Origin of the sequence: Streptomyces sp. NPDC018045 (assembly GCF_044327445.1) — a bacterium.
In the GTDB taxonomy this organism is placed as follows: Bacteria; Actinomycetota; Actinomycetes; order Streptomycetales; family Streptomycetaceae; genus Streptomyces.
The window spans coordinates 57142-114014 of record NZ_JBIRFL010000007.1 but is presented as its reverse complement, the minus strand read 5'-3'; the positions used below and the strand labels follow the sequence as shown (position 1 = coordinate 114014).

The following is a 56873-nucleotide window of genomic DNA, read 5'->3' as shown; positions in this document are numbered from 1 at the left end:
CAGCTCGGGGACCAGCTCACCGAGAACCAGAAGCAATACGTCCGCAACCTGCTGGCCAGGGTCGAGGCCGAGGGCGTCGTTCTGGACTACGACAGGGACAGCGTGGAAGGGATCGTCTTCCGGCCCAGGCAACCGGAGGATGGCCGGCGGATCCTGCGATGGCCGGTAGGGATCGACCTGCCGGAGCCCCGTTTGCTCGCGGCGATGGACTTGCCGAAGTTGTCGGAGGCCGAGGACGGGCCTCAAGGGGGTGACACCGACGACCCCAAGTAGCGCCCCCGCCAACAGGATTCAGCGCCCTTACCCACCTAACGCGACGTCACGACTCCACTAAGCCCTCCGGCCTGCCGGGGGGTTTGCTTTTTTTCGCTACCAGTTGGTACTACTGGCCATGTAGGTTGTTCTGAGACATAGACAACCTTCGGAGACGCTGCCAGGTGCAGCGCTGAATGAACGGGGATAATCAAACAATGCCGATCATGCTCCGTCCGCCGGTCGTCGTCCTGGCCAGCCAGGCCAAGGTGCTCGATCTGGTGGCGGCAGTAGAGAACAGTTCCTTCGTGGCACCCCCTGAATCCTTGTTGATGACCGCGGGGGTTAGTGTCTCGAAGCTGTTCACGAGGGAGGTTGGCCATTACTTCGAAGTCGTACTCACAGACCTTGCGACGCTCGACTGTATCGGGGAGGTAGGCGCCGTTTTTGAGGCTGAAGGTCTTCCGTTGTGGAGGAACGTCGTCATCGATGTGACGCAGGCGATGAGGCCGCACCCGCATTTCCCTGGCAGCAAACGAATCACGTACATGATCGTTCACCCGGAGGCGCACGCATGAGCGACATAGAAACCCAGCCCCGCAGTGTCAGTCAGACCGAGCAGTACGAGCGGTGTGCGTACCGCTTCTATCTCCAGCGCGTCGAGCGAGTGGTGCCGCGGCCGGCGGCCTGGTCGTTCCACGGAACGGCCTTCCACGCCGCCGCGGAGGCTGTGGAGTTGTCCGGCCGGACCATGACCGCCGAGGAGGCGGTTCAGCTCTTCTCCGAGCGTTACACCGTCCTCGTGAACGCGGCTCTCGACAAGGAGCCGGATACAGACCTGTGGCTTGCAGCCGGGCGGGTCACCGGAGGCGAGGACATCGAGCGGCGGTATGCGCTGGGGCAGGAGCAGACGGCGCAGTACGTCGAGTGGGCAGCAGTGAACGACAGCGAGACCTTCATGACCCCGCAGGGTGAGCCGGGCCTGGAGCTGTACTTCATGGTGGAGCTGGGAGGGGTGCGCGTACGCGGGTACATCGACCAACTCGTCCAGGACGCCGACGGGTCGGTGCGGCCCCGGGACTGGAAGACCGGTTCCATGAAGTCGAAGTTCCAGCTCGAAACGTACGGGGTGGCGACCCGCAAGCTGTTCGGAGCGGAGGTCAACAAGGCTGACTGGTACCTGGCCAAGGAGGGGCGGCTGTCACGGCCGGTGGCGCTCGACAAGGTGACGGAAGAGGGCGTTGGTGAGCGGTACGCCGCCATGGACGCAGGCGTGAAGGCCGGCCGGTTCCCGGCGAGCCCTGACTTCGCCTGTCGTTTCTGCGACGTGTCCCACGCTTGTTCGTTTAAGCGGTAAGTTGATTTGAGACGCCGCCTCGCGTAGACTGGAAGTAGCAGGCAAGGCCCGCAAGGCGGGCTTTTTCTCGGACCTGAAAGTTGATTTGAGACATGTACTCGCTCAGTCAGAGCGTACGGATGAAGGGGGCGGCCGGCGAGCCGCTGCCCAGCCCCTTCAAGGGGCTGACCGAGCTGGGGGCGGAGTTCCGCCGCGGCGAGCTGTCCGTAGTCGCCGCGGCCGGCGGTACGGGCAAGTCGGTCGTGGCCATCAACCTGGCGATTCAGAGCAACGTGCCCACCCTGTACTTCTCAGCCGACAGCACCGCGGCCACACAGCTCAGCAGGGCCACGGCCATCCTCACCGGCCATGACGCCAAGGGCATCAAGGCCAAGCTGCACGCGGACCAGTTCGAGGAGTACAACGACGTGCTGGCGAAGCGCTGGTGGCAGCGGTTCAACTACTCGGCCCGGCCCACGCCGGCCGAGCTGGAGCTTCACCTTGAGTCGTACGAGGAGGTGTTCGGCACCTACCCGCACTTGGTCATCGTCGACAACATCACGAACGTAGATGCGGGCGGCAGTGGTACCGCCGAGGAGTACACCTTCGGACTCGAAGGTTTGTGCGATTACCTAAACGAAATGGCCAGGGAGACTTACGCCCACGTCATGGCGATGCACCACGTCATCGGCGACTACTCGGACGGCTTGAAGCCCATCCCGCAGTCGGGGCTCAAGGGAAAGATCTCCCGCGTCCCTTCGATGATCCTCACCATCCACAAGGAGATCGATGGCATGGACGGCAGGACGCTGCACATCAGCCCCGTGAAGAACCGCGAGGACTTCGAAGACAGCTCGGGAGAGACGTATGCGAGCTTCGACTTCAACACCTCGAACATTCGGCTGACGGACGTCGATAAAGGCATGGCGTTTTAGTCATACCCTTGAAGTTGATTTGAGACGCAACTCCGCCTATACTGAAGATAGAAGGCAAGAGGAATTGAACGGAAGCGCCATCCGTCGGCCTGGATACGACCTCTCCATTGAGGTCACTGAGTCTCTGACCCTCCACTTCCCGGAGTTGGACGACCAGGAGCTGGCGGGCCTCGATCAGGCCGCCACGGCGGTCGTCCGGTTCCGCCCCGGTCGGCGCGTGTCCTTCGGCCAACTGGCCGCCGACCTCCGAGAAAAGCGCGGCCAGGCCGTCTACGTCTACCCCCGCAAACGGGGCCAGCGGTGGGTTGAGCTGGTGGAAGCCCGGCGAGTGGCGTCGCTGGCGCAGGACCTGGAAGACCTCCTACAGGACTGCCGGCTGCGGAGGGCAGTGAAGGCCACGGGGTGAGCGGGCCGAGGAAAGGGTTTCGGAAGTGCGCTAAGTGCGAGCGGGCCCGAGCGGAAAGGTTCTTCACCTCAGCCCGCGGCCGAGTGTGCGCTACCTGTCGCAAAAAGGCCCGGAGCAAGGCCAGTCACTCCGCGAGAGTGCAAGCCGTCTACGGGCTCGGCCCCGGTGAGTACGACGAGTTGTTCCGTCTTCAGGGCGGTCGGTGCGCAATCTGCGGAGGCACGAGGAAGCAACGCCTCTCAGTGGATCACTGCCACAAGACGAACCTTGTCCGCGGCCTCTTGTGCCGCATGTGTAACGGCCGCCTCCTGACCGCGGCACGCGATCGCCCGGAAGTGCTCCGGAATGCGGCTGACTACCTCGAAGCCCCGCCAGCTCAGCGGTTGCTAGGGCTTCGCTACTACCAAGGCAAGGAAGCGAAATGAAGGAAGACCAGACCACCACCGCGCTCTCGTCCTACCGGGAGTGGCTTGGAAACCGTCGCTACATGGAGTCGGCGTATCGGAAGTACGACTTCCCGGTCTACACGCGCAAGGTCGAAGCCGACGGAGCTGCCAAGTGACCACCACCCAGTTCCTGATCTCCACACGCGCCGAGCTGACGGAGGAGGACGCGAAGCACTACGGGGAAGTCCTGGCGAGTGTCGCCCGAGGCTTCATGCCGAACGCCAAGGTGCTTGTTCACCGGTCCGCGACCCTCAAGCCGGAGTGGAGCAGTGGGGACTTCCGCCGGTAAGCCGAGCATCGCTGCGGTGCTGACCCACTACTTCCCGGAGTGGCCGGGGCCTGCGAAGCGGTCCGGATGGGTCAAGTGCCTGTGTCCCTTCCACGCCGAAAGCACCGCCTCGGCGTCCGTCAACTTCGAGAAGCAAAGGGTCCATTGCTTCGCCTGCGACCTCTCCGTGGACTCCCTCGACATCATCCAGCGACAGGAAGGAATCGGGTTTGCCGAAGCTCAGCGCTTCGCAGAGGGCCGATTTGATAGCGGCAGCCAAGCGGTACAGCAGCCAGTACGAGGGAAGTCCGGCCGAACGGCTCATGGTCGACCGCGGTTTGGGCGAACTGGCGTCGACCAGATTCAGGGTCGGCTTCGTTTCGGAGCCAGCAGTCGGACATGAGCGGTACGCCGGTCACCTGGCCATTCCGTACCTCCGGCCAGCCGGTGGCGCCTACGCCCTGGCGACCTTGCGGTTCCGCCGGATCGATCCCGTGGTCAGTGACAGCGCGGCGGAGCCGGAGGGGGCTAAGTACCTCAGCCTCCCAGGGCACAGCCCTCACATCTTCAACACCCAAGCACTGTTGACCTCGAAGCCCTACGTTGCGATCTGCGAGGGCGAGTTGGACGCGATGGCTGTCGAAGCGGCCGGTGTGCCGGCCGTGGGGATCCCCGGGGTCTCATCTTGGAGGGACCACTTCGACCCGGCCTTCGCTGGTTTTGAAACGGTCTTCGTGCTTGGCGACGGGGACGAGGCAGGCCGGAGGTTCACGCAAAAGCTGTGTGAGCGCCTGCCGAACGCGAAGCCGATTGATCTGGGAGATGGGTACGACGCCAATCTATTCATTCACCGGTACGGACATGAAGCATTCCGAGGAAGGCTGGGACTGTGAGTAAGTTCAAGGTGGGGGACGAAGTGGTCGTGAAGGCCGCGGCCGGAGCTAACCCGGTAGCAGGTTGGCTGCACAACGAGAAGGCCGGAGTCGTCCAAGCTACCTATGAGGGGCAGCCGTTTCCGAATGATGTGAAGTTCACGAACGGTGGCGCCCTCTGCTTCTCGGACGAGGAACTGGTGCACGCTGCCGATCAAGAGCCCGGCCGGCGCCTGCTGAATGAGACGAAGAGTCTACCGATGGGCATCGACACCATGGACGCCCACAAGGTCATGAAGGCCGCGCTTTCTTCTACTCAGGAAGTTGATTTGAGACGTAACGCCGTGGAGTCTCCCTCCCACTACACGAACCACCCCAGCGGAGTCGAATGCATCGAGATCGTGAAGCACATGAACTTCCCGATCGGCAACGCGATCAAGTACCTCTGGCGTGCGGGTCTCAAGGGTGACGCAATCGAAGACCTCCAGAAGGCAAGGCAGTACATCGACATCGAGATCGACCGTCGGAAGGAGACTGCGTGAAAACCTTTGTCTTCATATCCGACCTACAGATGCCGTACCACGACCGCAAGGCGTGGAAGGCCGTCCTTAACTTCATCGGCGACACCCAGCCCGATGAAGTGGTGAACATCGGCGATGTGACGGACTACCCACAGCCGAGCCGCTGGACGAAGGGCACCAAGGCGGAGTTCGAAGGCGGTGCCCTCCAGGACGCGGCCTACACCCGGCGCCACTACTGCGACCAGCTCCGAGCTGTCTACGACGGGCCGTCGAGCCTGCTGAAGTCTAACCACGGCTTGCGGCCGGCGGAGTACTTCGCCAAGAACAATCCTGCTCTCATCGATGATGAGCACCCCAACCCTTTTACCGAAGACAAGCTGCTGCGGCTGGACGAGTACGGGATTGATTTCTATGAGGACTTCTACGACTTCACTCCAGGCTGGACCGCAACACATGGCCACTTGGGCTTCAGCCTGAGCCGTTATGCCGGTGGCACGGCTATGGGTGCAGCGCGTCAGATTGGAAAGTCCGTCGTCTGTGGCCACACCCATCGGGCCGGAGTCATCTCCGAGTCCCGCGGCTACAAGGGGAAGGTTGAAACCCTGACCGGACTCGAAATTGGCAACCTGATGGATATGAAGCAGGCGCGCTACCTGAAGCGCGGCGCCGGCAACTGGCAGCAGGCGTTCGGGATCGTCCGCGTGAGCGGGACCAAAGCGTTCCCTGAACTCGTAATGATCAACAAGGGAACCTTCATCGTGAGCGGGGAGACGTACAGTGCCTGATTCCGTAGAACTGGACTGGGCTTACCTCTCGAACCTTGCCGGGAAGGTGGCCTTCTCCATCGCGCAGAAGTGGAGCGTTGTCGAGCCGGACGACGTGAAACAGGAAATCCTTCTTCATGCGTACGAGCACCGGCCGGCTATCGAAGCCAACTACTCCTCCGAAGACATCCTCTGGAAGATCTTCAACAAGGCTGGCACCCAGTACGCGAGCCGGGAGCGCAATTACTACGACCTCCAGGACGACACCTACTACTACACCCCGGACGAGGCGAAGGCGGCCCTCCGTACCTTCATCTTCACCGACGATGAGCTGGGGCAGATGGTCGGCCGCAAGGACGACCTCCTGGCTTCCCGGGTAACCGACAACCTGGTCTCTGCCCGCATCGACGCCGCGGCCTCCCTGAACAAGCTCTCCGAGAGGTACCAGCAGCTCCTGATGCGGCGCTTCGTCTACGGCCTGCCGGTCGAAGCCCAGGCAGACCGTCAGGCCCTCTCCCGAGCTGCCGTTGCCCTGGCCCAAGCGATGAACCGGACCATCCGCACCAAGAAGGCGAACGCGTGACCATCGAGACCGTCAAGACCTACCGCCAACCCTCGGCAACCGGCGCAGGTCCCCACACCGTTCAGATCAAGGTCGTCTACGACCACCAGCCCAACTCACTGACGTACGTGGGGCATTGGGACGAGCACGGCGATCTCAACGAGATGAACCTCGCTCGGCGCGACCTCACCGCACTCATAGCCATGCTGCACGCAGCCGACTTCGCCAAGGACACGGAGACTGAATGACCTTCCCCACCGACACCGCCAAGACCGTCTACGAGCGCACTTACTCCCGCATCAAGCCGAACGGCGAACACGAGTCGTGGCCCGAGACCGTGCGCCGCGTCGTGGACGGCAACCTGGCACTCGTCGAGCCCCGCTACCACCAGGAGGGCGAGCGAGACCGGCTCGTTGAGCTGATGGAAGCCTTCAAGATCCTTCCAGCCGGCCGCCACCTGAAGTCCTCCGGCGTCTCGGACTACGCCCTCAACAACTGTTGGGCTGCGGGCTGGGACGCCTCCCGCCCGGAAAAGCACTTCACGTTCGTGCTCCTGCGCCTGGCTGAGGGGGGCGGCGTTGGATCGAACTATTCGGACCGCTACCTGGAGAGCTTTCCGCCCGTCCTGGCCCCGGTCGAGGTACACGTCGTATGCGACCCGGCCCACCCTGACTTCGCCGGCCTCAAGGCAGCCGGCCTGATCTCCGACGAGTACGGACACGACTGGGCCGGCGCCTACGCCGTCGAAGACTCCCGAGAGGGCTGGGCAGCCGCCCTCGGAGACTTGATCACGACCGCCCACGACCGCACCACCCGGCACGAGGCCCGTGTCTACGACGTATCGCGGGTTCGCCACAAGGGCGCCCCGCTGCGTAGTTTCGGCGGTAGCGCTTCCGGACCGCAGCCGTTCGCCGAGCTGCTGGTCAACGTCGGCAAGATCCTCCGGGCGAAGGTATGGCTGGACGACGAGGACCCGAACGGCCTGGTGCGCGTACTCGGGGACCGACTCAACGGCAAGGACGCCATGATGATCGACCACGAGATAGCCAAGTGCATCGTCTCTGGGGGCGTGCGCCGTTCGGCTCGCATGTCGATCATGCACTGGGATGACCCGATGATCGAATGGTTCCTGCACTGCAAGGCGGACTCGGAACAGTCCATGTGGACCACGAACATCTCCGTCGAGGTGGACGAGGCGTTCTTCGAGCAGATGAACAAGCTGGACAGTAAGGCCAGTTACATCATGAGGAAGATCGCGGAGGGTGCCCGCACGACAGGTGAGCCCGGGTTCTGGAACTCGGCGAAGACCGCGGAGGGGGAGGTCGATGGCGTGTTCACGGTCAACCCCTGCGGCGAGGCCACGCTCACCGAGTGGGAACCGTGCTGCCTGGGGAACGTGAACCTCGGGGCCTTCGTGGACACGGCCGGCGTCGTGGACTGGGACGGCCTCCGTGAGGCCCACTACCTCATGACGCGGTACCTGATCCGGGCCACAATGGCGCCGGTCGCCGACAAGCGGTCGAAGGCAGCCATCGGGCGGTACCACAGGATTGGGGTGGGCCACCTTGGGTTCGCTGATTGGCTGGCCAAGCAGGGCGTTTTCTACACCGAGGCCCCGCAGGACCCGCTTGTCCGTGGGAGCCTGTTGCACTTCGGCGATGTGGTGGACGATGCCGCGGACGAGTACGCCAACGAACTGCGCATCCCCCGGCCGATCAAGACTCGCGTCATCGCCCCGACCGGCACCACGAGCAAGCTGGCCGGCGCCTCCGGAGAGGGCATCCACGCTCCGTTCGCGACGTACTTCCTGCGTCGCATCCGATTCTCGATGGTCGAGCCTTCCGAGGTGAGGCAGGTGGAGGAGTATCGGATCAAGGGCTACAAGGTCGAGCCGTGCATCTACGCGGCGAACACCGCGGTCGTGGAGATCCCGACGAAGGACCCGCTCCTAGAGCAGGTACTCGACCCGTCGTACGTGCAGCACGCGGGGCAGCTCTCGCTCCGCGACATGCTCGCAGTGCAGAAGCTGTACCAGGAGTGTTGGGCGGACCAAGCCGTGAGCTACACGGCGTCGATCGACCCGGAACGGTACTCGACGGGGGACGTGGAAGTGGTGCTGCGGGAGTTCATGCCCGTACTGAAGGGCTCCACCCTGTTCCCTGAACTCAGCCGCAACCAGGCCCCGTACGAGCGGCTGACGGAAGAGCAGTACCGGAGCGAAACGGCTGCTCTGGGCATCGAGGTCTCGGATACCTCGTATGACGAGGTCTGCGCCTCTGGCGCTTGTCCCGTATGAAGCCTTCTCTCAAATGTTGTTTTGAGACGCCTCAAGTCGTAATTTGGACGTAACAGGAGAAAACGTATGGAAAACGAAAACGACCCCTTCGCCGATACCTCCCCGTGGGACGAGCCTGCCGAAGCCCCCACCGATGCACCCTCTAAGGAGTCGCCTGTGACCACTGCTCCCGCTTCCGCCGCACCCAACCCCTTTCGGGTTGGCCTCACCTTCAAGGCCGCGAGCGGCTTCGATGCCGAGTGGATCACCCCAACGATCTACGGCGGCACCGCCGATGAGGTCGCCCGCCGCTCCGTCGAGCTGATGACGGCACTGCGGGAGCACGGTGTGATCGAGATGGCGAGCAAGGCCGCGGCGTACACCCGCGACCAGTACAAGGGCGGCGGCCAGGCCGCCAAGGCGACCCCCAAGAAGTTCGAAGGCGGCCGGGTTGTCGCGGCCGGCGGTGACGGCGGCAGTGCCCCCGAAGGTGATGTGACCTGCGTCCATGGCCAGCGCACGCACCGCACTGGCGCCACCTGGGAGGCCATGTTCTGCCCGGCCCGGGAGAAGTCGGAACAGTGCCCGCCGGCCTGGAAGGACAAGAAGACGGGCCGGTTCGTGGTCAAGAGCTGAATGAATTATTCACATCGCGAAAGTTGAATTGAGACACGGGGGTCGGCTCCAGCGGCCGGCCCCCGGCGCGACCAGTGAGGAACCACCTTGCGCCCACAGTTCCGCTCCGACATGAGCGTCGAACTCATCGACTCCATGGGGGATGACCACAGCATCGCTCGCGCTGCCCGCGTCTCCTCCGGCACCACTGGTACTGCCGAGAAGGACCGCGGCCTGATCAACATGCTGATGCGCGACCGGCACGGCTCACCCTTCGAAGCCGTGACCTTCCAGTTCCGCATCGAGTGCCCGATCTTCGTGGCCCGTGAATTCCTCCGCCACCGCATCGCCTCGTACAACGAGGTATCGGGCAGGTACCGGGTCCTGGAGCCCGTCTTCTACGTCCCCGCCGAGAGCCGACCGCTCCAGCAGATCGGCAAGCCCGGGGCCTACCGCTTCGAGCCCGGCACCCCCGAGCAGGCCAGTCTCGCGGCCACCGCCCACAAGTCCGTCGCCGGGTGGACCTGGGAGCACTACGAGTGGCTGCTGCGCGAGGGCGTGGCACGCGAAGTCGCCCGCAACGTCCTTCCGTTGAGCCTCTTCACGTCGTTCTACGTGACCTTGAACCTCCGCTCCCTCCTCAACCTGCTTTCCCTGCGCTGGGCCCATCCCGAAAGCACCGTCCCCACCTTCCCGCTCAAGGAGATCGAAGACATCGCCCGACAGCTCGACGCGCACGTTCGGACCGTTGCCCCCGCCGCCATGACCGCCTTCGACGCCAACGGGCGTGTCGCCCCCTGATAGGAGGTCTCCTTGCGGCTGATCGAATACCCGATCAAGGGGCAGCCTGTCCGCATCCACGTAGTGGAAAGCCGGGATGACCTTCCCGACTTCGAGACCTTCGTTCGCACCCACCAGGATCTCCTGGCGCACGACAGCGAGACGACGGGCCTGGACTGGTGGAACGCCAGCCTGGGCACCTTTCGGGCGCGCCTGTGGCAGTTCGGTACCGCCGACGAGTCCTTCGTCGTACCTGTCGAGAAGGGCCGGGCCTTCCGCGATGCAGTTCGCTGGGCACTGCGGACGGTACACCGACTCATCGCCCACAACGGCACCTACGACCTTCATGTGGCCGAAGCCTGCCTCGGCATCCCGATGGAAGAGCTTGCCCCGAAGAGCTGGGACACCAAGCTGCTCGCCCACCTCGTTGATCCGAGGTCGGTCAAGGAGCAGGGGCCGGGTCTGAAGCTCGAAGAGCTGACCAAGCACTACATCTGCGAACTCCTCGCCGATGAGGTCAAAGGCTCGATGGCAGTCATTGCCAAGGAACTCAAGGTCAAGAAGGACGACGTGTGGTCGATCGTCCCCCTCGACCACTACGGCTTCAACCTGTACGCCGGCACGGACCCGATCATCGCCTACCGACTGTTCAAGGTCCTCAAGCCGAGGATCCCAGTCCGTACCCGCAGGAAGGGGCTCATCTCCTGGGAGCACCGGCTTGCCCACATCACCGCGAAGATCGAGCGGACCGGCTACCTCCTCGACAGGGCATATGCACAGGCCAAGTCCACCGAGCTGTACGAGCAACAGCTCAGGTGGGAAGAGGTCGCTCGTCGCGAAGGCGTCGACAACGTCAACGCGAACGCGCAGATCATCAGCGCCTTGCAGGAGCGGGGTATCAAGCTCACGAAGAAGACCAAGAAGGGGAACGTATGCGTCGATGACGAGGTGCTGACCTCGATCGGCATACCGCTGACCGAGGCCATCATCCAGGCCAAGAAGGCGAAGAAGTGGAAGGCCACCTGGTTCGACCGGGCTCTGGCGGGTCAGGATGCCGAGGGGCGCGTACGGGGAAGCATAAATTCTTGCCAGGCCCGCACCGCGCGCATGAGCATCACGGGGGCGATACCGGCCCAGACGCTCCCGGCCGGCGACTCGTACGTCCGGCACTGCTTCCTTGCGGAGCCAGGCCACGTCACCGTGTCGTCCGACTACGGGAATATGGAGTTGAGGGTGCTCGCCGCGTTCTCCGGCGACCCGACCATGCTGGACGCCTTCCACCGCGGCCTGGACCTCCACCAGATCACCGCGGACGCCGCAGGCGTCGACCGCAAGGCCGGGAAGGGCACCAACTTCACGGTGTGCTTCGGCGGGGGCTGGAAGGCTGTCGTTGAGCAGTACGGCGTGACCGAAGCCGAGGCCAGGAAGGCTGTCGCGGCGTTCTGGAAGACCTATCCCGGCGTCAAGAAGTTCGCTGAACGGCTTCAGCGAGAAGCGCGGCGGACCGGCTACATCTACACCGGCACCGGCCGTCGCCTGCCCGTGGACCGTAACCGCGTATACAGCGCCCTCAACTACTTCATCCAATCCACCAGCCGTGACATCACGGCCCGTGCCCTGATCGAACTCGACAGGGCCGGATACACCGAGTTCGTCCGCCTCCCGATCCACGATGAGCTGGTCTTCAGCTTCCCCCGGGAGCGAGCTGCCGAGTTGGCCGAGAAGACCGCTCGAATCATGGAAATGACCGTCCGGGGCCTCGTCGTCCCCGTTGATGCCGAGATCGGTGAACGGTCCTGGGGCAGCGTCCTCGATCTTGAAGCAAGCAAGCACTAAGGAACAGCGCATGAGCGACACCAACGGTTTTGAAGAGCTGGTCTCCAACATCGAGACCGAGTTCAACCAGGCCCTCATCGAGAAGCGGGGCACAGCCGCGCTGATGGTGGCGCGGATCGCCGGGACGATTTATACCGAGGCCATCGCCGCCGGCGTCCCTCACGGCCTTGCCCAGGAGATGGCACGGGACTACTGGGTAGCGGAGATGCACCCGGGGACAGTGGTGATTGCTGAAGACGGTGGCAGTGCCGACAACTGAGTACGACCTCGAATACGGAGTTCTACGACATGCGAAAAGGGCGCGGCCGACCTGGGATGAGTACTTCCTTGGCATTGCATCGGCGGTTGCGCGTAGAGGTGACTGCGTACGCTCGCGAGTGGGGGCCGTCCTGGTACGGCCGGATCGGCGAATCGCATCGACGGGATACAACGGTTCCCCTCCGGGCGGGCCGTCGTGCCTTGATGGCGGGTGCATTCGTTGTAGCTCCGACGTTCCGTCGGGCGCCCACTACGAGGGCTGCATCGAGACACACGCGGAAGCTAACTGCCTCCTGTATGCGGACTGGTCGCACTGCCAAGGTGCGACGCTCTATATCACCCGCTCACCCTGCACCGGCTGCTCGAAGCTGATCCGGTCGTCTGGCGTTGCCCTGGTTGTTTGGCCAGAGGGCCGCTGGACTCTGTAGCCTGCCCCGTTGAGCCCCCTCCCACATCCACCGTGGGAGGGGGTTCTTTGGCGTATCGAGTGTCAGCTTGTGCTCCGCATGTGCTGAGATAGGCCCGTCCCCGCGCTTCCGCGCGCCCGCTGCTGGTCGGCCACCTTTGGCCGACTGGCGTGGTCGGGCTTGACGGAGGGTATCTACGTGGGGAGGCTTCAGACCGATGGCAGGCAAGCGCGAACTCGATAGCCTGACCTGCGACGACAGTGGTTCGGCTTACCGGCGAGATGGGGTGCGTGCTTTGCCTACCGGCAAGGTCAAGTGGTTCAACAGCGAGAAGGGCTTCGGCTTTCTCTCCCGCGACGACGGCGGTGACGTCTTCGTGCACTCGTCGGTGCTGCCCGACGGCGTGGACGCACTCAAGCCGGGCCAGCGCGTCGAGTTCGGCGTGGTGGCCGGCCAGCGCGGTGACCAGGCGCTTTCGGTGACGATCCTCGACCCCGCGCCGTCGGTGGCGGCGGCCCAGCGCCGCAAGCCGGACGAGCTGGCGTCGATCGTGCAGGACCTCACCACGCTCCTGGAGAGCGTCACCCAGCAACTGGAACGCGGCCGCTACCCCGACAAGGCGCACGGCGCGAAGATCGCGAACATGCTCCGGGCGGTCGCCGACCAGCTCGACGTCTGACGGACGCCGGGCCGGGACCGGCTACACGAAGTCCAGCGCACCACGGCCGAGGGGCGGTACGAGCCCCTCGGCCGCGGCACGCGTGAGCAGGCCGCGGACCGCCGCGTAGCCGTCCTCGCCGAGGTCGGCGGTGAACTCGTTCACATACAGGCCGATGTGCTGGTCGGCGACGGCCGGATCCATCTCCTGGGCGTGCTCCAGCACGTACGCACGCGACGCCTCGGTGTCGTCCCAGGCCATCCGTACGGACTCACGGACCGCGGCGGCCAGCTCGCGCAGCCGCTCCGCGCCCAGCGAGCGCCTGGCGATGATTGCGCCCAGCGGGATCGGCAGCCCGGTCGTGTGCTCCCAGTGCTCGCCCATGTCGGCGAGGCAGCTCAGCCCGTAGTCCCGGTACGTGAAGCGCGCCTCGTGGATGACCAGCCCGGCGTCGACCCGGCCGTCCCGTACGGCCGGCATGATCTCGTCGAACGGCAGCACCCGCACCTCGCCGACGCCGCCGGGCACCTCGTCGGCCGCCCACAGCCGGAACAGCAGGTACGCGGTCGACCGCTCGCTGGGCACCGCCACCGTCTTGCCGGCCAGGTCCTTGGCCTCGCCCGGCTCCCTGGTGAGCACCAGCGGGCCGCAGCCGCGCCCCAGCGCGCCGCCGCACGGCAGCAGCGCGTACTCCTCCAGGACCCACGGCAGCACCGCGTACGACACCTTCAGGATGTCGAACTCTTCCCCTGCCGACGCCGCCGGGGAGCCCCCCGCGCGTTCGGCCGCCCAGCCATTGGTGAGGTCGATGTCGGCGAACGTGACGTCCAGCGCGGGCGCGCCCGGGACCTTGCCGTGCGCCCACGCGTGGAAGACGAAGGTGTCGTTCGGGCACGGCGAATAGGCGATCTTGAGCGCGTCGCTCATGGTGTCCTCCAGGACGTCGGGGCCCCGGCCGCCGTCAGGACGCGGGGGAGCGCGGCGCAGGCGGCGGAGAGCGCGCCGAGCGCGTCCCCGATGCGCCACGCGGCGCGGTCGCGCGGGCCGACGGGGTTGGAGACCGTACGGATTTCGAGCACCGGCAGGCCCTGCGCGGCGGCGGCCTCGGCGACACCGAAGCCCTCCATCGCCTCGACGAGGGCGCGCGGATGGCGGGCGGCGAGCCGCGCGGCGTGCTCCGCGCTGCCGGTCACCGTCGAGGCGGTGAGCACCGTGCCGCACGCGGCGCCGGTGGCCGCGGCGAGGGCCCGCACGAGGTCCGGCGGCGGGGTGTGGACGACCGTGCCGAAGCCGAGCGCGGTCACCGGAACGAAGCCGTCCGGGGTCTCGGCGCCCAGGTCGGCGGCGACGATCTCGTCCGCGACGACCGTGGAACCGACCGCGGCGCCGGGCCGGTCCGAATCCGTACCGGGCGCGAAACCGCCGCCGATGCCGGCGGAGATGACGAGGTCGTAACGGAGTCCGCCGCAGATTCCCGCGGTCAGCGCGGTCGCCGTCCCGGCGGCAGCGGCGGCCGGGCCGACCCCGGCGGCGAGCACGTCGAGGACCACGCCGGTCCCCTCGTCCGCGGGCGGCGCGGCAGCCCGTACCCGGTGCAGCGGGTAGCCGCCCGCCGGCAGCGCGACGACCTCCGCGCCGTCGCCACCGGCCACGCCCGCGGCCACCGCGTCGCGCTCGGCCGCGACGGCGGTGACGACCAGGACACGCGTCACGGTCACCTCACCCTCACCGGTTTCCCGCCTGCGTCAGCGGACTCAGGACTCCGCGCGCTCCAGCTTGACGTTCCACACGCCCGTGTACTTGCCGCCCTTGGTGGCCACGACGGACACCACGGTGGAGTCGGCCAGGCTACGGGTCTGCTGGTTCACGAAGAGCTGGTCGGCGCTGCCGATGACCTGGTACGTCTGCTTGCTGACGTTGGTGATCGCGCTGCTGTTGGACAGCGCGATCCAGCCGTCCTCGGCCACGTCCGGCTCGACACCCAGCCGCAGCTTCTCACCCGGGTGCACGGTGAGCGTCTTCTTGGGCGCGGTGGTCAGGCACTTGGTGAACTCGGCCTGCGCCTTCTTGTCGCCGGCGGCCAGATCGCCGATCACCTTGCCGTCGTCGTAGCAGGCGGCCTCGGCGGTCACGGTGTCCTTGCCGGCGGTCACCGTGGCGAGCGGAGTCGGCTTCTCACAGGCGGAGAGGGTGACGAGCCCCAGGGACACGGCACCGAGGGCGGCAGCGGCACGGCGGCCTGTACCCCAAGAAGAGAACGCGGTCATGCGGGCAGGCTATCGGTCGGCCCCGGTCACGCCACACGAGGGTGGGGCGCGCCGTGCCGCGCCGCGCCCAGCAGGCCGCGAACGGCCAGTACCGCGCCGGTCGCCACGAGCGCCGCGGCCACCGCCAGCCCCACCGTCCCGCTCAGTGGCAGCGCGATCCCGGCGGCGCCGCCGACCACCCAGGACAACTGGAGCGCCGTCTCGGAACGGGCGAACGCCGAGGTACGGACCAGCTCCGGCACGTCCCGCTGGATCACCGCGTCCAGCGACAGCTTCCCCAGCGCCTGGCACAGCCCCGCCGTCGCCGCCGCGGCCGTCACCACCACGGTCGCCAGCACCGCGTAGAAGGCCGCCGCCGTGACCGCGACGGCCAGCGCCAGCCCCAGCACCACCGCGATGATCAGCTCCGGGGCCCTGGCCCGCAGCCACGCGCCGACCGCCGTCCCCAGCGCGTTGCCCGCGCCCGCCGCCACCGCCACCATGCCCAGCGAGACCTGCGGCCCCAGCCCGCCCAGCGGATGCTCACGCAGCAGGAACGCCAGGAAGAACGTCAGCAGACCGGACAGCGACCGCAGCGCGCAATTGGCCTGGAGGCCGTGCAGCACCGAAGGCCCGACCGTCCGCAGCCCCGGCCGCCGCCCGCCGGCCAGCGCCTTCCCCGGCCGCTCGCCCCCGGCCCTCCCGGCCCCCTCGCCGTCCTCCCCGGACGCCAGCCGCGCCCGGCCCTCGCCCTTCGCCGAGTCCACCTTGTGCGGCAGCGAGAACGACAGGAACGTGCCCGCCACGAACACCGTGAACGCCCCGTACAGCGGCCAGCTCGGCCCGATCAGATGCAGCGCGCCGCCCAGCGGCGCCGCCGCCCCCGTCGCCAGCAGCCCGGCCAGCGTCACCCGCGAATTGGCCTTCACCAAAGAGATGCGGGGCGGCAGCAGGCGCGGCACGACGGCGCTCCGCACCACTCCGTACGCCTTCGAAGACACCAATACGCCCAGTGCCGCCGGATACAGCTCCAGTCCGCCGCCCGCCACCGCGCCCGACATGGTCAGCGCGAGCAGCGCGCGGGCCAGCATCGCCCCCGCCATCGCGGCCCGGCGGCCGTGCGGCACCCGGTCCAGCAGAGGGCCGATCACCGGCGCCAGCAGCGCGAACGGCGCCATCGTCACGGCCAGGTAGAGCGCCACCCGGCCGCGTGCCTGGTCCGTCGGCACCGAGAAGAACACCGTCGAGGCCAGCGCAACCGTGATCAACATGTCACCGGCCGAATTCACCGCGTGCAGCTCGATCAGCTTGCCGAGACCCGACTCGCCCGCGCCGTGCGCGTGCGTGGCGCGCCGTATGCCGCGCCCGGTCGCCGTGAACGGACGGCGCAGCGCCCGCCCGGCGGCACGGCCCGCCCGGCCTGCCCAGCCGCCCTCCCGGCCCGGCCGCGTGGTCGCCGTCGAGACCCGCGCCCCCTTGGAGACACGCGGGCCGGCGGAGATCCGCGAAGCCTTGGCGATCCGCGGGGCCCGGGCCGCTCTCGCGGTCCCCGACCCGGAGACCCGCGACGCCCGCGACATCCGCGGCAGCCTCGACTTTCTCGACGCCCGTCCGGCAGCCACGCAGCAATACTGCCCCAACTCGCCCGGGACATGGCTCTTTCCGGGGCCTGTCGCGCCGGAGCGCACGGCCGCCGGAGGCTGCCGGTGACATTTGCCGCTCCCGGCGAGGGGTCGTACACCGTTGAAGGGGTAGCGTGTGTAGCGCGCCACCGGCGGTCGTTCTTGGCCGCGCGCCTTGCCGCGATCCCGCAGAATGGTTCGTAAGAGGTGCGCTCGACCGAGATGCCCGGGCGCGGACGTCGACGCGGTCCCCAGGTCCGCTCCGCCCGCACCGGCACGCCGGTCGTCCGGACAAGGACAGGACAGCTCCGGCTGGCGCACTCGTGAGACGGCGTGGAAGAGAGAATCGATTCTTGTGAGTGCTGCGATGCGAAGCCGTACCCCTGACCGCCTGTGCGCCGAGGCGATCGACCTTGCCCGCACCGCGGCCGAGGAGGCCGCCGCGCCGGGAACGGTCGGTGAGCACGTCGACGCCGTCGCCGACGGGGACCGCGTCGTCACGCACCTGTTCGAATGCAGGGAGGCCGGGTACCGGGGCTGGCGCTGGGCCGTCACCGTCGCCCGCGCCTCCCGGGCCAAACACGTCACCCTCGACGAGAGCGTCCTGCTGCCCGGCCCCGACGCGCTGCTGGCCCCCGAATGGGTGCCCTGGAGCGAGCGGCTGCGCCCCGGCGACATGGGCCCCGGCGACCTGCTCCCCACCGAGGCCGAAGACCTCCGGCTCGAACCCGGCTTCACGGTGGCGGCCCCGGAGGCCGCCGAAGCCGACGAAAGCCGGGTCGCGCCCGGCGTCGCCGAACTCGCCGACGCGGAGGACGCCGACGTCGAGCCCGGCTCGCCCGCCGCCCAGCCCGACGCGACCGTACGCGGCAGCATCGCCGCGACCGCCGACGAACTCGGCATGGGCCGCCCCCGCGTCCTCTCCCGCTACGGCCTGCACACCGCGGCCGACCGCTGGGAGGAGGAGTACGGCCCCAAGACCGCCATGGCCCAGGCCGCACCCGCCAACTGCGTCTCCTGCGGCTTCCTGGTCCCCCTGGCCGGCTCCCTCCGACAGGCCTTCGGCATCTGCGCCAACGAGTTCGGCCCCGCGGACGGGCACGTCGTCTCCCTCGGTTACGGCTGCGGGGGGCACTCCGAGGCCGCCGTCATGCCGAAGCCTCCGCGGCCGGCCCCGCCGGTCATCGACGAGACCGTCGTCGACCCCTTCACGCTGCGGCCCGACCGGAGTGGTGGTTCGGTGGAGGACTCGGGGCCGGCCGAAGAATTCGGCCATAGCTGACTCGTTCCCGGAGGGGGGCCGAACGACGGCCTTGGGGGGCTGGGCCTCTCTTCGTGGGGTGTGCCCCCGTGGAGGTGGACGTTCGCGCTTCGCGCGAGGGTTTGCGCTGTCGCGCGGATCGCATTTGTTTCGTTGTGGGGGCACCCCCGGCCGGAGGCTGGGGGGAGTGCCCCCGGAAGGGCCCCGAGCCGAGCCCCCACCCACGGACCCAAAGCGCACAACGCCCACCCCCACCGGGCTGAAGCCGCACAGCACGCCCCCCGCCGGATCAAAGGTGCAAAACGGGCCCCCGGCCCGAAGGGCCGCACGTACGAGACGCGAGCCCCCGGCGGGCCCCACCCGCCCGAGCCTCCACCCCCACCCGGTAGAAAGTGGAGTTCGGATCGGAGAACGGGAGAGAACGTGAGCGAAGCGGCAGAGGCAGATCCGTTCGGGACGGCTCGGCTGCGGCGGGGGGTGCTCGATGCCTGGGCGGCCTCGCCCGCCCGGTTCCGGGAGGACGCGAACGCCGAGGAGGACCTCGCGCTCGGCGGCTACCGCGACCGGCTCGCCGTGGAGCTGGCGCAGAACGCCTCGGACGCCGCGGCCCGCGCCGGCGTCCCCGGGCGGCTGCGCCTGACCCTGCACCCGGCCGAAGGCCCCGGCGCCGGCCCCGCAGTCCTGGTCGCCTCCAACACCGGCGCCCCCATCGACGCCACCGGCGTCGAGTCGCTGGCCACCCTGCGTGCCTCCGCCAAGCGCGAGACGGAGAACGCGGTCTCCGTCGGCCGCTTCGGCGTCGGGTTCTCCGCGGTGCTCGCGGTCAGCGACGAGCCCGCGCTCATCGGCCGTACCGGCGGCGTCCGCTGGTCGCTGGCCGAGGCCAGGGAGCTGGCGGGCCGGGTGGCGGCGCACAGCCCCGGCCTCGGCGGCGAGCTGCGCCGCCGCGACGGCCACGTACCGCTGCTGCGTCTGCCCTTCCCCGCGGAAGGCAGTGCCCCGCAGGGTTACGACACCTCCGTCGTGTTGCCGCTGCGCGACGGCGCCGCGCACGAGCTGACGGTGCGCCTGCTGGCCGGTCTCGACGCCGCGTTGCTGCTGACGCTGCCGGGCCTGGCCGAGGTCGTGGTGGAGACGCCGGACGGCGTACGGGAGATGCGGCGGCGCCAGGAGGGCGCGTACGTCGTCGTCGAGGACAGTGAGCGCGGCACCTCGCGCTGGCGCGTCGTGAGCGAGAGCGGCGGGCTGGACGCGGCGCTGCTGGCCGACCGCCCGGTGGAGGAGCGGCTGCGCCCGCACTGGGCGGTGACGTGGGCGGTCCCGGTGGACGAGGAGGGCGCGCCGGTGCGCCCGGCGACCGCGCCGGTCGTGCACGCGCCGACCCCGACCGACGAGCCGCAGGGCCTGCCGGCGCTGCTGATCGCGTCGTTCCCGCTGGAGCCGACGCGGCGGCGCGTCGCGCCCGGCCCGCTCGCCGACCATCTCGTGCGGCGCGCCGCCGAGGCGTACGCGTCGCTGCTGGCCGGCTGGCAGCCGGTGTCGGCGGGGACGGTGGATCTCGTTCCGGGCCCGTTGGGCAAGGGCGAGCTGGACAACGAGTTGCGGCGGCAGGTGCTGGAGCTGCTGCCGCGGGTTCGGTTCCTGCCGAGCGCGGGGGCGCCCGCGCCGGGCGGGGAACTGTCCGTGCAGGCGGTGCCGGGGCCGGGCGGCCCGGACGAGCTGGCTCCCGGCGAGGGCGGCGGCTGGGGCGGTGCCCGGGGTGAGGAGGACGCGCATGTCCTGCGGCCGGTGGACGCCGAGCTGGTCGAGGGGGCGGGCGCGGACACGGTCCGGGTTCTGGCGGAGCTGTTCCCGAGTCTGCTGCCCGCCGGGCTGGAGCGGCGGCCGGAGCTGCGGGCGCTGGGTGTGGCCCGGGTGCCGCTGGGCGAGGTCGTCGACCGGCTGGCGGGCGTGGACCGGTCGCCCGCGTGGTGGTGGCGGCTGTACGACTCGCTGGCGGGTACGGACCCGGAGCGGCTGAGCGGGCTGCCGGTGCCGCTGGCCGGGCCCGTGGGTGAGGAGGGCCGGGCGGCGCGGACCACGATCGGCCCGCGCCAGGTCCTGCTGCCGCTTCCGGACGGCGGGAGCGGCGGGGACGGTGACGCGGCGGAGCGGCACGCGACGCTGGCCCGGCTGGGGCTGAAGGTGGCGCACCCGGACGCCGTGCACCCGCTGCTGGAGAAGCTGGGCGCCACTCCGGCCGCCCCGCGCGCCGTGCTGACGACCCCGCAGGTGCGGGCGGCCGTCGCGGGCTCCCTGGACGCGGCGGAGGACGACTACGCCTTCGGTTTCGACGGCGAGCCGACGGGTCTCGGCGGCGAGGAGCTGGCGGAGGCCGTGCTCGGTCTCGTGCGGGACGCGCGTCTGGCGCCCGGTGACGAGCCGTGGCTGGCCGCGCTCGCGCTGCCGGACGAGGACGGTGAGCCGGCACCGGCGGGTGAACTGGTGCTGCCCGGCAGTGACTTCGAACGGGTGATCCGGGAGGGGGAACTCGCCGCCGTCGACGCCGGTTTCGCGGAGCGCTGGGGGGAGCAGCCGCTGACCGCCGTGGGCGTGCTGGCGGGTTTCGCCCTCGTGCGCGCCCCTGACGTGGTGCTGGACCCGGACGAGCTGGAGCCGCGCGACGGTGACTTCACCGAGCCGGACGACGTCGGCGTGCTGGACGCGGTGGACGTGTGGTGCGAGGACGTTCTCGACGGGTTGCCGGAGACGCCGGTGCCGCCGGTCGCGACGGAGATCGTGGCCGTACGGGACCTGGACCTCGTGGACGACGACGCGTGGCCGCAGGTGCTGGCGATGCTGTCGCGGCCGCCGCTGCGGGACGCGCTGACCGCACCCGTACGGGTGCTGCTGCCGGACGGCACGACCGAGTCGGTGCGCCCGTACACGGCGTGGTGGCTGCGCGGGCACCCGGTGCTGGACGGCCGCCGGCCGGCCGGGCTGCGGGCCGCGGGCGGCGACCCGCTGCTGGCGGGGCTGTACGAGTCGGCGGACGCGGGCGAGGTGGACGCGCAGGTGCTGCGCGCCCTCGGCGTGCGGACCTCCGTCGCGGCGCTCCTGGAGGAACCGGGCGGCGCCGCCGAACTGCTGGCCCGGCTCGCGGATCCGGAGCGCGAGGTGGGCTCCGCGCAGTTGCACGCGCTGTACGGGGCGCTGGCGGACCTGGACCCCGAGCAGGTGACGCTCCCGGAGGAGCTGCGGGCCGTCGTCGACGGCGAGGTGCGGATCGTGGACGCGGCGGAGGCGGTGGTCGCGGACGCGCCGGACCTGATGCCGCTGGCCGCCGGGCTGCCCCTGCTGCCGGTACGTCCGGCGCGGGCCGCGGATCTGGCGGACCTGTTCCAGGTGCGGCGGCTGAGCGAGGTCTTCGCGGCACCGGTGGTCTCGGGGGGCAGCCGGCACGAGGTCCCGGAGCCCGTCCGTACGCTGCTGGGCCCGGACACCCCGCGGTCGTACGTCGAGCACGAGGAACTGGCCGTCGAGGGCGGCACCGAACTCGACTGGCGCTGGACCCCCGACGGCACCCTGCACGCGGCCACCCTGGAGGGCGTCGCCGCCGGCCTCGCCTGGGCCGCCGGCCAGTGGCCCCGCCGCTTCGAGACGGCCGCCCTGCTGGAGGACCCGGACCGCGCGGAGGAGCTGGCGGAGGCCCGCTGGTTCGACTAGCGGTCCGGCGGCGCGGTCCCGGGTCCTGGGGCCGCGCCGTGACCGGCGCCCCGTCGTCGCGGACGGCTACGCCGGGAACCGCCGCCCGATCACCCGCCACGCGACCTCCAGCAGCACCGCCGCCGCGGCGGCGATCCCCACGGCCGCCCACGGCATGGTCGTCCCCACGAGTTTCAGGTCGAAGAAGTCCTGGAGCCAGGGGACGACGAGGACGACCAGGAAGCCCAGGCCCATCGCCAGCACCAGGCCGACGCGCCACCACGTGTACGGGCGGGCGATGATCGCCAGGACCCACATCGCGCCGAGGAAGAGGGTCAGGGTGGCGGCGCTGGTCTCGGCGGGGAGGGCGTCCGGACCGCCGTAGTGGCTGCGGGCCAGGAGGTACGTGGCGAAGGCGGCGAGCCCGATGATCACGCCGGAGGGGATCGCGTACCGCATCACCCGCCGTACGAAGTGCGGTTTCGCGCGCTCCTTGTTGGGGGCGAGGGCGAGGAAGAAGGCGGGGACGCCGATGGTGAGGGTGGACAGCAGCGTGAGGTGCCGCGGCAGGTACGGGTACGGGATCTGGCAGCAGGCGACGAGGATCGCGAGCAGCACCGAGTAGACGGTCTTGGTCAGGAAGAGCGTGGCGACGCGGGTGATGTTGCCGATCACCCGGCGGCCCTCGGCGACGACGGACGGGAGCGTCGCGAAGCTGTTGTCGAGCAGCACGATCTGGGCGACGGCCTTGGTGGCCTCGCTGCCCGCGCCCATGGAGACGCCGATGTCCGCGTCCTTCAGGGCGAGGACGTCGTTGACACCGTCGCCGGTCATGGCGACGATACGGCCGCGCTTCTGGAGCGCGCCGACCATGTCCCGCTTCTGCTGCGGCGTGACGCGGCCGAACACCGCGCCGTCCTCCAGCGCCTTGCCCATCTCCTCGGGGTCGTCGGGCAGCTTGCGCGCGTCCACCGGCGACTCGGCGCCCGGCATGCCCAGCTTCCCGGCCACCGCGCCGACCGACACCGCGTTGTCGCCGGAGATGACCTTGGCCTGGACGCCCTGCTCCTCGAAGTAGCGCAGGGTGTCCATCGCGTCGGGCCGCAGCCGCTGTTCGAGGACGATCAGCGCGGCGGGCCGTACGTGGTCGGTGATCCGGGAGTCGTCCAGGTCGCGGTCGGCGCGGGCCAGCAGCAGGACGCGCAGGCCCTGCGCGTTGAGGTCGTCGACCTCGGAGAGCGCGTCGTCGCCGGAGGGCAGGAGGACGTCGGGGGCGCCGAGCAGCCAGGTGGTGCGTTCGCCGTCGGGGTCTTCGAGGGCCGCGCCGCTGTATTTGCGGGCGGAGGAGAAGGGCAGCGCGTCGGTGGCCCGCCAGCCGTCGCCGGCCGGGTACGCGTCGATGATCGCCTGAAGGGAGGCGTTGGGGCGCGGGTCGGACGCGCCGAGGGCGCCGAGGACCTCCTTGACGCGGCCCTCGTCCGTACCGCCGAGCGGCCGCAGGTCGCTGACGTCCATGCCGCCCTCGGTCAGCGTGCCGGTCTTGTCCAGGCAGACCACGTCGACGCGGGCCAGGCCCTCGATGGCGGGCAGCTCCTGGACCAGGCATTTCTTGCGGCCGAGCCGGATGACGCCGATCGCGAAGGCGACGGAGGTGAGCAGCACCAGGCCCTCGGGGATCATCGGGACGATGCCGGCGACCATCCGGCGCACCGCCTCGTCACCCGCCATGTTCAGCGTGAACAGATGGCTGAAGATGAGGCCGACGGCGGTCGGCACCATCATCCACGTCACGTACTTGAGGATCTGGCTGATGCCGCTGCGCAGCTCGGAGTGGACGAGGGTGAAGCGGGACGCCTCTTCGGCGAGCTGGGCGGCGTACGCCTCGCGCCCGACCTTCGTGGCGGTGAACGCGCCGCCGCCGGCGACCACGAAGCTGCCGGACATCACCTTCTCGCCGGGCCGCTTGACCACCGGGTCGGCCTCGCCGGTCAGCAGCGACTCGTCGATCTCCAGGCCGTCGCTCTCCAGGACCTCGCCGTCGACGATGACCTTGTCGCCGGGGCCGAGTTCGATGATGTCGCCGAGCACGACCTCGGAGGTGGCGATCTCGGCGGACGCGCCGTCGCGCCGTACGGTCGGTTTGGACTCGCCTATGACGGCGAGGCTGTCCAGGGTCTTCTTGGCGCGCAGCTCCTGGATGATGCCGATGCCGGTGTTGGCGACGATGACGAAGCCGAACAGGCCGTCCTGGATCGGTCCGACGATCAAGATGATCACGAACAGCACGCCGATGATGGCGTTGAAGCGGGTGAAGACGTTCGAGCGGACGATGTCGGCGGTGGAGCGCGAGGACCGGACGGGGACGTCGTTGACCTCGCCTCTGGCCACCCGCTCGGCGACCTCGGCGGCGCTCAGACCGCGGCGGTCCGGCGCGGTGGCGGTGCCGGCGTCCGGCTCGGGTTCCTCGACTTCGGTCCTGGCCCGCTCAGTCATGCCTTCGACGTTACGGGCGGAGCGGACGATTCACCCGCTGGATGCGGACAGGAAGGTGGCGGAAGGTGTTGGAGAGGTCCGCGTCAACCGGCGAGGGGCGTGGTGCGTCCCCTATGGGGTGAGTTTGTCGGCGTGCGTGCTCAGGACGCGTCCGCCGGGGCCCGGTCCGCGTCCGGCGCGGTCGCGGCGGCCGCCGCGCGCTTGATGGCGGCGTCGCGCTTGCGTACGTACCAGATACCGAGGATGCCGAGGCCGCCGCCGGCCAGGCAGGTCCACACCCACCAGGTGCGGTCGTGGTCGGCGAACCAGCCGTAGAAGGGGAGCTGGGCCAGGAAGAGCACGAACCAGATGATGGTGCCGCCGGTGATCGTGCCGACGACGGGGCCCTCAAGAGGCTCCGGGGCCTCGCGCAGTTCGGACTTCTTCCACATGGGGCCAGCTTAAGGGCAGCCGCTGACAAGCCCGATACGCGGCCGATCCCGGCAGGGCGACGGGCCCGCGGCGTCGTACGCCGGGCCGCGGACGGCGTACAGCCCTTTCCCCAGCAGGGTCTACGCGCGGAGATAGCGATCACCGGCTTGTTTGTTCATACTGAACCTATCCGGTTCTGACTGGTTCGATTCGTTGAATCCTCCAATTTGATCCGGTTCGTTTGTGTTCTGGGCCCGATTCGGGGCCCCCACGCCTCTCCCAGGCCCGTACGACTGAGGTCCGCGCATGTCCCCCTCGGCCACCACGCCGGTCGATGCCGTCCAGGGCCCCGGCCCTCGGCAGCCCAAGAACGGTCTCGACCGGTTCTTCAAGATCTCCCAGCGGGGGTCGACGGTCTCCCGAGAGCTGCGCGGTGGCCTCGCCACCTTCTTCGCCATGGCGTACATCGTCGTGCTGAACCCGATCATCCTCGGCGCCGGCCAGGACAAGTTCGGGCACCAACTGGACAACGGCCAGCTCGTCACCGCTACCGCGCTGATGGCGGGCCTGTCCACACTCCTGATGGGCGTCATCGGCAACGTGCCGATCGCCGTCGCTGCCGGCCTCGGCATCAATGCCGTCGTCTCCCTCCAGCTCGCCCCCAAGATGAGCTGGCCGGACGCGATGGGCATGGTCGTGCTCGCCGGTCTGGTGCTGATGATCCTGGTCGCCTCCGGTCTGCGGCAGCGGGTCATGGACGCGATCCCGAACGGGCTGCGGCGCGCCATCGCGATCGGCATCGGCCTGTTCATCTCGCTGGTCGGCCTGGTCGACGCGGGCTTCGTCACCCGCAACCCGGACGCCGCGCACACCACCGTGCCGCTGGCGCTGGGTCAGGGCGGCCAGCTCCAGGGCTGGCCCGTGCTGGTCTTCGTCGTCGGCCTGGCGCTGATGTTCCTGCTGACCGTGCGGAAGACCAAGGGCGCGATCCTGATCGGCATGGTCGTGATGGCGGTGGCGGCGATCGTCATCAACGCCGTCGCGGACATCCCCGACGCGAGCTGGGGCCTGGCGGTCCCGAACGTGCCGGACAGTATCGTCGGCGCGCCGGACTTCGGCCTGGTCGGCCAGATCAGCCTGTTCGGCGGCTTCAAGGAGGTCGGCCTGCTGACCGGCTGCCTCTTCGTCTTCACGGTGCTGCTGTCCGGCTTCTTCGACGCGATGGGCACGATCATCGGCGTCGGCGAGGAGGCCGGGCTGACCGACGAGAACGGCAGCCTGCCGGGCATGGGCCGCATCCTGATGGTGGACGGCATCGCCGTCGCGGCGGGCGGCGTCGGCTCGGCCTCCGCCAACACCTGTTTCGTGGAGTCGACGGCGGGCGTCGGCGAAGGGGCCCGCACGGGGCTGGCGAACGTCGTGACCGGCGGTCTCTTCCTGCTGGCGCTGGTCTTCACGCCGCTGGCGACGGTCGTCCCGTCGCAGGCCGCCACGCCCGCCCTGCTGGTCGTCGGATTCCTGATCATGGCGGCGAACGTCCGGGACATCGACTGGGGCGACTTCACGATCGCCGTCCCGGCCTTCCTGACGATCATCTCGATGCCGTTCACCTACAGCATCACCAGCGGCATCGGCATGGGGGTGCTGGCCTTCATCCTGCTGCGGACGGCGACCGGCCGCTTCAAGGAGATCCCCTGGCTGCTGAACGCCGTGGGGGCGGCCTTCCTCGTCTACTTCCTGCTCAACCCGATCGAGCAGGTGCTGGGCGTCCACTAGCGGGCGCCCCGCCGGTGGCGCGGTTCACAGCGGCGGCGCCGCGTAGAACCGCTCCGTCCGGTCCACCGACATCTTGAATCGTTCGTCGAAGTCTTCACGGATGAGCGTCCGGGTCACATAGTCCTGGACGCTCATTCCGCGTTTCGCGGCGTGCTGCCGAAGGCGCTCCAGCAGTTCCCCGTCCATCCGCAGGCTGAGCACTCCCGATCCCATACCGCCACGGTCCTCTCACGCCCTGGTCAGGCGGGTCACTTTCCGCTGCGTCCTCACTCGGAAGGGTGATGCGGGTGGGCGCACGTGTACGGGCTTTCATTAGAGAGGGTAATGAGTTATGCTAACGAACATGCCGGAACTGTCCCTTGGCGACGACGCTGCCGCCGTGAACGCTCTGCGGTCCGCCGTGATGCGGTTGTCCCGCCGACTCAAGCACCAACGGGTCGACGAGTCGCTCAGCCCCACCGAGATGTCGGTGCTCGGCACCCTGGCCCGGTGCGGCCACGCCACCCCCGGCGAGCTGGCGCGCAAGGAGCACGTCCAGCCGCCGTCGATGACCCGCATCGTCGCGATGCTGGAGGCCAAGGGCCTGGTCCGGCTCGAACCGCACCCGGACGACCGCCGCCAGAAGGTCGTCACCCAGACCGAACAGGCCGAGGCGATGCTCGAAGAGAGCCGCCGCAAACGCAACGCGTGGCTGGCCGAGCTGGCCTCCGGGCTGGACGAGGACGAGTGGGCCGCACTGCGGACCGCCGCACCCGTGCTGGAGAAGCTCGCCCAGCTATAGAGACCGAGCGCCGAGGAGGCGAACCCACTTTGAGTACGGGATCCGGAGCAGACTCCGCCCCCGCACCGAACTCCGACGACACCACCGTCACCGACGCCGCGACCGCGCCCCCGACAGGCACCAAGGGCACCGCCGCCGAACCGCGCGGGGGCATGTTCCGTTCGCTGAGAGTCCGCAACTACCGTCTTTTCGCCACCGGCCAGGTCGTCTCCAACACCGGCACCTGGATGCAGCGCATCGCCCAGGACTGGCTGGTCGTCAGCATCACCGGCTCCTCCGCCGCCGTCGGCATCACCACCGCGCTCCAGTTCCTGCCCATGCTGCTCTTCGGGCTGTACGGCGGGGTCATCGCCGACCGGGTCTCCAAGCGCGGACTGCTGCTGATCACCCAGGCCGCGATGGGCCTGACCGGACTGGTGCTGGCCGTACTGACCCTCAGCGGGCACGTCGCGGTCTGGCACGTCTATCTGATGGCCTTCGTGCTCGGCCTGATCACCGTCGTCGACAATCCGGCGCGGCAGGCGTTCGTCGTCGAGATGGTCGGCCCGGACGACCTGCGCAACGCCGTCAGCCTGAACTCCGCCAACTTCCAGTCCGCCCGGCTCATCGGTCCCGCGGTGGCCGGCGCGCTGATCACCTCGCTCGGCAGCGGCTGGGCCTTCCTCCTGAACGGCCTGTCCTTCATCGCGCCGCTCGCCGGACTGCTGCTGATGCGCACCCGTGAGCTGCACAAGGTCGACCGCGCACCGCGCGGCAAGGGCCAGCTCCGGGAAGGTGTGCGCTACGTCGCGGGCCGCCCCGAGCTGATCTGGCCGATCGTCCTGATCGGCTTCATCGGCACCTTCGGCTTCAACTTCCCGATCTGGCTGACCGCCTTCGCCGACAAGGTCTTCCAGGGCGGCGCCGGTCTGTACGCCTGGTTCAACGGCCTGATGGCGGCCGGTTCGCTGGCGGGCGCGCTGCTCGCGGCCCGGCGCGGCACGTCGCGGCTGCGGCTGCTGGTGGGCGCGGCGCTGCTGTTCGGCGTCCTGGAGATGGCGGCGGCCCTCGCCCCGGCCGTCTGGATCTTCGGGGCGCTGCTGATCGTCATCGGCGTCGTCGGCCTGACGATCAACGTCACGGCCAACTCCAGCGTGCAGATGGCGACCGATCCGCTGATGCGCGGGCGGGTGATGAGCCTGTTCATGATGGTCTTCATGGGCGGTACGCCGCTGGGCGCGCCCCTGGTCGGCTGGGTCACCGACGCGTACGGCGCCCGGCTCGGCTTCCTCGCGGGCGGTGTGGTCTCCGCCCTGGCGGCGGCCGGTGTCGGCCTGCTGCTGACGCGCGCGGGCGGCCTGCGGGTCCGGATAGACCTGCGGCGCGGCCACCAGCACGTACGGTTCGTGCCGCGTGAGCGGGAGCGCGAACCGGAGCGGCTGGCCGCGGCGGCCTGACGGGCCCCGTGCCCCGGCCGCGACGCGTGGCCGGGGCGCCGGGCTCTCCCCGCCCCCGGCCGAACCCTGTGCGCGACACTGACCGCATGAGACTCTTCGCCGCCGTCCTGCCGCCCGAGGCCGCCGTCGACGAACTCGACCGCCGGGTGCGCCGGTTGCGGGAGCTGCCCGGCGCCGGCCGGCTGCGCTGGACCGGGCGGACCGGCTGGCACTTCACCCTCGCCTTCTACGGCGAGGTGCCGGACCCCGTCCTCCCCGGCCTGTGTGAACGGCTGGCGCGGGCCGCGCGGCGGCACGAGCCGGTCCCGCTGCGCCTCAAGGGCGGCGGGCGCTTCGCGGACCGGGTGGTGTGGGCGGGGGCCGAGGGCGGCCTGCCGGCGCTGCGCCGGCTGGCGGACTCGGCCGCGGCGGCGGCCCGCCGGGCCGGGGTGGAGATGGCCGGCCATCGTGCGTACACCCCGCACCTGACCGTCGCGCGCAACCGCGCCGAAGCCCTCGACGTCGGCCCGTTCGTCGAGGGCCTGGCGGACTTCGAGGGCAGCGCGTGGACGGTGCGGGAGCTGGCGCTCGTACGCAGCCGTCTGCCGGCCTCCGGGGTGGCGGGCGAGCAGCCCCGGTACGAGACGGTGGCGGCCTGGCCGCTGGGCCGCTGAGGGCCCCGCCCGCCGTCCGCCGGGACGCCGAGGAGCCCCCGCCCCGCCCGCCGGTCCTTCAGGAGGCCGCCTGGCCGCCGGTGTGCCCGGCCGGCCGGTTACGCTCGAAGGGTGGACCCCAAAACCCGTAACCGGATCATGTCCGGCCTGTTCGCCGTGCTGCTCGTCGTCGTGATCGTGGCGGCCGCCCTGCGCTGACCCGCCGGACGGCCCCGACGGCACCTCGTGCGAACCCACCTCACCAGGCGAACGCCTCCGGCGACGGCCCGGTGCCGGGGAAGATCTCGTCCAGCGAGTCCAGCAGCTCGGCCGACAGTTCGAGCTCCACGGCGCGCAGCGCGGATTCGAGCTGGCCGGTGGTCCGCGGGCCGACGATCGGCCCCGTCACCCCGGGCCGGGTGAGCAGCCAGGCCAGCGCGACCTCGCCGGGCCGCAGCCCGTGCTTGTCGAGCAGCGCCTCGTAGGACTCGATCCGCGCGCGGATCGCGGAGTTCGCCAGCGCGCCCGCCGAGCGGCCCCCGTTCGTACGGGCTCCGCCGCCCTCGCGTTCCTTGCGTACGGCGCCGCCGAGCAGGCCGCCGTGCAGCGGCGACCAGGGGATGACGCCGAGCCCGTAGGACCGCGCGGCCGGGATCACCTCCATCTCGGCGCGCCGTTCGGCGAGGTTGTACAGGCACTGCTCGCTGACCAGGCCGAGCGAGCCGCGGCGCGCGGCGGCCTCGTTGGCCTGCGCGATGTGCCAGCCCGCGTGGTTGGAGGACCCGGCGTACAGGATCTTGCCCTGCCGCACCAGGACGTCGATGGCCTGCCAGATCTCGTCCCACGGGGTGTGCCGGTCCACGTGGTGGAACTGGTAGAGGTCGATGTGGTCGGTGTTCAGCCGTTTGAGGCTGGCGTCCACCGCCCGCCGGATGTTGAGCGCGGAGAGGCGGTCGTGGTTGGGCCAGGCCTGCTCGCCGGTGCCCATGTCGCCGTAGACCTTGGTGGCGAGCACGGTCCGGTCGCGGCGGCCGCCGCCCTGGGCGAACCAGGAGCCGATGATCTCCTCGGTGCGGCCCTTGTTGTCGCCCCAGCCGTAGACGTTGGCGGTGTCGACGAAGTTGACGCCCGCGGCGAGCGCGGCGTCCATGATGGCGTGGCTGTCGGCCTCGTCCGTCTGGGGGCCGAAGTTCATGGTGCCGAGGACGAGTCGGCTGACCTTGAGTCCGGTGCGTCCGAGCTGCGTGTACTCCATGGGACCCCAGCAAACGCCCTGGAGGGCGCTCGAATCAAGGAGTACGCCGTGTCCCGCCGCCGGTCGTGCGGATATCGTGGCCGCGCATCCCTCAGGCGTCCACAGGTGTGTACGGGGCGCCCACGTCCCACGCCTGGTACAGGGCGTCCGCGAAGGCCGCCGCGAGCAGGTGCTCGCCCGAAGCGGAGGGGTGGGTGCCGTCGTAGGTGTCCCGGTCCAGGTCGTAACCGGCCGGGTGGGAGGCCAGCAGCAGGGGCGAGGCGGGGGTCGACAGGTCGGCGACCGCCTTGGCCAGCAGCTCGTTGAAGCGCTCGCACTCGGCGGCGAAGGGGGCGTCGGACAGGGCGCGGGTGTTCGGGATGACGGGCATCAGCACGGCCCGTACGCTCGCGTCGGCCGCCCGCGCCCCGGCGACGAAGCGGCGGACGTTCGCGGCGGTCTGCTCCGCGTCCGTGTAGAAGCCGAGGTCTATCAGCCCGAGCGAGACCAGCAGGGTGTCGGCCTTGGTCCGGCGCACCACGTCACCGATCAGCGGCGCCATGTGGCACCAGCCCTCGCCCCACCCGGCGAGGTGGCGCCGGGCGCGCTCGGGGAAGTCCGGGTCGCGGTAGGCGTGCGAGACCGCGGCGTCGGCGGACACGTCGTACAGCTCGGTACGCGGTCCGACGATGCGGTACGGGCCGCCGAAAGTCCGGTTCAGGTGCTGCCACATCCGGTAGCGCCACGTGAAGTCACCGGCGCTGCCGATCGTCATCGAGTCACCGACGAACATCACTCGCATACGACCTCCCGGCCGCCCGGCCCGGGCGCGCCGGCGGGCGCTGTCAGGGTGGTCATGCGGAGATCATATGGAGCGGGCGGGCGGGGCGGCGGTGCCGGGCCTCCGGTACGCCCGGCGCTGCGGGCCGGCCGCCGCGAAGTGGCAAGCTGGCCCCATGCGTTCGCTACTGTGCGCGGCCGGGGCCGCGGGAATACTGCTGTTCGCGGCGGCCGGGCCGGTGTCGGCCGACGACGGAGGGGACGACGGGTTCACGATCGGTGACGGACGGATCACCGAGTCCAGCGGGCTGGCGGCCAGCCGGGCGCACCCCGGCGTGTACTGGACCCACAACGACAGCGACGACGGGCCGTACGTCTACGCCGTGGACGGCCGGACCGGCCGCACGGTCGCGACCGTCACCCTGCGCGGCATCGGCGACCCGCGCGACGTGGAGGCGGTCTCGGTCGGCCCGGACGGCAACGTCTACGTCGGTGACATCGGCGACAACCTCGGCGGCAGTTGGAACCACGTGTGGATCTACCGCTTCCCGGAGCCGAAGGAACTGCGCGACCAGACCGTCACCGCGGCGCAGTTCACCGTGGAGTACGACGCCGGGCCGCGGGACGCCGAGGCGATGATGGTGCACCCGAAGACGGGCCGGGTCTACATCGCCAGCAAGAAGAAGAGCGGCGGGGCGGCCCTGTACGAGGGCCCCGAGCGGCTGTCGGCGCGCGGCACGAACACCTTCCGCCGGGTCGCGGGCATCGACCAGTGGGTGACGGACGGCGCGTTCTCGCCGGACGGCACGCGGCTGCTGCTGCGCGGGTACTTCGGCGCGGAGATGTACCGCTGGGAGGGCGGCCGCCCCAAGGACCTCGGGAGCGTGGGCGTGCCGTTGCAGATGCAGGGCGAGTCGGTGACCTTCACCCCCGACGGGCGGACGCTGCTGTTCGGCTCGGAGGGCAGGGGCAGCCGGGTACAGCCGGTCGGCCTCAGCGGTGACCGGCTACCGGAGTCGGCGAAGGGGTCCGACGGGAAGAGCGGCACCGGCGGCGGCGACAAGGAGGACGCGGCCGACGGCCCCCAGGGCGACGCGGGCAAGAACCGCAACGTCCTGCTGGCGGCGGCGACGTTCGGGGCGGCGACGGTCCTGGTGCTGGCACTGCGCCGGGTGTTCCGCCGCCGGGGGTGAGCTTCCGGGGGAGCCGGTGGTCCGCACCGGGTGAGCCGAGGGCCCCCGGTACGCCGCTCCGGCACCTCAGCCGCTGAGCGGGCGCGGGAACGGCCGGGCCCCGGCGGGTTCGTCCCGCCGGGGCCCGGCCGTGTGTGCCGTCGGGGCCTACAGCTTGCCGATCACGTGGTCGACGCAGGCGGTCAGCGCCTCGACGTCCGCCGGGTCGATCGCCGGGAACATCGCCACGCGGAGCTGGTTGCGGCCCAGCTTGCGGTACGGCTCGGTGTCGACGATGCCGTTGGCGCGCAGCGCCTTCGCGACGGCGGCCGCGTCGATCTCGTCGTCGAAGTCGATGGTGCCGATGACCTGCGAGCGCTTGGCCGGGTCGGTGACGAACGGCGTCGCGTACTTGGAGTTTTCGGCCCAGCCGTACAGCGTGCGCGAGGAGGCCGCGGTGCGTCGTACCGCCCAGTCCAGGCCGCCCTGGCCGTTGATCCACTCAAGCTGCTGGTGGAGCAGGAAGAGGGTGGCCAGCGACGGAGTGTTGTACGTCTGGTTCTTCAGCGAGTTGTCGATCGCCGTGGGCAGCGAGAAGAACTCCGGGATGTGCCGGCCGGAGGCGTGGACGCCGCGGGCCCGCTCCAGGGCGGCGGGGGAGAAGACGCCGATCCACAGGCCGCCGTCGGAGGCGAAGGACTTCTGCGGCGCGAAGTAGTAGACGTCGGTCTGCGCGATGTCCACGGGCAGGCCGCCCGCGCCGGAGGTGGCGTCCACCAGCACCAGGGAGCCGGCGTCCGCGCCCGCCACGCGCTCGACGGGGGCGGCGACACCGGTGGAGGTCTCGTTGTGGGTGAGGGCGTAGACGTCCACGCCCTCCTCCGCCTTCGGCTCCGGGTGGCTGCCCGGGTCGGCGGAGATCTTCGTCGGGGCGGCCAGCCACGGCGCCAGCTCGGCGGCCTTGGCGAACTTCGAGGAGAACTCGCCGAAGGTCAGGTGCTGGGACTTGTTCTCGATCAGGCCATGGGTCGCGATGTCCCAGAACGCGGTGGAACCGCCGTTGCCGAGGACGACCTCGTACCCCTCGGGCAACTGGAACAGATCACGTACGCCGTCGCGGACCGCGCCGACCAGGTTCTTGACCGGTGCCTGGCGGTGGGACGTACCGAGCAGGGAACTTCCGGTGGCGGCGAGGGCGTCGAGCGCCTCCGTACGCACCTTGGAGGGGCCCGCGCCGAAGCGACCGTCGGCGGGCTTGATGTCAGCGGGGATCTGGATATCAGCCACGGGCGAAGCGTAATCCGTCACCGGCCCTGAACAGGACCGGGGTCCACCGGGTGAGACGGAACGGGGGCCGCCGTTCGAGGGGTGTCCGGTTGTCCGCCGTCCTCGTACAGGGCGGCGACCGAGGCGGCGGCCCGCGCCAGCTCCGCCCGCGCCCGAGCCGGCGCCAGCACCTCCAGCGACGTCGTGAACTGGAGCAACTGGCGGACCGCACGCAGCTCTTGCAGCGCCAGTTCGACCGTCACCCAGGTCCCGCCGGTGTCCTCCGGCGGCTCCGCCAGCGCCGTCCCCATGATGCGGACGAACAGGTCCAGACGGGAGCGGAGCACCCGGGCCGTCACCCGCAGCCCGGCGGGCCGGGTCTCCACCTGCCGCCGCAGCGCCTCCCACGCGTCGGCCAGTTCCACGCCCGCGCGGCGCTGGACGGGCGTGTCGAGCACGGTGGCCGCGGCCACCCGGTCGGCCCGGAACAGCCGTGCGCGCCGCCGCCGGTCCGCGACGAGGTACCAGGTCCCGGCCTTGGACACCAGTCCGTACGGATCGACGGTGTACGTACGCGCCTCGCTCTCGCCGCTGTGCCGGTAGCGCAGGCGCAGCCGCCGGTCGGCGAAGACCGCGGTGTGCAGCGTGTCCAGGTCCACGGCCGGCCGGGGCCCGGTCCGCCAGCGCCCGGGGTCGACCAGGATGCGGCGGCTGGTCAGCTCGGCGGCGGGCCGGTGCGGCGCGGGCAGCGCGGCCATCACCTTGCGCAGCGCGGACCCGAGCGCGCCGTCCAGGCCGAGCGCGTGGTGCGCGCCCTCGGCGGCCAGCACGAACAGGGCCCGTGCCTCGTCGGTGGTCAGCCCGGTCACGTCCGTACGGAACCCGGGCAGCAGCGCGATCCCGCCGTGCCGTCCCCGCTCCGCGTACACCGGCACTCCGGCCGCCGACAGCGACTCGATGTCGCGGTAGATGGTCCGTACGGACACCTCCAGCCGGGTGGCCAGTTCGGCGGCGGGCACCCGGCCGCGGGTCTGGAGGAGCAGCAGGACGGCGAGGAGACGGTCGGACTTCACCCGGCCCAGTCTTCCGGAAAACCTGACGGGAGCTGTCAGGTTATGGCGGCAGAGTCCCGGCCATGGACACCACGTACCGCACCGTTCCCGCAGCTTCCGCCACCCCTGCCGCCCTGGCCCGCGAGGTCGCCGGCGTCGTCCTCGTCCCCGGTGACGAGGGATACGACGCCGAGCGCTCCGGCTTCCAGACCGGGCACCGGCACCGGCCGTCGGTGATCGTCGGCGCGGCGGGGGCGGCCGATGTCGTGGCGGCGGTGCGCTGGGCCCGCGCCCACGGACTGCCGGTCGCCGTGCAGTCGACCGGGCACGGCCTGACGGCGGCCACCGACGGGGGCCTGCTGATCAGCACTCGCCGGATGGACGAGGTGCGCATCGACACGGCGGCCCGGATCGCGTGGGCCGGGGCGGGCGCGCTGTGGGGCAAGGTGATCGAGGCGGCGGCGCCGCACGGGCTGGCGCCGGTGAACGGTTCGTCGCCCGGCGTGGGCGTGGTGGGCTACACGCTCGGGGGCGGGCTGGGCATCCTGGGCCGGGAGTTCGGTTACGCGTCGGACCGGGTGCGGCGGGTGGACGTGGTCACCGCCGACGGGGAGTTGCGCCGGGCGTCCGGGGACCGGGACCCGGAGCTGTTCCGGGCGCTGCTCGGCGGCGGGCACGGGCTGGGCGCGGTGACCGGCCTGGAGTTCGGGCTGGTGCCGGTGGAGCGGGTGTACGGCGGCCGACTGGTCTTCGGCGCCGGTCTGCTGGACGAGGCGCTGGCCGCGTACCTGGCCTGGACCGAGGACCTGCCCGGCAGGCTGACCTCGTCGGTCGGCCTGATCGTGTACCCGGACGTGCCGGCCGTGCCCGGCCACCTGCGCGGGCGCCACCTCGCGCAGATCCGGATCGCGTTCACGGGGACGGCGGAGGACGGCGAACGGCTGGTCGCCCCGCTGCGCGCGGTCGGGCCGCGGGTGGCCGACACGCTGCGCGAGATGCCGTACACCGAGTCGCACACCATCCACCAGGACCCGGCCACCCCGCACGCCTACGACGGTGACAGTGTCCTGCTGAGCGGCCTGGACGCGGCGGAGCTGCGCCAGGTGGCCGCGCTGACCGGGCCGGACGCCCCGCTGATGACCGTGGTGCAGCTCAACCACCTCGGCGGCGCGCTCGCCACCGGCGGCGGCTCCGTCGGCCACCGGGACGCGCGCTACCTGCTGCGCCTGCTGTCCCCGCTGGACGGCACGGACGTCGAGGCGGTACGGGCCCTGCACGCGAAGGTGCGCGCGGTGGTGGCGTCCCGGGCGGTCGGCCGCAGCGTCAACTTCCTGTTCGGCGAGCACGGTGACGCGGTGGCCGACGCGCACGAGGAGGAGGTGCGGCGGCGGGCGGCCGGTGCCAAGGCGGCGTACGACCCGGCGAACCTGTTCCGCGCGTAGGGCGCGGGCGGCGGCCGAAAGCGGGAGGGAGCGCCCCCGGCCGAGTGGGCAGGCTGGGGGCATGGCTGATCGTACGGAGACACGCGGGACGCAGGACGGCACGCGGGAACTGGCCCGGGAACTGGCGGACGCCGTGCGCGGCGAGGTGTCGCTCGCCGCCGGGGACCGGGCGCTGATGACGATGGACGCGTCCAACTACCGCCGGGTGCCGCGGGCGGTGGTCGCGCCACGGGACGCGGAGGACGTCGCCGCCGCGCTGCGGGTGTGCCGCGAGCACGGCGTGCCGGTGGTGCCGCGCGGCGGCGGCACCAGCATCGCCGGGCAGGCCACCGGCGTCGGCGTGGTGCTGGACTTCACCCGGCACCTGCGGCGGATCGTGGCGCTGGACCCCGAGGCCGGCACGGCGGTCGTCCAGCCCGGCGTGGTCCTGGACGACCTGCGGGCGGCGGCCGGCGCACACGGCCTGACCTTCGGCCCCGACCCGTCCACGCACAGCCGCTGCACCCTCGGCGGCATGATCGGCAACAACTCCTGCGGCTCCCACTCGGTGGCGTGGGGCACCACCGCCGACAGCGTGCGCGAGCTGGAGGTGCTGACGTACGGGGGCGAGCGGCTGCGCGCCGGACGGGGCACGGCGGCACTGGACGCGCTCCCACGGCGGCTGCGGGACGGCGTACGCACGCTGGTGAACGGCGACTTGGCGCTGCTGCGCACCGGCTACCCCGACCTGCCGCGCCGGATCTCCGGCTACGCGCTGGACGCCCTGCTGCCCGAACGGGGCACCGACCTGGCGCGGGCGCTCACCGGCAGCGAGGGCACCCTCGGCGTCCTGACCGAGGCCACCGTCGCGCTGGTCAGGCCGCCCGCCGCGAAGGTGCTGGCGGTCCTCGGCCACGCGGACGAGAGCGCGGCGGCCGAGGCGGCGCACACCCTGCTGCCATGGGGATCCCCCCGGTCGGGCGAAGCCGAGAGCGGGGGAGGGCCGCTGACCGTCGAGGGCATGGCGGCCGACCTGGTGGGCAGCGCGGCAGGCCTGCCCAAGGGCGGCGCCTGGCTGTTCGTCGAAATGGGCGGCGACACGCAGGCCGAGGCGCTCGCGCGCGCCGAGAAACTGTGCCGGGGCGCGTCCACCACCGATCACACGATCGTCACCGACCCGGCGCGGCAGCGCGCCCTGTGGCGGGTGCGCGAGGACGCCTCCGGGACCGCGACCCGGATGCCCGACGGCTCCGAGGCGTGGCCCGGCTGGGAGGACTGCGCGGTGCCGCCCGCGCGGCTCGGCCCGTACCTGCGGGACTTCCGGGCACTGCTGGCCCAGTACGGCCTGCGCGGCACGCCCTACGGGCACTTCGGCGACGGCTGCATCCACGTCCGTATCGACTTCGACCTGCTGACCGCTCCCGGCATCCGCCGGTTCCGGGAGTTCTCGTGCGACCTGGGCGACCTGGTCGTCGCACACGGCGGCTCGCTCTCCGGCGAGCACGGCGACGGCCAGGCACGCGCCGAACTGCTGCCGAAGATGTACGGCACCGAACTGGTCGGTCTCTTCACGCGCTTCAAGGACCTGTGGGACCCGGCGGGCGGCCTGAACCCCGGCATGCTCGTCCGGCCGGACCGGATGGACGAGAACCTGCGCTTCGCGCCGCTGCCGAAGCGCCCGGTGGACGTGGCATTCGGCTACCCGCACGATGACGGCGACTTCTCCGCGGCCGTACGCCGCTGTGTCGGCGTCGCCAAGTGCCGCACCGCCGCCCCCGGCCCCGCGGCCGTCATGTGCCCGTCGTACCGCGCCACCGGCGAGGAGCGGCACTCCACCCGGGGCCGCGCCCGGCTGCTGCACGAGATGCTGGCGGGCGAAGTGATCACCGGCGGCTGGCGTTCCGAGGAGGTACGGGACGCGCTGGACCTGTGCCTGTCCTGCAAGGGCTGCCGCAGCGACTGCCCGGTGGGCGTGGACATGGCCACGTACAAGGCGGAGTTCCTGCATCACCACTACGCGGGACGGCTGCGGCCCGCCGCGCACTACTCGATGGGCCGCCTGCCGCGCTGGCTGCGCGCGGCGGCCCCCGCCGCGCCGCTGCTCAACGCCCTGGCCCGGACCCCGCTCGCCGCGGCGGGCAAGCGCCTCGGCGGCATCGCCCCGCAGCGGGAGATCCCGCGACTGGCCACCGAACCGTTCGTCCGGTGGTGGGCGCAACGGGCGCCTTCCGGAACGGGAACAAAGGCGAGCACGCCCGCAAGGACTCCGGCCGTCCTGCTGTGGCCGGACACCTTCACCAACTACCTCGCCCCCGAGGTGGGCCGCTCCGCCGTCCATGTCCTGGAGGCCGCCGGGCTCACCGTCCGCCTGCCCGCCGCGGGCCGCCGCCGGGCCCCGCTGTGCTGCGGCCTGACGTGGGTCTCGACCGGCCAGCTCGACCAGGCCCGCGCGGTCATGCGCCGTACGGTGGACGCCCTCCACCCGCTGCTGGCGGACGGCACCCCGCTGACCGTCCTCGAACCGAGCTGCGCGGCGGCCCTCCGCACCGACCTGCCCGAACTGCTCCCCGACGACCCGCGCGCCGCCCAAGTGGCCGCCTCCGTAAGGACCTTCGCGCAGACCCTGGAGGAACAGGCGCCCATCTGGGAGCCACCGCGCGTGGACCGCCCGGCGGTCGGCCAGACCCACTGCCACCAGCACGCCGTACTCGGCGAAGCGGCCGAACAGCGCCTGCGCGCCCGGGCCGGGCTGGACGGCGGGCTGAGCGGCGGCTGCTGCGGCCTGGCCGGGAACTTCGGCTTCGAGCGCGGCCACTACGACCTGTCCGTGGCCTGCGCCGAGGAACAGCTCCTGCCGTCCGTACGGGAAGCGGAACCCGGGGCCGAGGTGCTCGCGGACGGTTTCTCCTGCCGCACCCAGATCGCCCAGCTCACCCCCCGGCGCGCCCGCCACCTGGCCGAGGTACTGGCCGAGGCACTGCCCCCGCAAAGGTGACGCCGCAGGTCACCACCCCCGGCCGCGCCGGCGCCGCGGGCCGCGCCGACCGGGCCGGCGAAGCGGTACGCACCACGGCGCTCGGTGACCCGCACGCGCAGGACATATCACCAAGTGGAATACGCGTTTCGCAGCCCTGGGGAAGGCCCGTAGCGTGAGCGTGTGAACGAGTCGCGCCACGAGCCCAGCAGCCTGCCGCCCATATCCCCGGTCCCGGAGCCGGTCCCGGTTCCCGGGCCGGTCCCGGCCTCCCCCGAGGTCCGGGCCGCCGAACAGGACGCGGCGGCGGGCGGGCGCCTGATGTCCGTCGCGCTGGTCATCGGCGGCATCATCTCGCTACAGTTCGGTGCCTCGGTCGCCGTGCTGCTCTTCCCCCGGGCCGGCGCACTGGGCGTGGTCACCCTCCGCCTGGTCGTCGCCGCACTGGTGCTGATGATCGTCTGCCGCCCGCGGATGCGCGGCTACACCCGCGGCGACTGGGCCACGATCCTCGCCTTCGGCGTCGCCCTGGTCGCCATGAACTCGCTCTTCTACGAGGCGATCGACCGCATCCCGCTGGGCGCCGCCGTCACCCTGGAGTTCATGGGCCCGCTCATTCTGTCGGTGGTCACCTCGCGACGGGCCCTGAGCCTGCTGTGGGCGGCGCTCGCCCTGGGTGGCGTGGCCCTGCTCGGCCGGGAGGGATTCGACGGACTGGACCCGCTCGGCGCCGGCCTGGCCCTGTCGGCGGGCGCCCTGTGGGCCGCGTACATCCTGCTGTCCTCCCGTACGGGCCGGCGCTTCCCGCAGGCGGACGGCCTGGCCCTGGCCATGTCCGTGGCAGCCGTGCTGAGCCTCCCGCTCGGCCTCTCCACCGCCGGCACGGCCCTGCTGGACCCGGCCACGATCGGCCTGGGCGCCGCCGTGGCCCTGCTGTCCTCGGTCACGCCGTACACCCTCGAACTCCTCGCCCTCCGCAAGCTCCCGGCCTCCGGCTTCGCCGTGATGATGAGCCTGGAGCCAGCCGCCGGAGCACTGGCCGGCTTCCTGGTCCTGCACCAGTCGCTCGGCTGGGCCGAGGTGGTGGCGATCGGACTGGTGGTCCTGGCAAGCGTGGGGGCGGTACGGAGCACGAGCAGGGGTTAGGGCGGCGTCCCCAGAAGCGGTGTCGCGTGATACGTCACAGTGACGTGCTGCTGCCCGTGGCCTCGACGAGGGCGCTGTAGGCGGCCTCGGCGGCGCGTCCGGGCGGGGTGTCCGCCGGGGCGTGGGCGAGGAAGGTGCGGGTGGGCCCGCTGTGGGCGATGTGGCCCTGCACCAGGACGGTGACGTGGTCGGCTTCCTCGGCGAGGTCGGCGACGTCGTGGGTGGACATCAGTACGCGGACACCGGAGCGGGTGACCTGGTTCAACAAGTCGCGGAAGACGCGGCGCTGGCGGGGGTCCATGCCGGCGGTCGGCTCGTCCAGGAGGAGCAGGTGGGCGTCGTGGACGAGTGCGCCGGCCACGCCGAGACGTCGAAGCTGACCGCCCGACAGCTCCGTCGTCTTCGTGCCGGCCCGGTCGCTCAGGCCGACGGCGTCCAGTGCCTGGGCCGCCTTCTCCCAGGCGGGCTTGCTCGACATGCCTTTGAGCCAGCCGCAGTAGGCGACCTGTTCACGTGCGGTCAGACCGTGCATCGCGGTGACGGACTGCGGCATCCAGGCGACAGCTCGTCGGTAGGAAGTGGTTCCCGCGCGCAGCCCGTCGAGGGACACCGTCCCGCTTTCCGGGCGGGTGACGGAAGCCGCGAGCCGCAGCAGGGTCGACTTGCCCGCCCCGTTGGCGCCGAGCAGCACGGTCAGCCCGTCCGGGAGCCGGTAGGTGAGGCCGTTCAGTACGGGGGGACGGCGGCGGCGGTAGCGGTAGGTGCAGTCGGACAGTTCCAGGGTCATAAGGTCCTCCGCGTGGATCGTGCCAGCACGGCCAGGCCGGCGGTGAGGGTCAGCGTCGTGAAGGCCAGGGAGAATGCAGATGACGCAGGATGGCCGACGATTGTCCAGCGGTACAGGGCGCCGTCCGGGGCGAAGCCGAAGAAGACGACGATGGCCAGCCAGGCGGGCCCGGTCATCACCGCGCCCTGGCCCAGCACGGGCCGCAGACACAGCATGAGGCCGACCAGGAAGCAGGTGTCGCGTCCCGCGGCGACGGCCCTCGCCGAATCGGACACCGCGGCGAGCGCCAGGGTGACTGCCACAGCTAGGACGCCGGTGGTGGCGGCCAGAGCCGTATCGGTCAACCGTACCGGCCGTACCGCGACGGTCTCGGCCTCCGGCAGCCGGTTGTCCAGGCACCACCCCAGGGCCGACACGACGGGCACCGGGGCGAACAACAGCAGTTGCACAGGCACCGATACGGAGGACAGGAGAGACAGAATCGGGACTGCGGCGCCCTGCTGGGTGGCGGCCGCCATTGTTGTGAAGACGGCCAGCGCCATGGCCAGGGCCCACAGACGGCGGGCTCTGACCCACCACCACACCCCGCGCCGGGTCATGGCGAGCCCGCAGGGCACGCGGCGCGCAGCGTCGCCCGGTACCACGCCGCCTGCTGGTCCTCGGGCAGTTCCCGGGCCTTGTCGTAGGCCTGTTCGGCCCGTTCTTGTACGACCGTTTCGTCGGGCGCGCCCGTGCTGTTGGTGGCGACGTCCTTGCGCAGGCTGTGCTGCGTCCCTGTGAGATGGGTCGCCCATAGTGTCGCGGCCAGCAACCGTGCCGGGTCCGGGTGGGGGCACGGGGGAACGACGGCTGCCACGGTGACCGCATAGCGGAGCTGCCCTTCTCGGGCTGCGGCGGTGAGCGGCGGACGCCAGATGCGCGCCGTGGAGGGCCGCTCGCCCGCCTGGCGGCCCTGGGTGACGTTATCGCTGACCAGTGCGGGGGTGAGTCTGACTCCCGCGGCGCCGAATACCCTGATCACCTGGGCCACTTCGCGCTGCGCCGGCTCCAGGGAATCGCTCAGCGTCTGTGGAACGCACACCCGTGGTGCGCTGCCCGAACAGGCCGTGGGTGCCTGGTCGGCCAGAAGAGGCGGGGTGTAGCCCCATTCCGCGGCCATCGCACATGCGGCCCCGCTGCCGGAGGCGATCACCGCCAGGGCCAGGACCATACGCGGGACGGCCTTGCCCAGGCGAGCCCACCCCAGCGCGAGAGCCAGCGCGATGCTGCCGGTCAGCAGGACATGAGGCAGCAGCACCCGGTACGGGACGGCTTCCCCGAGCATCAACTTGTTGAAGAACGCGCCGGAGACGTTGCGCAGCCATGCGGGATCCAGGGTGACGCTGTAACTGACGATCACCCATACGCCGATGGCCAGCACCGGAGCGGCGATGGCCTTGGGCACCCACTGCCCGACGGCGAAACCGATCACGGCGTGCGCCAGGCACACCACCACGGCCAGCCATACCGGCCGCAGGCTCGGCTCGGTGGGCCACACGCCGTAGTCCACCAGGGCCACGGCGACCGGAAGAATCACCGTCAGCCAGCCCAGGACAACCACCGGCCACAGCACGCCGGCGGCGATCCGGTACCGGCTACGGGCTGGAGCCAGCCGCCAGACGCCCGCTTCCTTCAGCCTGCCGCTCTCCCACGCCGCCAGCGCTGCGACGGCCGCGTAGGCAAAGGCATAGGCCGCATACAAAGGAGCGGAGACCACCGTGGGGGCGTACCCGTACACCTCTCCTGCCGGTTTGCTGGCACCGCCGATGTAGTAAAGAACCGGAATGGCCACGACGAACGGTGCCGCCCACAGCGCGCTGCTGGAACGAACCCGGCTCCAAAGCCGCACCCAACCTCCTTTTGCCCGCGGCCGATGGGGCGAATCACCCTGGCCTCGTACCGTCATTCCCGTCCTGGTCGGACGGAGTGGAGCGCGCCGCCGGGACCCTGCCGGTCGGTATGACCGCAGGGCCCGGACGGCGACAGGATCGGTACGGGCTGATGCCGTACTGATCGACTGATCGGGCCCTTACCTCACATAGACTTTGTAAACACTCAGTGTGCTGGCCCCACTGAGGCTATCGATCTTGAAGTAGTACTTCCCCGAACCAAGTCCACTCCACGTTCCCTTGCTGAAGTTGTCGGGGAAGGGCTTCGTGCACTGGGTGAACGTCCTCAGGCCGAGTTTCGGGTCCGGATTCCAGTCGCCCGCTTCGCGGCGCGGCCGTTACATGCCGACGCGGTCACGAAGTGGTCGCATGTCGAATGCGCTCGCCACTCGCGCCAATCTCTGGAATGTCGACGCCTGAATTTCGCCTGCCGGGTTGTGCTCAGTCGCGCGCGGCCTGCGTAGGCCCAGGGCGGCAACCGCACCGACAGGCGCCGGTGAGGGACGCCTTGTGTGGTGAGAATCGTGATCAGGTGCATCAGGGGGCGTTCTTGAAGGTGGCTCAAACTCGATCATGTCCGTGGCCGGCAACGATCTGGTGGCTCGGAAGGGCCGGTTCGGCATTCCCGGGCTCGGCATCTCGGACGCCTTCGGGCCTGCGGCGCCCCTGTAGGCCCGGTGCCCCGCACACGCCCTCCAGAAAATCATGCAGGCACGCTTGATTGTTTCCCCCCGCGCTGCCACGCTCGAACCCGCACCGCCCGATTCAACGCGCCCTGCCCGGACGGCAGATGGCCGACGAAAGGAGCGCTCGGTGTCCGACGTCAAGGCCGTACTGGCGGATCTGAGGGACGAGGGGGCCGCGCTCGACGCCCTGGTCGGCGACCTGGCGCCGGAGCGGTGGGCGCTGCCGACCCCGGCCGAAGGCTGGACGGTCGCCCACCAGATCGGACACCTGACCTGGACCGACCGGCAGGCCCTGCGCTCCGCCACCGACCCCGCCGCCTTCCGGGAAGCGGCCCAGCAGGCCCTGGCCACCCCCGCGACCTTCGTCGACGAGGGCGCGGCGCAGGAAGCGCAGGCGCCGCCCACCCGCCTGCTGGAGCGCTGGCGGCAGGGCCGCTTCGAGCTTCAAGAGGTGCTCGCCGCACGGCCCGCCGGAGAAAAACTCCCCTGGTACGGGCCACCGATGAGCGCCGCGTCGATGGCGACCGGGCGCCTGATGGAGACCTGGGCGCACGGCCAGGACATCGCCGACGCGCTCGGCGTGTCACACGAACCCACCGCGCGGCTGCGACACGTGGCCCGCATCGGCGTACGGGCACGGAACTTCGCGTACGCGGCCAACGGACTGCCCGCCCCGGCGGAGGAGTTCCGGGTGGAGCTGCGCGCCCCCGACGGCGGCACCTGGGCGTTCGGCCCGCAGGACGCGACGCAGCGGGTGACCGGCGACGCCCTCGGCTTCTGTCTGCTGGTGACCCGGCGCGCCCACCGCGACGACGTGGACGTACGGGCCGAGGGGCCGGACGCCGACCGCTGGCTGGGCATCGCCCAGGCGTTCGCGGGCCCGCCGGGCAAGGGCCGTGAGCCGGGCGGGAGGAGCGCCCGGTGACCGGCGGCGACGTGCTGCGCGTCGGCAACGCCTCGGGCTTCTACGGCGACCGCTTCGACGCCGTGGCCGAGATGCTCACCGGCGGCCCGCTGGACGTCCTGACCGGCGACTACCTCGCCGAGCTGACCATGCTCATCCTGGGCCGCGACCGGCTCAAGGATCCCACGCGCGGCTACGCGAAATCGTTCCTGCGGCAGATGGAGGACAGCCTCGGGACGGCCGTCGAGCGCGGCGTGCGGCTCGTCACCAACGCCGGTGGCCTCAACCCCGCCGGACTCGCCGACGCGGTTCGGGACCTGGCCGGCCGGCTCGGCGTCCCGGTCCGGGTGGCGCACGTGGAGGGCGACGATCTGCTGCCCCGGTACCGCGGGCGCGAGGGGGTGCTGACCGCCAACGCCTACCTGGGCGGCGCGGGCATCGCCGCGTGCCTGCGCGCCGGTGCCGACGTGGTCGTGACCGGCAGGGTAACGGACGCCGCGCTGGTCAGCGGGGTGGCGGCGGCGCACTTCGGCTGGGCGCCCACGGACCACGACCGGCTGGCGGGCGCGGTCGTCGCGGGCCACGTCCTGGAGTGCGGCACCCAGGCCACCGGCGGCAACTACTCCTTCTTCACCGCGCACGACCCGCGCCACCCCGGCTTCCCGCTCGCCGAGATCACCGCCGACGGCTCCTCGGTGATCACCAAGCACCCCGGCACGGGCGGCGCGGTGACCACCGGCACGGTCACCGCCCAGCTCCTGTACGAGACGTCCGGCGCGCGCTACCCGGGCCCGGACGTGACCGCGCGGCTGGACACCGTACGCCTCACGCAGGAGGGCCCGGACCGGGTGCGTATCGACGGCGTACGCGGTGAGGCGCCCCCGCCGACGCTGAAGGTGGGCCTCACCCGTCTCGGCGGCTGGCGCAACGCGCTCACCTTCGTCCTGACCGGCCTGGACATCGAGGCCAAGGCCGCGCTGGTACGGCAGCAGATGGAAGCGGCCTTCGACGCGGCGAAGCACCGTCCGGCGTCCGTGACATGGACGCTGGCCCGGACCGACCACGCGGACGCCGCCGTCCAGGAGGAGGCGAGCGCCCTGCTGCGACTGGTGGTGCGGGACGCCGACCAGGACGCGGTGGGCCGGGTGGTCAGCGGGGCGGCCGTCGAGCTGGCGCTGGGCAGTGTCCCCGGGTTCCACGTGACGGCACCACCGGGCAGGGGCGAGCCGTACGGCGTCTTCGAGGCGGAGTACGCGGACGCGGCGGACGTACCGCACACCGCCGTACTCCCGGACGGCAGTCGCGCCGAACCGCCGCCCCCCGCGGAGACCCGCGAGCTGTCGCCGCTTCCCGGGCCCGCCCTCCCCGAGCCCCTCGCCCACGACGGCCGGACGCGCCGCGCCCCTCTCGGCCTGGTGGCCGGTGCCCGCAGCGGCGACAAGGGCGGCTCCGCGAACGTCGGCGTGTGGGCCGGTACGGACGCGGCCTGGCGCTGGCTGGCGCACGAGCTGACCACCGACCGGCTGCGCGCGCTGCTCCCGGAGACGGCGGAGCTGCCCGTCACCCGGCACGTGCTGCCCAACCTGCGTGCCCTGAACTTCGTGATCGACGGCCTGCTCGGTGCGGGCGTCGCCGCGCAGGCCCGCTTCGACCCGCAGGCCAAGGCGCTGGGGGAGTGGCTGCGCGCCCGCCACGTGGACATACCGGAGGTACTGCTGTGACCGTGCTCGGCAGCCGACTGGACCCGACCGGGCCCGAGTACACGGCCAACCGTGAGGCGATGCTCGCCAAACTGGCGGAGGTCGAGGCGGAGCACGCCAACGCCATCGGCGGAGGCGGCGCGAAGTACGTCGAACGGCACCGCAAACGCGGCAAGCTGCTCGCCCGCGAACGCATCGAGCTGCTCCTCGACCCCGACACACCGTTCCTCGAACTGTCGCCGCTGGCCGCCTGGGGCAGCGACTACCCGGTGGGCGCCTCGCTGGTCACCGGCATCGGTGTCATCGAGGGGGTGGAGTGCCTGGTCACCGCCAACGACCCGACCGTACGCGGCGGCGCCTCCAACCCCTGGACGCTGAAGAAGGCCCTGCGCGCCAACGAGATCGCCTTCGCCAACCGGCTGCCCGTCGTCTCCCTCGTCGAGTCCGGCGGCGCGGACCTGCCCAGCCAGAAGGAGATCTTCATCCCGGGCGGCGCGCTGTTCAAGGACATCACCCGGCTCTCCGCCGCCGGCATTCCCACCGTCGCCGTGGTCTTCGGGAACTCCACCGCGGGCGGCGCGTACATCCCCGGCATGTCCGACCACGTGATCATGGTCAAGGAGCGGGCGAAGGTCTTCCTCGGCGGCCCGCCACTGGTCAAGATGGCAACCGGCGAGGAGAGCGACGACGAGTCGCTGGGCGGCGCCGAGATGCACGCCCGCACCTCCGGCCTCGCCGACCACTTCGCGCTGGACGAGCCGGACGCGCTCCGCCGGGCCCGCCGCGTCGTCGCGCGCCTCAACTGGCGGAAGGCCCACGCCGACCCCGGCCCGGCCATACCGCCCCAGTACGAAGGGGACGAGCTGCTGGGCATCGTCCCCGGCGACCTGAAGGCGCCCTTCGACCCCCGCGAGGTGATCGCGCGGATCGTGGACGGCTCGGACTTCGACGAGTTCAAGCCGCTGTACGGGCCGAGCCTGGTCACCGGCTGGGCCGAGCTGCACGGTTACCCGGTCGGCATCCTCGCCAACGCCCAGGGCGTGCTGTTCAGCGCGGAGTCGCAGAAGGCCGCCCAGTTCATCCAGCTCGCCAACCAGCGCGACGTCCCGCTGGTCTTCCTGCACAACACCACCGGCTACATGGTCGGCAGGGAGTACGAGCAGGGCGGCATCATCAAGCACGGCGCCATGATGATCAACGCGGTGTCCAACTCCCGGGTCCCGCACCTGTCCGTCCTGATGGGCGCCTCGTACGGCGCCGGGCACTACGGCATGTGCGGGCGCGCCTACGACCCGCGCTTCCTGTTCGCCTGGCCGAGCGCCAAGTCCGCCGTGATGGGCCCGCAGCAGCTCGCCGGGGTGCTCTCGATCGTGGCCCGCGCCTCCGCCGCCGCCAAGGGGCAGCCGTACGACGACGAGGCGGACGCCGGGCTGCGCGCCATGGTCGAGCAGCAGATCGAGTCCGAGTCGCTGCCGATGTTCCTGTCCGGGCGGCTGTACGACGACGGCGTCATCGACCCGCGCGACACCCGGACCGTCCTCGGCCTGTGCCTGTCCGCCGTCCACACCGCCCCCGTCGAGGGCGCGCGGGGCGGCTTCGGCGTCTTCCGGATGTGAGGAACCAGTGATCTCTTCCCTCCTCGTCGCCAACCGTGGCGAGATCGCCCGCCGCGTCTTCCGCACCTGCCGGGACCTGGGCATCACGGCGGTGGCCGTGTACTCCGACGCGGACGCCGACGCCCCGCACGTCCGCGAGGCCGACGCCGCCGTACGCCTGCCGGGCAGCGCCCCCGCCGACACCTACCTGCGCGGCGACCTGATCGTGAAGGCCGCGCACGCCGCCGGCGCCGACGCCGTCCACCCCGGCTACGGCTTCCTCTCCGAGAACGCCGGCTTCGCCGCCGCCGTCGCCGACGCCGGCCTGACCTGGGTCGGCCCGCCGCCCGCCGCCATCGAGGCGATGGCCTCCAAGACGCGCGCCAAGGAGCTGATGGCCGCGGCCGGGGTGCCGCTGCTCGCCCCCGTCGACCCGGACCGCGCCACCGACGCCGACCTGCCGCTGCTGGTCAAGGCGGCCGCGGGCGGCGGCGGGCGCGGTATGCGCGTCGTACGGGAACTGGCCGGCCTGCCCGCCGAACTGGCGGCGGCGCGGGCCGAGGCCGCGGCGGCCTTCGGGGACGGCGAGGTGTTCGCCGAGCCGTACGTCGTCGGCGGCCGGCACGTCGAGGTGCAGGTCCTCGCCGACGCGCACGGCACCGTCTGGACGCTCGGCACCCGCGACTGCTCCCTCCAGCGCCGCCATCAGAAGGTCATCGAGGAAGCCCCCGCGCCCGGCCTCTCCGACGGTCTGCGCACCACCCTGCACACCGCCGCGGCCGACGCCGCCCGCACCATCGGCTACCGCGGCGCGGGCACCGTCGAATTCCTCGTCTCCGCCACCGGGCACGCCCACTTCCTGGAGATGAACACCCGCCTCCAGGTCGAGCACCCGGTCACCGAGGCCGTGTACGGCGTCGATCTGGTCGCCCTCCAGGTGCGGGTGGCCGAGGGCGCGGCACTGCCGGACGAGCCGCCCGCGCCGCGCGGCCACGCCGTTGAAGCCCGGCTGTACGCGGAGGACCCGGCGGCGGACTGGCAGCCGCAGACCGGCACGCTGCACCGCCTGGCCGTGCCCGACGGCGTCCGCCTCGACTCCGGCGTGGCCGACGGCACCGTCATCGGCGTCCACTACGACCCGATGCTCGCCAAGGTCATCGCCTGGGCGCCGACCCGCGCCGAGGCCGTACGGAAACTGGCGGGCGCGCTGGAACGGTCCCGCGTGCACGGCCCGGTCACCAACCGCGACCTGCTCGTACGATCCCTGCGCCACCCGGATTTCGCCACCGCCGACGGCCTGGACACCGGCTTTTACGACCGCCACCTCGACGCCCTCACGGCCGGTCCCGACACCACGGTCACCGGCCTGTGCGCCCTGGCCGCCGCCCTCGCCGACGCCCACGGCCGGTCCCGCTTCGGCGGCTTCCGCAACGTACCGTCGCAGCCGCAGACCAAGACGTACACCTGCGGGGGCACCGAGCACGGGATCCGCTACCGGATCGGCCGCGACGGCCTGCACGCCGAGGACTTCCCCGGCGTACGGCTGCTGTCGGCCGCACCCGGCCACGTCGCGCTCGAAACGGGCGGGGTCCGCCGCGAGTTCACCGTCGCCCGCTACGGCGACCAGGTCTTCGTCGACTCCGCCACGGGCTCCCGCGCCCTCACCGCCCGCCCCCGGTTCCCCGACCCCGCCGCGCGCAGGGAACCGGGCTCGCTGCTCGCCCCCATGCCCGGCACGGTCGTCCGGGTTGCCGACGGCCTGGCCGAAGGGGACCGCGTCGAGGCGGGGGCCCCGCTGCTCTGGCTGGAGGCGATGAAGATGGAACACAAGGTCACCGCACCCGTCTCCGGCACGCTGACCGCCCTGCACGTCACGGCCGGCCGGCAGGTCGAGGTCGGCACGCCGCTGGCCGTTGTCACCGAGTGAGACACCGGCTCCGACACCCTTCCCCCCTCCGAAGGAGTCCCCGTGCGCAACCCCGTGATCGAGACCGAGGAACACCGCGCCCTCCGCGCGTCCGTCGCCGCGCTCGGCAAGCGCTACGGACGCGAGTACTTCGCCCGCGTCGTCGCCGAGGGCAAGCACACCGACGAGCTGTGGGCCGAAGCCGGCCGGCTCGGCTACCTCGGCGTGAACCTCCCCGAGGAGTACGGCGGCGGAGGCGGCGGCATCGCTGAACTCTCCATCGTGCTGGAGGAGCTGGGCGCGGCCGGCTGCCCGCTGCTCATGCTCGTCGTCTCGCCCGCCATCTGCGGCACCGTCATCGCCCGCTTCGGCACCGAGGACCAGAAGCGGACCTGGCTGCCCGGCCTTGCCGACGGCTCCCGCAAGATGGCCTTCGGCATCACCGAACCGGACGCCGGCTCCAACTCGCACCGCATCACCACCACCGCCCGCCACGACCCGGCCACCGGCGCGTGGGTCCTCAACGGGCGCAAGGTCTTCATATCCGGCGTGGACATCGCGGAGGCCACCCTCATCGTCGGCCGCACCGAGGACGCCCGTACCGGCCGGCTCAAGCCCTGCCTGTTCATCGTCCCGCGCGACACCCCCGGCTTCGGGCGCAGCCGGATCGCCATGGAACTGGCGGCGCCGGAGAAGCAGTTCGAGCTGACACTGGACGACGTACGGCTGCCCGCCGACGCCCTCGTGGGCGGGGGCGCCTCCGATGCCGAAGGCCAGGGGGGAGCGGACGCGGGCCTGCTCCAGCTCTTCGCCGGGCTCAACCCCGAGCGCATCATGACCGCCGCGTTCGCGCTCGGCATGGGCCGTTACGCGGTCGGGCGGGCCGTCGACTACGCCCGGACCCGCCAGGTCTGGAAGGAGCCCATCGGCGCCCATCAGGCCCTCGCCCACCCCCTCGCCCAAGTCCGCATCGAGCTGGAACTCGCCCGCCTGATGATGCAGAAGGCCGCCCACCTGTACGACGCGGGCGACGACGTGGGCGCGGGCGAGGCCGCCAACATGGCCAAGTACGCGGCGGCGGAAGCGGCCGTGAAGGCGGTGGACCAGGCGGTGCACACCCTCGGCGGCAACGGTCTGACCCACGAGTACGGCCTCGCCACCCTGATCACCGCCGCCCGCGTCGCGCGGATCGCGCCGGTCAGCCGCGAGATGATCCTCAACTACGTCTCCCACCAGAGCCTGGGGCTCCCGAAGTCGTACTGACGGGCCGCGCGCGGCACCGCGGACGCCGTGCTGACAACCGCACCGCCAACCGCGATGCTGCACGCACACGGACAGGCGCCCGCCCGCGCCCCGTACCGGCACCGGGCGAGCGCCGCTGCTGAGGGGATGGCCATGGTCTTTCACAGTCAGTACGCCGATGTCGCGCCCGTGGACCTGCCGATCCACGAAGCCGTACTGGGCCGCTCGGCCGCCGAGCACGCCGCGCTGCCCGCCCTGATCGACGGCCAGGACGGCACCACGGTCAGCTACGCCGAACTCGACGGCGCCACCCGCCGGATCGCCGCCGCCCTGGCCGACGCCGGGGTCGGGGCCGGTGACGTGCTCGCCCTGCACAGTCCCAACACCATCGTCTACCCGGCCGTCTTCTACGCCGCCTCACGCTGCGGCGCGGCCGTCACCACCGTCCACCCGCTGGCCACCTCGGGGGAGTTCGCCCAGCAGTTGCGCGACTCCGGCGCCAACTGGATCGTCACCGTCTCCCCGCTGCTGGAGACGGCCCGCAGCGCCGCCGAACAGGCCGGCGGCATCACCGAGGTCTTCGTCTGCGACGGCGCCGTGGGACACCGCTCCGTACGCGACATGATCGCCTCCACCGCGCCCGAACCCGCCGTCCCCATCGACCCCGTCCGGGACATCGCCGTCCTGCCGTACTCGTCCGGTACCACCGGCACGCCCAAGGGCGTCATGCTCACCCACCGCTCCATCGCCACCAACCTCGTCCAGCTCGACAAGCTGATCAGCAGCGGCCCCGGCGACCGTGTCCTGGCCGTCCTGCCCTTCTTCCACATCTACGGCCTGACCGCCCTGATGAACGCCCCGCTGCGCAACGGCTCCACCGTCGTCGTGCTGCCCCGCTTCGACCTCGAACACTTCCTGCGCACCATCGAGAAGTACCGCGTCAACGCGGTCTATGTGGCCCCGCCCATCGTCCTGGCCCTCGCCAAGCACCCGTCCGTCACCCAGTACGACCTGTCCTCGCTCGACTACATCGTCAGCGCCGCGGCCCCGCTCGACGCCCGGCTCGCCGCCGCCTGCGCCCGCCGCCTCGGCATCCCGCCCGTCATGCAGGCGTACGGCATGACCGAACTCTCGCCCGGCACCCACGCCGTACCGCTCGGCGCCGCGCACCCGCCGCCCGGCACGGTCGGCAAACTCCTGCCCAGCACCGAGATGCGCATCCGCTCCATGGACACCGGCGAGGATCTCGGCGCCGGCGAGAGCGGCGAGATCCTCATCCGCGGCCCGCAGGTCATGAAGGGCTACCTCGGACGGCCCGCGGAGACCGACGCGATGATCGACACCGCCGGCTGGCTGCACACCGGCGACATCGGGCAGGTGGACGCCGACGGCTGGCTGTACGTCGTGGACCGCGTCAAGGAACTGATCAAGTACAAGGGCTACCAGGTCGCCCCGGCCGACCTCGAAGCGGTGCTGCTCAGCCACGAGGGCATCGCGGACGCCGCGGTGATCGGCGTCACCGACGCGGACGGCAACGAGATCCCGAAGGCGTACGTCGTTCGCCGGCCCGGCGAGCAGGGGGACCGGCTCACCGAGGACGACGTCATCGCGTACGTTGCCGGGCAGGTCGCCCCGTACAAGAAGGTACGGCGGGTGGAGTTCACGGACGCCGTGCCACGCGCCGCCACCGGCAAGATCCTGCGGCGCGAACTGCGCGCCAGGGAAAGGAGTTCCACGGCCTCATGACCGACGCCACCCCGGACGCCACGAGCAACGCCGCACCGACGGCACCCGACACCACCCCGGACGCACCGGACGCACCGGACGCACCGGACGACGCGCTGATACGGCACGCCCACGACCGGGGCGTCACCACCCTCACACTGGACTCCCCGCACAACCGCAACGCCCTCTCCCGGCGCCTGGTGGGCGAGCTGCACGCGGCACTGGCGGCCGCCGCCGACTCCGCCGGCACGCGTGCCGTGCTGCTCACGCACACCGGGACGACGTTCTGCGCGGGGGCCGACCTGGCGGAGGCGACCGGAGCCGCGGACGAGGAAGGCGCCGCCGTCTCCGGTCCGCTCGGCCTCGCCCGCCTCCTGCGGACGATCGTCGAACTCCCCAAGCCCGTCGTCGCCAGGGCCACCGGCCACGTCCGGGCCGGCGGCCTCGGCCTGCTGGGCGCCTGCGACCTGTCCGTGGCGGGCCCCGGCGCCACCTTCGCCTTCACCGAGGCCCGCCTCGGCCTCGCGCCCGCCGTCATCTCCATGCCGCTGCTGCCCCGTATGGACCCGCGGGCCGCCGCCCGCTACTACCTCACCGGCGAGCGCTTCGACGCCGCCGAGGCGGCCCGTACCGGTCTGGTGACCCTGGCCGCCGACGACCCGGACGCCGCACTGGAACCCGTCCTCGCCGGCCTGCGCAAGGGTTCCCCCCAGGGCCTGGCGGCCTCCAAGGCCCTGGTCACCGCGGAGGTCCGGCGCGCCTTCGACCGCGACACGGCGGCCCTCGCGGACACCTCGGCCCGCCTCTTCGCCTCCGACGAGGCCCGGGAGGGCATGACCGCCTTCCTCCAGCGCAGGCAGCCGTCGTGGGCACGGTGACCTCCGCGCGCGGCCCCAAGGAGCCGCAGCAGGAACGCAGCCGCGCCACCCGTCGCGCCCTCCTGGAGGCGGCCGTCTCCTGCCTCGCCGAACGCGGCTGGAGCGGCAGCACGGTCGCCGTCGTCGCGGAACGCGCGGGCGTCTCGCGGGGGGCCGCCCAGCACCACTTCCGTACCCGCGAGGACCTGTTCACGGCGGCCGTCGAACACGTCGCGGACAAGCGCCGGGGCGCGCTGAAGGCCGTGGCGCACGACCTGCCGCCCGCCGGCTCCGCCGCCCGCACCCGGATCGTCGTCGAGGAGATCGTCGGCCTCTACACGGGCCCGCTCTTCCGCGCCGCCCTGCACCTGTGGGTGGCCGCCTCCGACGAGGAGCAGCTCCGCGCCCGGGTCACCGCCCTGGAGTCCCGCGTCGGCCGCGAGGCGCACCGTACGGCGGTCGGCCTGCTGGGTGCCGACGAGTCGGTCCCCGGTGTCCGGGAGACCGTGCAGGGCCTCCTCGACATGTCCCGTGGCCTCGGCCTCGCCACCCTCCTCACCGACGACAAGCCGCGCCGCGACCGCGTGGTGACGCAGTGGGCGCACATCCTGGACACGGTGCTGAACGGGGCGGGGCCGCCGCCTCCGTAGCGTTACCCGTCGGCATCCGCGGACGCGTCGAGGCGGCGGGCCAGCGCGCGTACGAGGTCCCGAAGCTCCGCGGGGCGTTCGATGACGAACGGGCGGTCCAGCGCGGCCAGTAGGGGAGGAATCCAGTCCAGTCGCTCGGCCCGGATGTGGACGCGGACCCACGCGGGCCCGTCGTCCGACAGGGCGGCGATCCCGGCCGGCAGACGGGTACGGAGGTGTTCGACGCTGCTCCGGACGCGCACCGAGACCTCGTGGGTCCACGGCGTGTGGGCCAGGCGGTCCAGCACCGTCGCCGCCGGGTCGAAACCGTTCGGAATGTCAAAGGAACCGGACAGCGCCCGGACCGAAGTGATCCGGTCCAGCCGGAAGATCCGTACCTCCCCGCCGCCCTGACCGGCGCCGGTCAGATACCACCGCCCGGAGTGCGCCACGAGACCGTACGGCAGGACCGTACGGTCGCTGTCGCCGCCCGTGCGGTCGGTGTACGCGAAGGCCACCGGCCGCTGCCGGCGTACGGCCTCGGCGAGTTCGAGCAGCACCGCCGCTTCCGGCGGCGCGGCGGGCCGGGCCCGCTCGGTGAAGTCGGCCGTCTCCAGCAGCGCCTCCAGCCGCCGCCGCAGGGCCGCCGGCAGCACCCGCCGCACCTTCGCCGCGGCGCTCTCACCGGCCGCGGGGGAGGCGGCACCCGGCCCGCCCCGCTGCCCGGCGAGCAGGCCGAGCAGTACGGCCAGGGCCTCCTCGTCGGTGAGCATCAGCGGGGGCATCCGGTAGCCGGGGGCGAGGCGGTAGCCGCCGTGGCGGCCCCGCACCGCGTCGACGGGGATGCCCAGGTCCAGCAGGTGGCCGACGTAGCGGCGGACGGTGCGCTCGTCGACGCCGAGGCGGCCGGCCAGTTCGGGAACGGTACGGATGCCGCCGCCCTGAAGGATCTCCAGCAGGGCGAGCACCCGGGCGGTGGTCGTGGTCACACCGGACAGTCTGGCGCCCATACCGGGCGGAACCTGTCCGGTATCGGTCCTAGCGTGGGCGACGCCCGGCGACACCCGTCGATCCGGGCCCTCTCCCCCTGCCAGGAAGCCGGCCCATGAACTTCGTCTCCCTCCGCGTGATCACCGACGACGTCGCCCGCCTCGTCGGGTTCCACGAACGCCTCACCGGCGTCCCGGCCACCTGGTCGACCCCCGAATTCGCCGAACTCGGCACGCCGTCCTGCACCCTGGCGATCGCCGGCAGCCGCACGGTGGCCCTGTTCGGCGCCGGAACCGCACGGGCCGCCGCCAACCACACGGCGATCATCGAATTCCGCGTCGCCGACGTCGACGCGGAACACCGACGTCTGGCGGCCCTGGGCTGCGTGTTCGTCCAGGAGCCCACGACCATGCCGTGGGGCAACCGCTCCCTGCTCCTGCGCGACCCCGACGGCAACCTGGTCAACCTGTTCACGCCCGTCACCGCGGACGCCGTACGCCGTCAGGAGCGCCGGGCCCCGCGGCCCGCGTCGGCTCGGTGAGCGCGCGGAGCCCGGCGCCGCACCCCTGCGGCGTCGGCTCCGTACGGCCGGACGGCCCCGCTACGCGGGCAGCGTGTAGCCCTCCACCGACTCGGGCCCCCGCGGCCCCGGGCCGACGTACTTGGCCGACGGCCGGACCAGGCGGCCGGTGCGCTTCTGCTCCAGGATGTGCGCACTCCAGCCCGCCGTACGGGCACAGGTGAACATCGACGTGAACATGTGCGCCGGGACCTCGGCGAAGTCCAGCACGATCGCCGCCCAGAACTCCACGTTCGTCGCCAGGACGCGGTCCGGACGCCGGTTGTGCAGCTCCTCCAGAGCGGCCTTCTCCAGCGCCTCCGCGACCTCGAAGCGCGGCGCGCCCAGCTCACGGGCGGTGCGCCGCAGCACCCGGGCCCGCGGGTCCTCGGCCCGGTACACCCGGTGGCCGAAGCCCATCAGCCGCTCGCCGCGGTCCAGCGCCTGCTTGACGTACGCCGTCGCGTCACCCGTCCGCTCAATCTCCTCGATCATGCCGAGGACCCGGGACGGCGCCCCGCCGTGCAGCGGCCCGGACATCGCGCCGACCGCGCCCGACAGCGCGGCCGCCACGTCGGCACCGGTCGAGGCGATGACCCGCGCCGTGAACGTGGACGCGTTCATGCCGTGCTCGGCCGCCGAGGTCCAGTACGCGTCCACCGCCGCGACGTGCTTGGGGTCCGGCTCGCCCCGCCAGCGCTTCATGAAGCGCTCGACGATCGTGCCGGCCTTGTCGATCTCCTTCTGCGGCACCATCGGCAGGCCCTGCCCGCGCGCCGACTGCGCG

Annotated in this window: 55 protein-coding genes and 1 pseudogene (2 of these 56 only partly in view); 40 read left to right on the top strand and 16 right to left on the bottom strand. The window is 71.4% G+C overall.

Features of this window, described 5'->3' with window-relative positions; genetic code table 11:
- The 21 genes and pseudogenes from ACH4EB_RS18765 to ACH4EB_RS18665 form a co-directional block, all read left to right on the top strand.
- A protein-coding gene (locus tag ACH4EB_RS18765; protein ID WP_398348638.1) for a hypothetical protein crosses the window boundary here: on the top strand, positions 1–273 show its 3' portion. The gene continues 258 nt to the left of window position 1, outside the view; 273 of the gene's 531 nt are visible here — the last part of the coding sequence; its start codon lies beyond the left edge, outside the window; its stop codon occupies positions 271–273.
- Between the two features lie 197 nt (positions 274–470).
- Positions 471–830 (top strand): hypothetical protein, encoded by a 360-nt coding sequence (locus ACH4EB_RS18760; RefSeq protein ID WP_398348637.1) that lies wholly within the window; start codon positions 471–473, stop codon positions 828–830.
- Entirely contained in the window at positions 827–1609 is a 783-nt protein-coding gene (locus ACH4EB_RS18755) for a RecB family exonuclease (RefSeq protein ID WP_398348636.1), read from the top strand. The genes ACH4EB_RS18760 and ACH4EB_RS18755 overlap by 4 nt, the downstream gene beginning before the upstream one ends.
- A gap of 92 nt (positions 1610–1701) precedes the next feature.
- On the top strand, positions 1702–2523 hold the full coding sequence (locus tag ACH4EB_RS18750) for an AAA family ATPase (protein WP_398348635.1): 822 nt from the start codon (positions 1702–1704) through the stop codon (positions 2521–2523).
- Positions 2524–2668: 145 nt separating this feature from the next.
- A complete protein-coding gene (locus ACH4EB_RS18745) occupies positions 2669–2929 on the top strand; it encodes a hypothetical protein (protein ID WP_398348634.1) in 261 nt (86 codons plus the stop codon).
- Complete coding sequence (locus ACH4EB_RS18740) at positions 2926–3354, top strand: endonuclease VII domain-containing protein (RefSeq protein ID WP_398348633.1); 429 nt, start codon at positions 2926–2928, stop codon at positions 3352–3354. Before ACH4EB_RS18745 ends, ACH4EB_RS18740 begins: the two co-directional genes overlap by 4 nt.
- Positions 3351–3491: a hypothetical protein gene (locus tag ACH4EB_RS18735; RefSeq protein WP_398348632.1), complete on the top strand. Its 141-nt coding sequence runs from the start codon at positions 3351–3353 to the stop codon at positions 3489–3491. The genes ACH4EB_RS18740 and ACH4EB_RS18735 overlap by 4 nt, the downstream gene beginning before the upstream one ends.
- Complete coding sequence (locus ACH4EB_RS18730; RefSeq protein ID WP_398348631.1) at positions 3488–3664, top strand: hypothetical protein; 177 nt, start codon at positions 3488–3490, stop codon at positions 3662–3664. Before ACH4EB_RS18735 ends, ACH4EB_RS18730 begins: the two co-directional genes overlap by 4 nt.
- Positions 3645–3830 (top strand): annotated as a pseudogene (locus tag ACH4EB_RS18725) (CHC2 zinc finger domain-containing protein); the annotation flags it as partial. The gene ACH4EB_RS18730 and the pseudogene ACH4EB_RS18725, both read left to right, overlap by 20 nt.
- 43 nt (positions 3831–3873) lie before the next feature.
- Positions 3874–4536: a toprim domain-containing protein gene (locus ACH4EB_RS18720; protein ID WP_398348630.1), complete on the top strand. Its 663-nt coding sequence runs from the start codon at positions 3874–3876 to the stop codon at positions 4534–4536.
- Positions 4533–5057, top strand: coding sequence for a DUF3310 domain-containing protein (locus tag ACH4EB_RS18715; RefSeq protein WP_398348629.1), 525 nt, complete (start codon positions 4533–4535; stop codon positions 5055–5057). Before ACH4EB_RS18720 ends, ACH4EB_RS18715 begins: the two co-directional genes overlap by 4 nt.
- Positions 5054–5821 carry a hypothetical protein gene (locus tag ACH4EB_RS18710; RefSeq protein WP_398348628.1) on the top strand — a complete coding sequence of 256 codons (768 nt, stop codon included), beginning with the start codon at positions 5054–5056 and terminating at the stop codon, positions 5819–5821. Before ACH4EB_RS18715 ends, ACH4EB_RS18710 begins: the two co-directional genes overlap by 4 nt.
- The gene (locus tag ACH4EB_RS18705) at positions 5814–6383 is read left to right on the top strand and encodes a hypothetical protein (RefSeq protein ID WP_398348627.1); all 570 of its coding nucleotides are present in this window, start codon (positions 5814–5816) and stop codon (positions 6381–6383) included. Before ACH4EB_RS18710 ends, ACH4EB_RS18705 begins: the two co-directional genes overlap by 8 nt.
- On the top strand, positions 6380–6610 hold the full coding sequence (locus tag ACH4EB_RS18700; protein ID WP_398348626.1) for a hypothetical protein: 231 nt from the start codon (positions 6380–6382) through the stop codon (positions 6608–6610). Before ACH4EB_RS18705 ends, ACH4EB_RS18700 begins: the two co-directional genes overlap by 4 nt.
- The gene (gene nrdJ, locus ACH4EB_RS18695) at positions 6607–8658 is read left to right on the top strand and encodes a ribonucleoside-triphosphate reductase, adenosylcobalamin-dependent (RefSeq protein WP_398348625.1); all 2052 of its coding nucleotides are present in this window, start codon (positions 6607–6609) and stop codon (positions 8656–8658) included. Before ACH4EB_RS18700 ends, nrdJ begins: the two co-directional genes overlap by 4 nt.
- A 156-nt stretch (positions 8659–8814) precedes the next feature.
- Positions 8815–9273, top strand: coding sequence for a hypothetical protein (locus ACH4EB_RS18690; protein ID WP_398348624.1), 459 nt, complete (start codon positions 8815–8817; stop codon positions 9271–9273).
- A gap of 111 nt (positions 9274–9384) precedes the next feature.
- Positions 9385–10053 carry an FAD-dependent thymidylate synthase gene (thyX, locus tag ACH4EB_RS18685; RefSeq protein ID WP_398348865.1) on the top strand — a complete coding sequence of 223 codons (669 nt, stop codon included), beginning with the start codon at positions 9385–9387 and terminating at the stop codon, positions 10051–10053.
- 12 nt (positions 10054–10065) lie between these two features.
- The gene (locus ACH4EB_RS18680) at positions 10066–11868 is read left to right on the top strand and encodes a DNA polymerase (protein ID WP_398348623.1); all 1803 of its coding nucleotides are present in this window, start codon (positions 10066–10068) and stop codon (positions 11866–11868) included.
- 10 nt (positions 11869–11878) lie between these two features.
- The gene (locus ACH4EB_RS18675) at positions 11879–12127 is read left to right on the top strand and encodes a hypothetical protein (RefSeq protein WP_398348622.1); all 249 of its coding nucleotides are present in this window, start codon (positions 11879–11881) and stop codon (positions 12125–12127) included.
- Complete coding sequence (locus tag ACH4EB_RS18670; RefSeq protein WP_398348864.1) at positions 12108–12554, top strand: deoxycytidylate deaminase; 447 nt, start codon at positions 12108–12110, stop codon at positions 12552–12554. The genes ACH4EB_RS18675 and ACH4EB_RS18670 overlap by 20 nt, the downstream gene beginning before the upstream one ends.
- A gap of 274 nt (positions 12555–12828) precedes the next feature.
- The gene (locus ACH4EB_RS18665) at positions 12829–13212 is read left to right on the top strand and encodes a cold-shock protein (RefSeq protein WP_385228105.1); all 384 of its coding nucleotides are present in this window, start codon (positions 12829–12831) and stop codon (positions 13210–13212) included.
- 21 nt (positions 13213–13233) lie between these two features.
- Here ACH4EB_RS18665 and ACH4EB_RS18660 read toward each other — a convergent pair whose 3' ends face one another.
- Genes ACH4EB_RS18660 through ACH4EB_RS18645 form a run of 4 tightly spaced genes read right to left on the bottom strand, consistent with a single transcriptional unit; the run spans position 13234 to position 17017 of the window.
- Positions 13234–14118 (bottom strand): 1,4-dihydroxy-6-naphthoate synthase, encoded by an 885-nt coding sequence (locus tag ACH4EB_RS18660; protein WP_398348621.1) that lies wholly within the window; start codon positions 14116–14118, stop codon positions 13234–13236.
- Complete coding sequence (locus tag ACH4EB_RS18655) at positions 14115–14909, bottom strand: futalosine hydrolase (RefSeq protein ID WP_398348620.1); 795 nt, start codon at positions 14907–14909, stop codon at positions 14115–14117. The genes ACH4EB_RS18660 and ACH4EB_RS18655 overlap by 4 nt, the downstream gene beginning before the upstream one ends.
- A 36-nt stretch (positions 14910–14945) precedes the next feature.
- Positions 14946–15458, bottom strand: coding sequence for a hypothetical protein (locus ACH4EB_RS18650; protein WP_398348619.1), 513 nt, complete (start codon positions 15456–15458; stop codon positions 14946–14948).
- 26 nt (positions 15459–15484) lie between these two features.
- On the bottom strand, positions 15485–17017 hold the full coding sequence (locus ACH4EB_RS18645; protein WP_398348618.1) for an MFS transporter: 1533 nt from the start codon (positions 17015–17017) through the stop codon (positions 15485–15487).
- 409 nt (positions 17018–17426) lie between these two features.
- Here ACH4EB_RS18645 and ACH4EB_RS18640 point away from each other — a divergent pair, with 409 nt between their 5' ends.
- Entirely contained in the window at positions 17427–18341 is a 915-nt protein-coding gene (locus ACH4EB_RS18640; protein ID WP_398348617.1) for a DUF3027 domain-containing protein, read from the top strand.
- A gap of 402 nt (positions 18342–18743) precedes the next feature.
- Complete coding sequence (locus ACH4EB_RS18635) at positions 18744–22025, top strand: sacsin N-terminal ATP-binding-like domain-containing protein (protein WP_398348616.1); 3282 nt, start codon at positions 18744–18746, stop codon at positions 22023–22025.
- A 66-nt stretch (positions 22026–22091) separates the two neighbouring features.
- Here ACH4EB_RS18635 and ACH4EB_RS18630 read toward each other — a convergent pair whose 3' ends face one another.
- Both ACH4EB_RS18630 and ACH4EB_RS18625 read right to left on the bottom strand, forming a co-directional pair.
- On the bottom strand, positions 22092–24497 hold the full coding sequence (locus tag ACH4EB_RS18630; RefSeq protein ID WP_398348615.1) for an HAD-IC family P-type ATPase: 2406 nt from the start codon (positions 24495–24497) through the stop codon (positions 22092–22094).
- 140 nt (positions 24498–24637) lie between these two features.
- On the bottom strand, positions 24638–24928 hold the full coding sequence (locus ACH4EB_RS18625) for a DUF2530 domain-containing protein (RefSeq protein ID WP_398348614.1): 291 nt from the start codon (positions 24926–24928) through the stop codon (positions 24638–24640).
- A 286-nt stretch (positions 24929–25214) separates the two neighbouring features.
- On the opposite strand from ACH4EB_RS18625, the gene ACH4EB_RS18620 reads away from it, so the two are divergent.
- Complete coding sequence (locus ACH4EB_RS18620) at positions 25215–26684, top strand: NCS2 family permease (protein ID WP_398348613.1); 1470 nt, start codon at positions 25215–25217, stop codon at positions 26682–26684.
- 24 nt (positions 26685–26708) lie between these two features.
- On the opposite strand, the gene ACH4EB_RS18615 is transcribed toward ACH4EB_RS18620, so the two are convergent.
- Positions 26709–26897 carry a ribbon-helix-helix protein, CopG family gene (locus ACH4EB_RS18615; RefSeq protein ID WP_073759267.1) on the bottom strand — a complete coding sequence of 63 codons (189 nt, stop codon included), beginning with the start codon at positions 26895–26897 and terminating at the stop codon, positions 26709–26711.
- A gap of 130 nt (positions 26898–27027) precedes the next feature.
- On the opposite strand from ACH4EB_RS18615, the gene ACH4EB_RS18610 reads away from it, so the two are divergent.
- The 3 genes from ACH4EB_RS18610 (at position 27028) to thpR (ending at position 29554) form a co-directional block, all read left to right on the top strand.
- On the top strand, positions 27028–27465 hold the full coding sequence (locus ACH4EB_RS18610; RefSeq protein ID WP_003981857.1) for a MarR family winged helix-turn-helix transcriptional regulator: 438 nt from the start codon (positions 27028–27030) through the stop codon (positions 27463–27465).
- Between the two features lie 29 nt (positions 27466–27494).
- Positions 27495–28901 (top strand): MFS transporter, encoded by a 1407-nt coding sequence (locus ACH4EB_RS18605; RefSeq protein ID WP_398348612.1) that lies wholly within the window; start codon positions 27495–27497, stop codon positions 28899–28901.
- 86 nt (positions 28902–28987) lie between these two features.
- The gene (gene thpR / locus ACH4EB_RS18600; RefSeq protein WP_398348611.1) at positions 28988–29554 is read left to right on the top strand and encodes an RNA 2',3'-cyclic phosphodiesterase; all 567 of its coding nucleotides are present in this window, start codon (positions 28988–28990) and stop codon (positions 29552–29554) included.
- Positions 29555–29792: 238 nt separating this feature from the next.
- On the opposite strand, the gene ACH4EB_RS18595 is transcribed toward thpR, so the two are convergent.
- Both ACH4EB_RS18595 and ACH4EB_RS18590 read right to left on the bottom strand, forming a co-directional pair.
- A complete protein-coding gene (locus ACH4EB_RS18595) occupies positions 29793–30788 on the bottom strand; it encodes an aldo/keto reductase (protein ID WP_398348610.1) in 996 nt (331 codons plus the stop codon).
- Between the two features lie 91 nt (positions 30789–30879).
- Positions 30880–31569, bottom strand: coding sequence for a GDSL-type esterase/lipase family protein (locus ACH4EB_RS18590; RefSeq protein ID WP_398348609.1), 690 nt, complete (start codon positions 31567–31569; stop codon positions 30880–30882).
- 154 nt (positions 31570–31723) lie between these two features.
- On the opposite strand from ACH4EB_RS18590, the gene ACH4EB_RS18585 reads away from it, so the two are divergent.
- Positions 31724–32740, top strand: coding sequence for a hypothetical protein (locus tag ACH4EB_RS18585; RefSeq protein ID WP_398348608.1), 1017 nt, complete (start codon positions 31724–31726; stop codon positions 32738–32740).
- Positions 32741–32887: 147 nt separating this feature from the next.
- On the opposite strand, the gene serC is transcribed toward ACH4EB_RS18585, so the two are convergent.
- On the bottom strand, positions 32888–34006 hold the full coding sequence (gene serC / locus ACH4EB_RS18580; RefSeq protein WP_398348607.1) for a phosphoserine transaminase: 1119 nt from the start codon (positions 34004–34006) through the stop codon (positions 32888–32890).
- Positions 34007–34023: 17 nt separating this feature from the next.
- Positions 34024–35058 carry a helix-turn-helix transcriptional regulator gene (locus tag ACH4EB_RS18575; RefSeq protein ID WP_398348606.1) on the bottom strand — a complete coding sequence of 345 codons (1035 nt, stop codon included), beginning with the start codon at positions 35056–35058 and terminating at the stop codon, positions 34024–34026.
- A gap of 62 nt (positions 35059–35120) precedes the next feature.
- Here ACH4EB_RS18575 and ACH4EB_RS18570 point away from each other — a divergent pair, with 62 nt between their 5' ends.
- The 3 genes from ACH4EB_RS18570 (at position 35121) to ACH4EB_RS18560 (ending at position 40578) form a co-directional block, all read left to right on the top strand.
- Positions 35121–36479: an FAD-binding oxidoreductase gene (locus ACH4EB_RS18570; RefSeq protein WP_398348605.1), complete on the top strand. Its 1359-nt coding sequence runs from the start codon at positions 35121–35123 to the stop codon at positions 36477–36479.
- A 61-nt stretch (positions 36480–36540) separates the two neighbouring features.
- Entirely contained in the window at positions 36541–39453 is a 2913-nt protein-coding gene (locus ACH4EB_RS18565) for an FAD-binding and (Fe-S)-binding domain-containing protein (protein ID WP_398348604.1), read from the top strand.
- A gap of 162 nt (positions 39454–39615) precedes the next feature.
- Positions 39616–40578, top strand: a complete 963-nt coding sequence (locus ACH4EB_RS18560; protein ID WP_398348603.1) for an EamA family transporter — start codon at positions 39616–39618, stop codon at positions 40576–40578.
- Positions 40579–40612: 34 nt separating this feature from the next.
- Here the strand turns inward: ACH4EB_RS18560 and ACH4EB_RS18555 are convergent, their stop codons facing one another.
- Genes ACH4EB_RS18555 through ACH4EB_RS18545 form a run of 3 tightly spaced genes read right to left on the bottom strand, consistent with a single transcriptional unit; the run spans position 40613 to position 43253 of the window.
- A complete protein-coding gene (locus tag ACH4EB_RS18555; protein ID WP_398348602.1) occupies positions 40613–41365 on the bottom strand; it encodes an ATP-binding cassette domain-containing protein in 753 nt (250 codons plus the stop codon).
- Positions 41362–41964, bottom strand: coding sequence for a hypothetical protein (locus ACH4EB_RS18550; RefSeq protein WP_398348601.1), 603 nt, complete (start codon positions 41962–41964; stop codon positions 41362–41364). Before ACH4EB_RS18550 ends, ACH4EB_RS18555 begins: the two co-directional genes overlap by 4 nt.
- Positions 41961–43253, bottom strand: a complete 1293-nt coding sequence (locus ACH4EB_RS18545; RefSeq protein ID WP_398348600.1) for a hypothetical protein — start codon at positions 43251–43253, stop codon at positions 41961–41963. The genes ACH4EB_RS18550 and ACH4EB_RS18545 overlap by 4 nt, the downstream gene beginning before the upstream one ends.
- 853 nt (positions 43254–44106) lie before the next feature.
- Between ACH4EB_RS18545 and ACH4EB_RS18540 the strand changes: the two genes are divergently transcribed.
- From ACH4EB_RS18540 to ACH4EB_RS18505, 8 genes are all read left to right on the top strand, one after another.
- A complete protein-coding gene (locus tag ACH4EB_RS18540; protein WP_398348599.1) occupies positions 44107–44904 on the top strand; it encodes a TIGR03084 family metal-binding protein in 798 nt (265 codons plus the stop codon).
- Positions 44901–46604 (top strand): acyclic terpene utilization AtuA family protein, encoded by a 1704-nt coding sequence (locus ACH4EB_RS18535; RefSeq protein WP_398348598.1) that lies wholly within the window; start codon positions 44901–44903, stop codon positions 46602–46604. Before ACH4EB_RS18540 ends, ACH4EB_RS18535 begins: the two co-directional genes overlap by 4 nt.
- Positions 46601–48199, top strand: a complete 1599-nt coding sequence (locus tag ACH4EB_RS18530) for an acyl-CoA carboxylase subunit beta (RefSeq protein WP_398348597.1) — start codon at positions 46601–46603, stop codon at positions 48197–48199. The genes ACH4EB_RS18535 and ACH4EB_RS18530 overlap by 4 nt, the downstream gene beginning before the upstream one ends.
- A 7-nt stretch (positions 48200–48206) precedes the next feature.
- On the top strand, positions 48207–50105 hold the full coding sequence (locus ACH4EB_RS18525) for an acetyl/propionyl/methylcrotonyl-CoA carboxylase subunit alpha (protein ID WP_398348596.1): 1899 nt from the start codon (positions 48207–48209) through the stop codon (positions 50103–50105).
- A 42-nt stretch (positions 50106–50147) separates the two neighbouring features.
- Entirely contained in the window at positions 50148–51347 is a 1200-nt protein-coding gene (locus tag ACH4EB_RS18520; RefSeq protein WP_398348595.1) for an acyl-CoA dehydrogenase family protein, read from the top strand.
- Between the two features lie 132 nt (positions 51348–51479).
- Entirely contained in the window at positions 51480–53072 is a 1593-nt protein-coding gene (locus ACH4EB_RS18515) for an AMP-binding protein (RefSeq protein WP_398348594.1), read from the top strand.
- Entirely contained in the window at positions 53069–53929 is an 861-nt protein-coding gene (locus tag ACH4EB_RS18510) for an enoyl-CoA hydratase family protein (RefSeq protein ID WP_398348593.1), read from the top strand. The genes ACH4EB_RS18515 and ACH4EB_RS18510 overlap by 4 nt, the downstream gene beginning before the upstream one ends.
- On the top strand, positions 53917–54558 hold the full coding sequence (locus ACH4EB_RS18505) for a TetR/AcrR family transcriptional regulator (protein ID WP_398348592.1): 642 nt from the start codon (positions 53917–53919) through the stop codon (positions 54556–54558). The genes ACH4EB_RS18510 and ACH4EB_RS18505 overlap by 13 nt, the downstream gene beginning before the upstream one ends.
- Positions 54559–54560: 2 nt before the next feature.
- On the opposite strand, the gene ACH4EB_RS18500 is transcribed toward ACH4EB_RS18505, so the two are convergent.
- On the bottom strand, positions 54561–55526 hold the full coding sequence (locus ACH4EB_RS18500) for a helix-turn-helix transcriptional regulator (protein ID WP_398348591.1): 966 nt from the start codon (positions 55524–55526) through the stop codon (positions 54561–54563).
- A 116-nt stretch (positions 55527–55642) separates the two neighbouring features.
- Between ACH4EB_RS18500 and ACH4EB_RS18495 the strand changes: the two genes are divergently transcribed.
- The gene (locus ACH4EB_RS18495; RefSeq protein WP_398348590.1) at positions 55643–56068 is read left to right on the top strand and encodes a VOC family protein; all 426 of its coding nucleotides are present in this window, start codon (positions 55643–55645) and stop codon (positions 56066–56068) included.
- Between the two features lie 60 nt (positions 56069–56128).
- Here ACH4EB_RS18495 and ACH4EB_RS18490 read toward each other — a convergent pair whose 3' ends face one another.
- Positions 56129–56873, bottom strand: partial view of a citrate synthase 2 gene (locus ACH4EB_RS18490; protein ID WP_398348589.1) — the 3' portion only. Its footprint extends 353 nt past the window's final position; 745 of the gene's 1098 nt are visible here — the last part of the coding sequence; its start codon lies beyond the right edge, outside the window; it ends in the stop codon at positions 56129–56131.

Excerpts from the sequence above, each read along its gene's own strand:
- ACH4EB_RS18590 (WP_398348609.1), bottom strand. The coding sequence starts at position 31,569 with ATGCGAGTGATGTTCGTCGGTGACTCGATGACGATCGGCAGCGCCGGT.
- ACH4EB_RS18585 (WP_398348608.1), top strand. The coding sequence starts at position 31,724 with ATGCGTTCGCTACTGTGCGCGGCCGGGGCCGCGGGAATACTGCTGTTC.
- ACH4EB_RS18630 (WP_398348615.1), bottom strand. The coding sequence starts at position 24,497 with ATGACTGAGCGGGCCAGGACCGAAGTCGAGGAACCCGAGCCGGACGCC.
- ACH4EB_RS18615 (WP_073759267.1), bottom strand. The coding sequence starts at position 26,897 with ATGGGATCGGGAGTGCTCAGCCTGCGGATGGACGGGGAACTGCTGGAG.
- ACH4EB_RS18570 (WP_398348605.1), top strand. The coding sequence starts at position 35,121 with ATGGACACCACGTACCGCACCGTTCCCGCAGCTTCCGCCACCCCTGCC.
- ACH4EB_RS18510 (WP_398348593.1), top strand. The coding sequence starts at position 53,069 with ATGACCGACGCCACCCCGGACGCCACGAGCAACGCCGCACCGACGGCA.
- thpR (WP_398348611.1), top strand. The coding sequence starts at position 28,988 with ATGAGACTCTTCGCCGCCGTCCTGCCGCCCGAGGCCGCCGTCGACGAA.
- ACH4EB_RS18650 (WP_398348619.1), bottom strand. The coding sequence starts at position 15,458 with ATGACCGCGTTCTCTTCTTGGGGTACAGGCCGCCGTGCCGCTGCCGCC.
- ACH4EB_RS18660 (WP_398348621.1), bottom strand. The coding sequence starts at position 14,118 with ATGAGCGACGCGCTCAAGATCGCCTATTCGCCGTGCCCGAACGACACC.
- ACH4EB_RS18595 (WP_398348610.1), bottom strand. The coding sequence starts at position 30,788 with ATGGAGTACACGCAGCTCGGACGCACCGGACTCAAGGTCAGCCGACTC.
- ACH4EB_RS18610 (WP_003981857.1), top strand. The coding sequence starts at position 27,028 with ATGCCGGAACTGTCCCTTGGCGACGACGCTGCCGCCGTGAACGCTCTG.
- ACH4EB_RS18645 (WP_398348618.1), bottom strand. The coding sequence starts at position 17,017 with ATGTCGCGGGCGTCGCGGGTCTCCGGGTCGGGGACCGCGAGAGCGGCC.
- ACH4EB_RS18640 (WP_398348617.1), top strand. The coding sequence starts at position 17,427 with ATGCGAAGCCGTACCCCTGACCGCCTGTGCGCCGAGGCGATCGACCTT.
- ACH4EB_RS18550 (WP_398348601.1), bottom strand. The coding sequence starts at position 41,964 with ATGACCCGGCGCGGGGTGTGGTGGTGGGTCAGAGCCCGCCGTCTGTGG.
- ACH4EB_RS18565 (WP_398348604.1), top strand. The coding sequence starts at position 36,541 with ATGGCTGATCGTACGGAGACACGCGGGACGCAGGACGGCACGCGGGAA.
- ACH4EB_RS18625 (WP_398348614.1), bottom strand. The coding sequence starts at position 24,928 with ATGTGGAAGAAGTCCGAACTGCGCGAGGCCCCGGAGCCTCTTGAGGGC.
- ACH4EB_RS18760 (WP_398348637.1), top strand. The coding sequence starts at position 471 with ATGCCGATCATGCTCCGTCCGCCGGTCGTCGTCCTGGCCAGCCAGGCC.
- ACH4EB_RS18515 (WP_398348594.1), top strand. The coding sequence starts at position 51,480 with ATGGTCTTTCACAGTCAGTACGCCGATGTCGCGCCCGTGGACCTGCCG.
- ACH4EB_RS18735 (WP_398348632.1), top strand. The coding sequence starts at position 3,351 with ATGAAGGAAGACCAGACCACCACCGCGCTCTCGTCCTACCGGGAGTGG.
- ACH4EB_RS18755 (WP_398348636.1), top strand. The coding sequence starts at position 827 with ATGAGCGACATAGAAACCCAGCCCCGCAGTGTCAGTCAGACCGAGCAG.
- nrdJ (WP_398348625.1), top strand. The coding sequence starts at position 6,607 with ATGACCTTCCCCACCGACACCGCCAAGACCGTCTACGAGCGCACTTAC.
- ACH4EB_RS18555 (WP_398348602.1), bottom strand. The coding sequence starts at position 41,365 with ATGACCCTGGAACTGTCCGACTGCACCTACCGCTACCGCCGCCGCCGT.
- ACH4EB_RS18750 (WP_398348635.1), top strand. The coding sequence starts at position 1,702 with ATGTACTCGCTCAGTCAGAGCGTACGGATGAAGGGGGCGGCCGGCGAG.
- ACH4EB_RS18675 (WP_398348622.1), top strand. The coding sequence starts at position 11,879 with ATGAGCGACACCAACGGTTTTGAAGAGCTGGTCTCCAACATCGAGACC.
- ACH4EB_RS18620 (WP_398348613.1), top strand. The coding sequence starts at position 25,215 with ATGTCCCCCTCGGCCACCACGCCGGTCGATGCCGTCCAGGGCCCCGGC.
- ACH4EB_RS18495 (WP_398348590.1), top strand. The coding sequence starts at position 55,643 with ATGAACTTCGTCTCCCTCCGCGTGATCACCGACGACGTCGCCCGCCTC.
- thyX (WP_398348865.1), top strand. The coding sequence starts at position 9,385 with ATGAGCGTCGAACTCATCGACTCCATGGGGGATGACCACAGCATCGCT.